Source organism: Streptomyces sp. NPDC043867 (genome assembly GCF_056435845.1).
The window spans coordinates 1-57,671 of record NZ_JBWKDS010000052.1 but is presented as its reverse complement, the minus strand read 5'-3'; the positions used below and the strand labels follow the sequence as shown (position 1 = coordinate 57,671).

Sequence of the window (57,671 nt, the reverse complement as noted above, 5' to 3'; positions counted from 1 at the left end):
CGCTCCCGTGCTGGGTCGGAGCAGCGGGGGTGTGGGACGCAGGCCTCTCGTGGTCGCCCGGCGCGCCGGCGCCGTGGGCCGTGCCCTGGTCGCCGGTCGCCGAGGCGGCCGGAGTCGTCTCGCGAGCGTCCGGCGTCGCGGCGCCGGGGCCATGGGTTCTCTCTCGGGCGTCCGCGGCCGAAGCACCCCCGGCCGTCGTCCGGGCGCCGGGAGCCGTCCCGTGGTCAACCGGTGTCGCGGTGCCGTCACCCGGGAGCGTCACATGCGTGTCGGCCGGGGCCGGAGCACCGCCTGTCGGCGCCGGGGTGCCGTCGCCGGGAAGCCTCTCGTGGGTGGGGCCCGGGGCCGCGGGCGCCGGTTCCTGGGGTGTGTCGTGCCGGCGCGCCACCGGACGCCCGGCCCCGGCGGCCGTGGGTGCCGACGGATCCGCGTGAGCCCCGGTCGCCTCGTCGTTGCCGGACCGCGGCTGCCCGCTCCCGCCGCTCTCGTCCACGATGTCCCCTCGTTCGAAGCGTCTCCCCCACTCCCGATCATGCAGGGCGGGAGGGTCTGCGGTCGATGGTATGCGGCCGTCGCGGCGCGTTCCGCCCCGGCACCCCCTGCGTTTTCCGTGCCGTCGCACCAGCCGCGGCTGGGGGACTGTCGGTGCCGGGCCGTATGGTCTGTCGTCATGGACACCAGCACGGAGGACGCGGCTGCAACCGGCGTCGGCGACGTCGCGCGGACCGGCGCGGCCGGCACCCCGCAGGGTACGGCGGACAGCACCGGTACGGCCGCGCCGTCGGAGGGCGCCGCGACCGCCGGGGCCCCGGTGACCGTCGTGGCGGACGCCGCGCCCGCCGGGGACGTCGAGCCGGTGACGCCCGCCGCCCGGGTAGCCGTCGCCGAACCGGTGGCCGTCGCCGAACCTGTCGCGAAGGCCGCGCCCGCGCCCCCCGCGTCGTTGTCGCCCTCACGCGCGGGCGATTTCATGCAGTGTCCGCTGCTCTACCGGTTCCGGGTGATCGACAGGCTGCCGGAGAAGCCCAGCGAGGCGGCCACGCGCGGCACGCTGGTGCACGCGGTGCTGGAGCGTCTCTTCGACGCACCGGCCGCGGAGCGCACGGCGCCGCGCGCCAGGTCCCTGATCCCCGGCCAGTGGGACCGGCTGCGGGAGACCAGGCCGGAGGTCGTGGAGCTGTTCGGCGACGATCCCGAGGGCGAGCGCCTGGCGCGCTGGCTCGGCGAGGCGGAGCGGCTGGTCGAGCGCTGGTTCACGCTGGAGGACCCCACCCGGCTCGAACCGGCCGAGCGAGAGATGTTCGTCGAGGCGAGTCTGGACTCCGGGCTGAAACTGCGCGGCATCATCGACCGCGTCGACGTGGCACCGACGGGCGAGGTGCGGATCGTCGACTACAAGACGGGCAAGGCTCCCCGGCCGGAGTATGCCGAAGGCGCCCTGTTCCAGATGAAGTTCTACGCCCTGGTGGTCTGGCGGCTGAAGCGGGTCGTCCCGCGCCGGCTCCAGCTCGTCTACCTCGGCAGCGGCGACGTGCTGACGTACGACCCGGTGATCGCGGACCTGGAGCGCGTCGAGCGCAAGCTGCTCGCGCTGTGGGAGGCGATCCGGGAGGCGACCGAGACGGGCGACTGGCGGCCGCGGCCCACCAAGCTCTGCGGCTGGTGCGACCACCGGGCCGTGTGCCCGGAGTTCGGCGGTACTCCCCCGCCGTATCCGCTCCCCGTCAGGGCGCCCGAATCCGCTTCGGGCACGCAGGGCAGAATGGGGCCGGACTAGCGAAGGAGACTTACGTGGCCATCCGCGTCCTACTGGTCGACGACCAGCCGCTGCTGCGTACCGGCTTCCGGATGATCCTGGAGGCGGAGCAGGAACTTGCGGTCGTCGGCGAGGCCGGAGACGGCCTCCAGGCACTCGACCAGGTACGTGCCCTGCAGCCCGATGTGGTTCTGATGGACATCCGCATGCCGAGGATGGACGGGGTCGAGGCGACCCGGCAGATCACCGGCCCCGGCCGGGACGGTCCGGCGAAGGTCCTGGTCCTGACCACCTTCGACCTCGACGAGTACGTGGTGGAGGCGCTGCGCGCCGGCGCCAGCGGCTTCCTTCTGAAGGACGCGCCGGCCGACGAACTGGTGCAGGCGATCCGGGTCGTCGCGGCGGGCGAGGCGATGCTCGCGCCGAGCATCACGCGCCGCCTGCTCGACAAGTACGCGGGCCATCTGCCGTCCGGGGACGAGCCGGTCCCGAACACCCTGCACACGCTGACCGAGCGGGAGGTCGAGGTGCTGAAGCTGGTGGCCCGCGGCCTGTCGAACGCGGAGATCGCGGCCGACCTGTTCGTCAGTGAGACCACCGTCAAGACGCACGTGGGACACGTCCTCACCAAGCTGGGTCTGCGCGACCGGGTGCAGGCGGCGGTGTACGCGTACGAGAGCGGGCTGGTGCGTCCCGGCGCCCAGTAGCCGGCCCGCCCGCGCACCGGGCGGCCGCGCGTACGCGAGAGGGCGCCTCCTTCCGGCCGGAAGGAGGCGCCCTCTCGCGTACGCGCGGCCGCCCGGTGCGCGGGCGGGCCGGCTACTGGGCGCCGGGACGCACCAGCCCGCTCTCGTACGCGTACACCGCCGCCTGCACCCGGTCGCGCAGACCCAGCTTGGTGAGGACGTGTCCCACGTGCGTCTTGACGGTGGTCTCACTGACGAACAGGTCGGCCGCGATCTCCGCGTTCGACAGGCCGCGGGCCACCAGCTTCAGCACCTCGACCTCCCGCTCGGTCAGCGTGTGCAGGGTGTTCGGGACCGGCTCGTCCCCGGACGGCAGATGGCCCGCGTACTTGTCGAGCAGGCGGCGCGTGATGCTCGGCGCGAGCATCGCCTCGCCCGCCGCGACGACCCGGATCGCCTGCACCAGTTCGTCGGCCGGCGCGTCCTTCAGAAGGAAGCCGCTGGCGCCGGCGCGCAGCGCCTCCACCACGTACTCGTCGAGGTCGAAGGTGGTCAGGACCAGGACCTTCGCCGGACCGTCCCGGCCGGGGCCGGTGATCTGCCGGGTCGCCTCGACCCCGTCCATCCTCGGCATGCGGATGTCCATCAGAACCACATCGGGCTGCAGGGCACGTACCTGGTCGAGTGCCTGGAGGCCGTCTCCGGCCTCGCCGACGACCGCAAGTTCCTGCTCCGCCTCCAGGATCATCCGGAAGCCGGTACGCAGCAGCGGCTGGTCGTCGACCAGTAGGACGCGGATGGCCACGTAAGTCTCCTTCGCTAGTCCGGCCCCATTCTGCCCTGCGTGCCCGAAGCGGATTCGGGCGCCCTGACGGGGAGCGGATACGGCGGGGGAGTACCGCCGAACTCCGGGCACACGGCCCGGTGGTCGCACCAGCCGCAGAGCTTGGTGGGCCGCGGCCGCCAGTCGCCCGTCTCGGTCGCCTCCCGGATCGCCTCCCACAGCGCGAGCAGCTTGCGCTCGACGCGCTCCAGGTCCGCGATCACCGGGTCGTACGTCAGCACGTCGCCGCTGCCGAGGTAGACGAGCTGGAGCCGGCGCGGGACGACCCGCTTCAGCCGCCAGACCACCAGGGCGTAGAACTTCATCTGGAACAGGGCGCCTTCGGCATACTCCGGCCGGGGAGCCTTGCCCGTCTTGTAGTCGACGATCCGCACCTCGCCCGTCGGTGCCACGTCGACGCGGTCGATGATGCCGCGCAGTTTCAGCCCGGAGTCCAGACTCGCCTCGACGAACATCTCTCGCTCGGCCGGTTCGAGCCGGGTGGGGTCCTCCAGCGTGAACCAGCGCTCGACCAGCCGCTCCGCCTCGCCGAGCCAGCGCGCCAGGCGCTCGCCCTCGGGATCGTCGCCGAACAGCTCCACGACCTCCGGCCTGGTCTCCCGCAGCCGGTCCCACTGGCCGGGGATCAGGGACCTGGCGCGCGGCGCCGTGCGCTCCGCGGCCGGTGCGTCGAAGAGACGCTCCAGCACCGCGTGCACCAGCGTGCCGCGCGTGGCCGCCTCGCTGGGCTTCTCCGGCAGCCTGTCGATCACCCGGAACCGGTAGAGCAGCGGACACTGCATGAAATCGCCCGCGCGTGAGGGCGACAACGACGCGGGGGGCGCGGGCGCGGCCTTCGCGACAGGTTCGGCGACGGCCACCGGTTCGGCGACGGCTACCCGGGCGGCGGGCGTCACCGGCTCGACGTCCCCGGCGGGCGCGGCGTCCGCCACGACGGTCACCGGGGCCCCGGCGGTCGCGGCGCCCTCCGACGGCGCGGCCGTACCGGTGCTGTCCGCCGTACCCTGCGGGGTGCCGGCCGCGCCGGTCCGCGCGACGTCGCCGACGCCGGTTGCAGCCGCGTCCTCCGTGCTGGTGTCCATGACGACAGACCATACGGCCCGGCACCGACAGTCCCCCAGCCGCGGCTGGTGCGACGGCACGGAAAACGCAGGGGGTGCCGGGGCGGAACGCGCCGCGACGGCCGCATACCATCGACCGCAGACCCTCCCGCCCTGCATGATCGGGAGTGGGGGAGACGCTTCGAACGAGGGGACATCGTGGACGAGAGCGGCGGGAGCGGGCAGCCGCGGTCCGGCAACGACGAGGCGACCGGGGCTCACGCGGATCCGTCGGCACCCACGGCCGCCGGGGCCGGGCGTCCGGTGGCGCGCCGGCACGACACACCCCAGGAACCGGCGCCCGCGGCCCCGGGCCCCACCCACGAGAGGCTTCCCGGCGACGGCACCCCGGCGCCGACAGGCGGTGCTCCGGCCCCGGCCGACACGCATGTGACGCTCCCGGGTGACGGCACCGCGACACCGGTTGACCACGGGACGGCTCCCGGCGCCCGGACGACGGCCGGGGGTGCTTCGGCCGCGGACGCCCGAGAGAGAACCCATGGCCCCGGCGCCGCGACGCCGGACGCTCGCGAGACGACTCCGGCCGCCTCGGCGACCGGCGACCAGGGCACGGCCCACGGCGCCGGCGCGCCGGGCGACCACGAGAGGCCTGCGTCCCACACCCCCGCTGCTCCGACCCAGCACGGGAGCGCTCCCGGCGCCGGCCTTGTGGCCGCGGACACCCACGGGACGGCTCCCGGCGACAGCCATCTGGGCGCGGGCACCCAAGGGACGGCTCCCGGCGACAGCCCTGTGGCCGCGGGCGCCCACGAGGCGGCGCTCGGCGACCGCGTGACACCTTCCGGCGATGGCCACCCCACGCCCGGCGACCACCCGACGCCTCCGCTTGGTGGCCCTGTGGGTCCGGGCCAGCACGGGAGCGCTCCCGGCGTCGGCCCTGTGGCGGGCACCCACGGGACGGCTCCCGGTGTCGACCCTGTGGCCGCGGGCACCCACGGCGACATGCCCGGCGACACCCCTGCGGGCCAGGACCATGGCGGGGCCGCACCCGGCGTCAGTCCCGCCGCCCCGGCGCAGGCCGGTCACGCCGAGGCCGCCCCGGAACATCCCAGTACACCTGAGGCGCCCTCCGGCCCCGCAGGCCAACCCGCACCCCGCGCCGAAACCACTCCGGCCGGCGCCGGTCCCGACGGCCCCCGGCCCGACCGCGACCGCGACCGCGGTGACGACCCGTCCGGCGGCCCGGCCCCGACGGTTCCCCCGGGAACCGACGCGCAGGGCACCGGCGGCCCGACGGGAGGCGGCCGGCGGACGCCCCCGTCCGGCAACCGCAAGGGCCGACCGCCCCGACGGGGCAAGGAGCCCGGCGGCGGGCTGCTCATGGGACGCCCCTTCGGCGTCCCCGTCTACGTCGCCCCCAGCTGGTTCCTCGTGGCCGCGCTCATCACCTGGGTGTTCGGCGGCCAGCTCGACCGGGTGCTGCCCGAACTCGGCAACCTGCGCTACCTCGTGTCCCTCTTCTTCGCCGTCGCCTTCTACGCCTCCGTGCTGGTGCACGAGCTGGCCCACACCGTCGCCGCCCTGCGCTTCAAGCTGCCGGTGCGCCGGATCCAGCTCCAGTTCTTCGGCGGGGTGTCGGAGATCGAGAAGGAGTCCGAGACCCCCGGCCGGGAGTTCGTGCTGGCCTTCGTCGGCCCGCTGCTCTCCCTGATCCTCGCGGGCCTCTTCTACCTGGCCGTGCAGGCCGTCGAACCCGGCACCGTCCCCGGCGTACTGCTGGCCGGCCTGATGATCTCCAACCTGATCGTGGCCGTCTTCAACCTGCTGCCCGGGCTGCCCCTGGACGGCGGCCGGATGCTCCGCGCCGTGGTCTGGAAGATCACCGGCAGGCCGATGAGCGGCACGATCGCCGCGGCCTGGGTCGGCCGCGCGCTCGCCGTGTCCGTACTGATCGGACTGCCCCTGCTCACCCAGTCCGGCGCGCTCGGCGACGCACCCGACGAGATCGGCGGCATGGACACCGTCATGGACGCCCTGCTCGCCGCGATCCTCGCCGCGATCATCTGGACCGGCGCGGGCAACAGCCTGCGCATGGCCCGCCTGCGGGAGCACCTGCCGGAGCTGCGCGCCCGCTCACTCACCCGCCGCGCGGTCCCGGTGGAGACCGCCACGCCCCTGTCCGAGGCCCTGCGCCGCGCCAACGAGGCGGGGGCCCGCGCCCTGGTCGTCGTCGGCGCCGACGGCGAACCGCTCTCGCTGGTCCGCGAGGCAGCCATCGTCGGCGTACCGGAACACCGTCGCCCCTGGGTCGCGGTCGGCGGACTCGCCCAGGACCTCACCGACGGCATGCGGATCTCCGCCGAGCTCGCGGGGGAGGACCTCCTCGACGTGCTGCGGGCCACCCCCGCCACCGAGTACCTGGTGGTGGAGGACTCGGGCGAGATCTACGGCGTCCTCTCGGCGGCCGACGTCGAGCGCGCCTTCGTCAAGGCGATGGCCCGGCCCTCCTAGGGCCTGTCGTTTGGATCATGCCGGCGTCGCGGGGTCTGGCACGCACATCTGCGGCGTTGTCGTCGGTCGCCGACGCTCCGCGTCGACTCCCTCCTCCGCCTTGCAGCTGCACGCGCCAGACCCCGCTCGGGTCGGTCAGGACGAACCGTCGGTCACAGCCAGCCTGATCCAAACGACAGGCCCTAGTGCTGTGACCGTAAAGGTTCACCGTGTCACGCCCCCCGGCACGGCACCTCGCCGCGTTTTCGGACCGCGCGAGTACGTCCAGTACGAGCTGCGGCCCTCCGCCTTGCGATGCACCGCACCGGACGCCGCGACCCGGCAAACCTTTGCGGCCACAGCACTAGCGATCACCCCGGGCGGCCGCGGAGCCGTGCACGGCGGCTCCCGGCCCGCCCGCCGGGACCCCGTGCGGGTGGTCCGCGGCCCCCGCCGGGACCGGTAGGCTGGTCACATGTCCGAACCGACCGGTGCCGCCCGCAGGCGCGGGCCCTTCAAGGTCGGGGACCAGGTTCAGCTGACCGACCCCAAGGGCCGCCACTACACGTTCACGCTCGAGGCCGGGAAGAATTTCCACACCCACAAGGGTTCCTTCCCCCACGACGAGCTGATCGGCGCTCCCGAGGGCAGCGTTGTCCGCACCACGGGGAACGTCGCCTATCTCGCGCTGCGCCCCCTGCTCCCCGACTACGTCCTGTCCATGCCCCGCGGCGCCGCCGTGGTCTACCCGAAGGACGCGGGGCAGATCCTGTCCTTCGCGGACATCTTCCCCGGCGCGCGCGTCGTGGAGGCGGGGGTGGGCTCCGGCTCCCTCAGCAGCTTCCTGCTGCGCGCCGTCGGCGACCAGGGCATGCTGCACTCCTACGAGCGCCGCGAGGACTTCGCCGAGATCGCCAAGCAGAACGTGGAGCGCTACTTCGGCGGCCCGCACCCCGCCTGGCAGCTCACCGTCGGCGACCTCCAGGACAACCTGAGCGACACGGACGTCGACCGGGTCATCCTCGACATGCTGGCCCCCTGGGAGTGCCTCGAGGCCGTCTCCAAGGCGCTCGTGCCCGGCGGCATCCTGTGCTGCTACGTCGCCACCACCACCCAGCTCGCGCGCACCGTCGAGTCCATCCGCGAGATCGGCTGCTTCAACGAGCCGACCGCCTGGGAGTCGATGGTCCGCAACTGGCACATCGAGGGCCTGGCCGTCCGCCCGGACCACCGGATGATCGGCCACACCGGCTTCCTGCTCACCGCCCGCCGTCTCGCGGACGGCGTCGAGCCGCCCATGCGCCGCCGCCGCCCCGCCAAGGGCGCCTACGGCGAGGACTACGCGGGCCCCAACGCCGACGGCGGAGGCCGCTGACCCGGCGGGCACAAGCCCTCGACGTACCCAACGCACCACCCCTGTGGCCGAGTTCCCGGAGACGACCGGGAACTCGGCCACAGCGCTTTTCCGTTGACGAACCCTTACGAGTACCCACCCCGCGGTTCCGCCGCACTGTGACGTGTGGCACCATGCAGCCACCCCACCGGTACAGCCCTCACAGGAGACGCTCCTAGTGCAGCAATCCGCCGTCCCGGAACTGGCACACACGCACACCAGCCCCGTCCACTGGGTCGCCACGGCCACCGCCCTCGCGGGAGTCGTCGCGCTGTCCTCGGTCCTGCAGCCCGACGCGGCGACAGCGGCCCAGGCGGCGGGCGCCGACCCCAAGGCCGCCCCGGCCGCGACCGCACCGCCCGACCCCGCGGCGGTCGCCTTCCCGATCGAGTGCGGTCCCGCGAAGGTGCTGGTGCAGAAGAGGGCGTCCGGGGACCTCGACGGAGACGGCCGCCCGGAGACCGTGGCCGTCGTCCGCTGCGACGCGGGCTCCGGCACCCCGCCGAACGGGGTCTACGTGCTCACCCGGGGCGAGGGCGCGGACAAGCCGCGGATCGTGGCCACCCTGGTCGATCCCGAGGACCGCCTGAGCGTCTCGGACTTCGCGCTGCGCGACGGAGCCGTCACGGCGACCCTGCTCGGCTACTCCTCAGCCGCCGTACCGAGTTGCTGCCCGGACGTGAAGGAGCGAGCCAAGTGGCAGTGGAAGGACGGCGCTTTCGTCCGCTCGAAGCCGGCCGAGGCGCGGAGCGTGTGAGGCAACCGGACCGGCGGTGACGCCCGGTGCCCGTCAGATCACCCGGCGTCCGGCCCGTAGACCTCGACCCTGTCCGAAACGCGCCGCACGTGGATGCAGTCGCCCGGGCACTCCTTCGCGGAGTCGGTGACGTCCCGCAGAAGCGGCAGAGGTACGGGCGTTGCGGCGCCCGGCGCCTGGAGCAGTTCGTCGTCCGCGCTCTTCACGTAGGCCAGACCGTCGATGTCCAGCTCGAAGACCTCGGGCGCGTACTGGGCGCAGATGCCGTCGCCGGTACACAGATCCTGGTCGATCCAGACCTCGAGCGCCTCGCCGCCGACTCCTGCCTCCTGCTGCACGGTCATTTCTCCTGCCGTTTCCTGCGTCGAGCGATCCGATTCGCCGGCAAGTCGGGCCAGCTCTGACGGGTGTTGAACACTTCGACCCTACCTCCGTCCGCTTCCCGAGCATGTTGGGTGGGTATTCCCCTGGCGTGAGGGAGAGCGCAAGGGTGAAGATCGGACACTCCTCGACAGTCTTTGTGATCTAGGGGTTTCAATCGACACCCACCCAGGTAGGGTCTGGAAGCGTCCAGCTCCCCTTGGAGGAGGTGAGGACCGTGGCAGCCCACGACGACGACATGAACCGCGGCATCCGCCCGGGAAGAGGGTCCGATGACCCCGCCGGGCAGGTTGCCTACCTTGAGCAGGAGATCGCCGTCCTGCGACGCAAGCTCGCCGACTCTCCGCGGCACACGAGGATTCTCGAGGAGCGGATCGTCGAGCTGCAGACCAACCTGGCCGGCGTGTCCGCACAGAACGAGCGGCTCGCCAATACGCTCCGTGAGGCCCGCGACCAGATCGTGGCCCTCAAGGAGGAGGTCGACCGGCTGGCCCAGCCGCCGGCCGGCTTCGGTGTCTTCCTCACGGCGAACGAGGACGGCACGGCGGACATCTTCACCGGGGGCCGCAAGCTCCGGGTGAACGTCAGCCCGAGCGTGGAGCTCGAAGAGCTCCGCCGCGGCCAGGAACTGATGCTGAACGAAGCGCTCAACGTGGTCGAGGCCATGGAGTACGAGAGCGTCGGCGACATCGTCACCCTCAAGGAGATCCTCGAGGACGGCGAGCGCGCCCTCGTGGTGGGGCACACCGACGAGGAACGGGTGGTACGGCTCGCCGAGCCGCTGCTGGACGTCACCATCCGCCCCGGCGACGCCCTCCTGCTCGAACCCAGGTCCGGCTACGTCTACGAGGTCGTGCCGAAGAGCGAGGTCGAGGAGCTCGTCCTCGAAGAGGTCCCGGACATCGGCTACGAGCAGATCGGCGGCCTGGGAAACCAGATCGAACTGATCCGCGACGCGGTCGAGCTCCCGTACCTCTACCCCGACCTCTTCAAGGAGCACGAACTGCGGCCGCCCAAGGGTGTGCTGCTGTACGGGCCCCCCGGATGCGGCAAGACGCTCATCGCCAAGGCGGTCGCCAACTCGCTCGCCAAGAAGGTCGCCGAGGTGACCGGACAGGCCACGGGCAAGAGCTTCTTCCTCAACATCAAGGGCCCCGAGCTCCTGAACAAGTACGTCGGCGAAACCGAGCGGCAGATCCGCCTGGTCTTCCAGCGTGCACGGGAGAAGGCCAGCGAGGGCACACCCGTCATCGTCTTCTTCGACGAGATGGAGTCCCTCTTCCGCACCCGCGGCTCCGGTGTCAGCTCGGACGTGGAGAACACCATCGTCCCCCAGCTGCTCGCCGAGATCGACGGTGTGGAGGGCCTGGAGAACGTGGTCGTGATCGGCGCCTCGAACCGCGAGGACATGATCGACCCCGCGATCCTGCGCCCCGGCCGGCTCGACGTGAAGATCAAGATCGAGCGTCCGGACGCCCAGGCCGCGAAGGACATCTTCGCGAAGTACCTCACCGCGCGCCTCCCGCTGCACTCCGACGACCTCGGTGAGCACGGCGGGGACCGGGAGGCCACGGTCCACGGCATGATCCAGACCGCGGTGGAACAGATGTACGCCGAGTCCGAGGAGAACCGCTTCCTCGAGGTCACCTACGCCAACGGCGACAAGGAAGTCCTGTACTTCAAGGACTTCAATTCCGGCGCCATGATCGAGAACATCGTCGGCCGCGCGAAGAAAGCAGCCATCAAGGACTTCCTCGACGCGAACCAGAAGGGCCTCCGGGTCTCCCACCTCCTCCAGGCATGCGTGGACGAGTTCAAGGAGAACGAGGACCTGCCGAACACCACCAACCCGGACGACTGGGCCCGCATCTCCGGCAAGAAGGGCGAACGGATCGTCTACATCCGCACCCTCGTCACCGGAAAGCAGGGCGCGGACACCGGGCGCTCCATCGACACGGTGGCGAATACGGGTCAGTACCTGTAAAAGACAGGGCGGCTGCGGGTGCCCTTCACGGGTATCCGCAGCCGACTGCTTTTCAGGCCACGGCCACGGCCGGAGCAAGGCAATGACGCAAATGATCTCCCCACCAGCGCAAAGGCGTTCTAGGCTCTTTCGTACCGCCGAGTCGCGTGATGCGGGGACGGGCACCGCGCACGCACCGGAGCACCAGCGGTACTTGAGCAGCGCCCCCGACCGGGGGCGCCGCCGGGCAAGGAGGGCCGCATGACCGTACGGCGAGTAATGGGCATTGAGACGGAGTACGGAATCTCCGTCCCCGGCCACCCCAACGCCAATGCCATGCTCACCTCATCCCAGATCGTCAACGCCTACGCGGCGGCGATGCACCGGGCGCGCCGCGCCCGGTGGGACTTCGAGGAGGAGAATCCGCTGCGGGACGCGCGAGGCTTCGACCTCGCCCGTGAGACCGCCGACTCCAGCCAGCTCACCGACGAGGACATCGGCCTGGCCAACGTCATCCTCACCAACGGCGCGCGTCTCTACGTCGACCACGCGCACCCGGAGTACAGCGCGCCCGAGGTCACCAACCCGTGGGACGCGGTCCTGTGGGACAAGGCCGGCGAGCGCATCATGGCCGAGGCGGCGGAGCGCGCGGCCCAGCTGCCGGGCGCCCAGCCGATCCACCTCTACAAGAACAACACCGACAACAAGGGCGCCTCCTACGGCACGCACGAGAACTACCTGATGAAGCGGGAGACCCCCTTCTCGGACATCGTGCGCCACCTCACGCCGTTCTTCGTCTCCCGGCAGGTGGTCACCGGCGCCGGACGCGTCGGCATCGGACAGGACGGCCACGAGCACGGCTTCCAGCTCAGCCAGCGTGCCGACTACTTCGAGGTCGAGGTTGGGCTGGAGACCACCCTGAAGCGGCCGATCATCAACACGCGCGACGAGCCGCACGCGGACGCCGAGAAGTACCGCCGCCTGCACGTGATCATCGGCGACGCGAACCTGTCGGAGATCTCGACCTATCTCAAGCTGGGCACGACGGCCCTGGTGCTCTCCATGATCGAGGACGGCTTCATCGCCGTCGACCTGGCGGTCGACCAGCCCGTCCGCACACTCCACCAGGTGTCGCACGACCCGACGCTCAAGCGCCTGGTCACGCTCCGCAGCGGCCGCACACTCACCGCCGTACAGCTTCAGATGGAGTACTTCGAGCTGTCCCGCAAGTACGTGGAGGAGCGCTTCGGTGCCGACGCGGACGACCAGACCAAGGACGTCCTGGCGCGCTGGGAGGACACCCTGAACCGCCTGGAGAACGATCCGATGAGCCTCTCCCGGGAGCTCGACTGGGTCGCCAAGCGGGAGCTGATGGAGGGCTACCGGCGCCGGGACGACCTCGACTGGGACGCGGCACGCCTCCACCTGGTCGACCTCCAGTACGCCGACGTGCGGCCCGACAAGGGCCTGTACAACCGTCTCGCGGCCCGGGGCAGGATGAAGCGGCTCCTGGACGAGGCGGACGTCGAGCGGGCCCGCACCAAGCCGCCGGAGGACACCCGGGCGTACTTCCGCGGACGCTGCCTCGAGCAGTACGCGGACGACGTCGCCGCGGCCTCCTGGGACTCGGTGATCTTCGATCTCCCCGGTCGTGACTCGCTCCAGCGCGTCCCAACCCTGGAGCCGCTTCGCGGAACGCGTAATCACGTCAAGGAGCTCCTCGACCGCTGTCGTACGGCGGAAGACCTGGTCAGGGTCCTGTCGGGGCGCTGAGCGGGTCATGTGCCCCGCTGCGGCCGGGTGGCCGCGGCGGGGTGGAAAGAGGCGGTGGCCGGGAATCATCGAGGTGGCGCCCGGACGTTGCAGCAACTGCGGGGCCGATGTCGGACCCTGCTTGTAGGGTCTGATCAAGAACGTCGAACCGAGCGGGGTGAGGGTTATGGCGACCAAGGACACCGGCGGCGGGCAGCAGAAGGCCACGCGTTCCACGGAGGAGGCCGAGGAGCAGACTCAGGACGCGCAGGCCTCCGAGGACCTCAAGGAGCGCCAGGAGAAGCTGAGCGACGACGTCGACTCCGTACTGGACGAAATCGATGATGTCTTGGAGGAGAACGCCGAGGACTTCGTTCGGTCATTCGTTCAGAAGGGTGGCGAGTAGCCTTCGAATCGAAGGCTACGGGGATTCTGGGCGTGATGAATGGAGAGTCCCTGAAGGGCTGCGTGCGGTGTGGTGAGGACAAACCGCGCGCAGCCTTTGCTCGCAAGCGGTCCAACCTGGACGGTCTGCAACGCCACTGCCGAGACTGCGCGTCGGACTATCACCGGAAACGTCAGCAGAGCCTCGGGCAAAAAGTCCGTCCGCTGGCGGAGGTGCCCGAGGGGCACAAGCTCTGTCTCAAATGCGGCGAGGTCAAGCCGTGGAGCGAGTGGCACCGGAATGCCACGGCCTCAGACGGACTGTCGACGCGCTGCAAGGTGTGTCGCGCCGCCGAGGGGCGTGCGGGTCATCTGAAGCGCAACTACGGCCTCACCGAAGCCGAGCGTGACGCGCTGGTGGACTCTCAGCGGGGGCTCTGCGTGATCTGCTTGAAAGCTCCTGCCGTTCATGTGGATCACTGCCACAGGACGGGTAGTGTCCGTGGCGTACTGTGCTTCAACTGCAATTCGGCCATCGGCAAGTTGGGAGATGATCCCGACGCTGTTCGTCGGGCTGCCGCCTACTTGGAAGGATCCTCGTGGAAGCCACTACTCGTAGCACCGGGCGTCTACCAGCTGCCTTCCTGACGCCCGGGTCGTCGTCCTTCATGGACTTCCTGTCCGAGCATCAGCCGGCCATGCTCCCGGGCAACCGGCAGCTGCCGCCCACCCAGGGCGTGATCGAGGCGCCGCACGGCACCACCATCGTCGGCGTCACGTTCCCCGGCGGCGTGGTCCTCGCCGGCGACCGGCGGGCCACCATGGGCAACGTCATCGCGCAGCGCGACATCGAGAAGGTCTTCCCGGCCGACGAGTACTCGGCGGTGGGCATCGCCGGCACGGCGGGTCTGGCCGTGGAGATGGTGAAGCTGTTCCAGCTGGAGCTGGAGCACTTCGAGAAGGTGGAGGGCGCCACGCTCTCCCTGGAGGGCAAGGCGAACCGTCTCTCCACGATGATCCGCTCCAACCTCGGCATGGCCATGCAGGGCCTCGCCGTGGTCCCCCTCTTCGCGGGGTACGACGTGGACCGCGAGCGCGGCCGCATCTTCTCCTACGACGTCACCGGCGGCCGCTCCGAGGAGCACGGCTTCGCCGCCACCGGCTCCGGCTCGATCTTCGCGCGCGGCGCCATGAAGAAGCTCTACCGCGACGACCTGACCGAGGAGCAGGCCACGACGCTGGTCGTCCAGGCCCTGTACGACGCGGCCGACGACGACTCCGCGACGGGCGGTCCCGATGTCGCCCGCCGGATCTACCCGATCGTCACCGTGATCACCGAAGAGGGATTCCGCAGGCTCACCGAGCCGGAGTCCTCCGAGATCGCCCGCGCGATCCTGGAGCGGCGCCTCGAGCAGCCCGACGGCCCGCGGGCCGCGCTGCTCTGACCTCGCTCCCTCTTGCCAAGGTGACCCTGTGACTTCGACAGAAAGGGACGGTTAACCGGTGTCGACGCCGTTCTATGTCTCTCCCCAGCAGGCGATGGCCGACCGGGCGGAGTACGCCCGCAAGGGCATCGCCCGTGGCCGCAGCCTGGTCGTGCTGCAGTACGCCGACGGCATCGTCTTCGTCGGCGAGAACCCGTCCCGCGCGCTGCACAAGTTCAGCGAGATCTACGACCGGATCGGCTTCGCCGCCGCCGGCAAGTACAACGAGTACGAGAATCTGCGGATCGGCGGTGTGCGCTACGCCGACCTCCGCGGATACACCTACGACCGGGACGACGTCACCGCCCGCGGTCTCGCCAATGTCTACGCCCAGACCCTGGGCACGATCTTCTCCTCCGCCGCCGAGAAGCCGTACGAGGTGGAGCTGGTGGTCGCCGAGGTCGGGGAGACCGCCGCGGGCGACCAGATCTACCGGCTGCCGCACGACGGATCGATCGTCGACGAGCACGGCTCGGTCGCGGTCGGTGGCAACGCGGAGCAGATCAGCAGCTATCTGGACCAGCGTCACGAGGACGGCATGACGCTCGCCGAGGCGCTCAAGCTGGCCGTGCAGTCCCTGTCGCGCGAGCCGAACGGCGGTGAGCGGGAGATTCCCGTGGAGCGCCTGGAGGTCGCCGTCCTGGACCGTACGCGTCCGCAGCAGCGCAAGTTCAAGCGCATCACCGGGCGGCAGCTCGGCCGCCTGCTGGAGGTCGGTGGTGCGTCCACCGCCACGGAGGCAGAGGATCCCGACGACGAGGAGTGATCTCGCGTCCGCCTCGCTGTGTGCGTGCCCCGGCCCCTGTGGCCGGGGCGCGCGGCGTTTCCGGGGCCCCGGTTCCGGCCGGGGCCCTGGTCCCGTTCGGGGGCGCGCGGTGGTCCCGGTCGTCGTCCCGATGCGCCGGGCCGCCCGGGACCCCGCTGCTCAGACGCCCGAGGGGGACCCCGTCCCGGTGCGGTGACCGGTGGGCGGGGCCGTGGAGCCCCGTACGACCAGTTCGACGGGGATGTCGCCGGCCTCGGGCGTGCGGCCCTCCAGGACCGCCAGGAGGGCCGCCATGCCGCGTTCGCCGAAGAGCTCGGCGTCCAGCCGGACGGTGGTCAGCTCCGGGTCGATGGCGGTGGCGAGCGCCAGGTCGTCGAGGCCGGTGACGGAGACGTCGTCCGGGACGCGCAGACCGAGCCGCCGCACCGCCTTGTAGGCGCCCGCGGCCAGCTTGTCGTCGTCGCAGACGATCGCGGTCGGCCGCGGCCCGGGGGCGCCGAGGGCGGCCTCGGCGGCGGCCAGGGCCCCGTCGATGGAGATGGGGGCGGGTGCGGTCCGCAGCCGGGTGCCGGGGACGGCGGCGAGCCGCGTGGCGAGTTCCCGTGCCCGCACCTCGAACGTCCAGGAGGCGACGTCGGCCGCCAGGTGCAGGATGCGGCGGTGGCCGAGGGCCAGCAGGTGCTCCGCGACCTGCCGCACACCGTCCGCGATGTCGAGGTTGACGGTCGCCGCGCCCAGGCTGCCGGCGGGGTCGCTGTCCAGCATGACGAGGGGCAGCTGGTCGCCGCGGATGGCGGTGAGGGCGTCGGCGGCCATCGAGGAGGCGAGGATCCCGTCCAGGGCGGCGGGGGCGGAGCCGAAGGGGTCGCGGGCCGGGCCGATGCCTTCGGGGGAGGGGTACAGGACGACACCGAAGCCGTGCTCGGCGGCGACCCGGGCGGCGCCGGTGTAGACGCCGGCGAAGAACTCGGTGGTCAGGGCGGGCACCACGAGGAGCACGGTCCGGGTGCGGCCGAGGCGCAGATTGCGGGCGGCGAGGTTGGGCCGGTAGCCGAGTTCACGGGCGGCCTCCCTGACCCGGTCCGCCGTCGTCGCGGAGACCCGGCCCCGCCACTTGTCGCCGAGCACCAGGGAGACGGCCGCCTGGGACACCCCGGCGGCCTGGGCGACGTCCCGGCTCGTGGGGCGCGTGCTGCTCGGTGCCACCGTCGACCTGTCTCTCTGCTGGACTCCCGGACTGGGCACATGGTACGTATGAGCGAGGACGTTATACGTAAAACTTGAGGTGCGGGCAGCCTCGGCGCTCGGGAGGGAAGGCGACATGGCCGCGGGATACCTGGAGATCCTCAGGACAAGGCACGCCGCACGGCTCCTCACCGGCACCCTGGTGGGCCGCCTGCCGAACGCCACCGCGGCGATCGCGGTCGTGCTCTTCATCCGCGCGGAGGGCGGCACCTACAGCCTGGCCGGGGCACTGGCGGCCGTCTACGGCGTCTCCAACGCGGTGGGCCAGCCGCTCCTCGGCCGCCTCGTGGACCTCTGCGGGCAGCCGCGCGTCCAGCTGCCGGCCGCCCTCGTCTCCGCTCTCGGCATGACCGCGTTCGCCTTCGCGGGCACCGACCCGCTGCCCCTCGCGTACGCCTCCATGGCCGTCGCCGGGCTCTTCACGCCGCCCCTCGAGGGCGGCCTGCGTGCCCTGTGGCCCAGCGTCCTGCGCAAGGAGGAGCAGGTGCACACCGCGTACGCGATGGACGCCGTGGCGCAGGAAATCATGTTCACCGTCGGGCCGTTGCTGGTGACGCTCTGCGTGTCGCTCTGGTCCGCCCGGGCCGCGCTGCTGGTCCTGAGCGTCATAGGGCTCCTCGGCGCCCTCTCCGTGGTGCTCTCGCCCCCCTCGCGCGCGTGGCGTTCGGCACCGCGCGAGGCACACTGGCTGGGCGCGCTGCGCTCGCCTGGCCTGCTCGCCCTGCTCGGCGCGTTCCTGTTCATCGGCATGGCGCTCGGCTCCATCACGGTCGCCGCGGTGTCGTACGCCGACGACCACGGCGGTGACGCCGTGTACGGCTGGCTGATGGCGGCCCTCGGTCTCGGTGCCCTGGTCGGCGGCAGCGTGTACGGCGCGCGGCGGTGGGCGGGGGAGCCGGAGGGTCGACTGAGGTGGCTGGTCGCCCTTCTGGGGGTGTGTTACCTGCCGCTGATGCTGACGCCGGGCGCGGTGGCCATGACGGCGCTCACGGCCCTCTCGGGCGTTTTCCTCGCGCCGTGCATCGCCTGCGCTTTCATCCTGGTCGACCGGCACGCCCCGCGCGGCACGGTCACCGAGGCGTTCTCCTGGCTGGTGACGACGTTCACCGTCGGCGCGTCGGTCGGAACGGGCCTCGCGGGACCGGTCGTCCAGTGGGGCGGAGCCTTCTGGGGCTTCGCGGTGCCGGGTGCCGCCGGGGCCGTGTCCCTGCTGGTCCTGCTGGCCACCGGGCGGGTCCTGGCAGCTCCCGCCGCGGGCCAGGTCGTTGCGGTCTCATCGGAAAATGATCCAAACCGTGCCGTCGAACCCCGTTTCAGCGCAGGGGATCGGGCGTAATGTTCAGTCATGGACCGCCGCATTTTCGGGCTGGAGAACGAGTACGGCGTCACGTGTACGTTCAGGGGACAGCGCCGCCTGTCTCCCGACGAGGTGGCGCGGTACCTCTTCCGCCGTGTCGTGTCATGGGGCCGCAGCAGCAATGTCTTTCTGCGGAACGGTGCCCGCCTTTATCTCGACGTGGGATCACATCCGGAATACGCGACACCCGAATGTGACAACGTGACCGAGCTGGTCACCCACGACAAGGCCGGCGAGCGCATTCTCGAAGGACTCCTCGTCGACGCCGAACGCCGCCTGCACGAGGAAGGAATCGCGGGCGACGTCTATCTGTTCAAGAACAACACCGACTCGGCGGGCAACTCCTACGGGTGCCACGAGAACTACCTGGTGGCCCGGCACGGGGAGTTCTCCCGACTCGCGGACATTCTCATTCCGTTCCTCGTCACGCGACAGCTGCTGTGCGGCGCCGGCAAGGTGCTGCAGACACCGCGCGGTGCCGTGTACTGCGTGAGCCAGCGTGCCGAGCACATCTGGGAGGGCGTCAGCTCCGCGACGACCCGCTCCCGGCCCATCATCAACACCAGGGACGAGCCGCACGCGGACGCCGAGCGCTATCGCCGGCTGCACGTCATCGTCGGCGACTCGAACATGTCCGAGACCACCATGCTGCTCAAGGTGGGCGCCACCGACCTCGTGCTGCGCATGATCGAGGCAGGCACGGTGATGCGCGACCTGACCCTGGAGAACCCGATCCGGGCGATCCGCGAGGTCAGCCACGACATCACGGGCCGCCGCAAGGTGCGGCTGGCCAGCGGGCGCGAGGCCTCCGCCCTGGAGGTGCAGCGCGAGTACTTCGAGAAGGCCGTGGACTTCTGTGAGCGCCGCGGCATCCGCACGGGCACCGTCGAGCAGGTCCTGGAGCTCTGGGGCCGCACGCTCGACGCGATCGAGGCCGAGGACCTCGACCGGATCGGCACCGAGATCGACTGGGTGATGAAGTACCAGCTGATCGAGCGGTACCGGGCCAAGCACAACATGACGATGTCGAATCCGCGGGTCGCGCAGATAGACCTCGCCTACCACGACATCCACCGTCGCCGCGGTCTGTACTACCTGCTGGAGAAGAAGGGGCAAGCCGCCCGGATCTGCAACGACTTGAAGATCTTCGAAGGCAAGTCCGTGCCGCCGCAGACCACCCGCGCGAGGCTGCGCGGCGACTTCATCCGGCGGGCCCAGGAGCAGCGCCGCGACTTCACCGTCGACTGGGTCCATCTCAAGCTGAACGACCAGGCGCAGCGCACGGTGCTGTGCAAGGACCCGTTCCGTTCCGTCGACGACCGCGTGGAGAAGCTGATCGCCGGCATGTGAGCCGGCAGCGCACGGTGCGCGACGCCCGATGCCCGGAGGCAGTGATGCCGCCGGGCATCGGGCGTTGTCCGTCCCGGACCGGCCGGGTGCGCCCCGGTGCCGTCCTCGGGCGGTCCGCGCGCGGGCGAGGGTGTCCGGAGTGTCACGCGGCCCGGGCACCCGCGTGTGTCGCGACAATCCGTGCACCGATGTGCGTACGCCGTAGAGTGGCGCCCATTGCCCCGCCTCCGATCCCCAGTTGGACTGATGAACTACAACGTGAAGCGTCGTGCCGTCGCGCTGCTGGCCGTACCCGCCCTGCTGTTCACCGCCGCGTGCGGATCGGACGGTGACGACGACGGCGGCTCCGCGGAAGGAGTCGCCGTGGTGAAGGGAGAGGTCGGGCAGAAGCCGAAGATCTCTGTCCCCAAGGGTGACCCGTCGGACAAGACGGTGGTCAGGACCGTGTCCGAGGGGGACGGGAAGGTGATCAAGAAGTCGGACTTCGTCCGGCTGGACTGGACCGTCGAGAAGTGGGACGGCGCCAAGGAGCTCGGCGGCACCTGGGCCTCGGCGAGCAGCGGCAGCACGCCGCGCCAGCAGGCCGTGGAGCGCGTCGGCCAGCAGAGCCAGCAGCTGCCCGCCAAGGTGCTCGACGCCGTCGAGGGCAAGAAGCAGGGCAGTCGCGTCCTGGTGCAGGGCACCGCGGGCGACCTGATCGGCGAGAACCTGAACACGTCCTCCGGCATCGCCAAGAAGGACGTCCTCGTCTGGGTGGTCGACGCTGCCGGTGCCGCCGCCGTCGACCCCAAGGCGGAGGTCAAGGGTGAGCAGGCCGCCCCGGCGCCGGGCATGCCGGTGGTGAAGGCCCCCTCGCAGAAGGCGGCGATCATCACCGTCCCGAAGAACACCAAGGCGCCCAAGGACCTCAAGGAGCAGGTGCTCATCAAGGGCACCGGTCCGAAGGTCAAGGCGGGCCAGGGCCTCATCGCCCAGTACACCGGTGTGAAGTGGGAGGACGGCAAGACGTTCGACTCCTCCTGGAACCACGGGGGTGCCACCGGCTTCCAGATCGGCACCGGTTCCGTGGTGCAGGGCTGGGACAAGGGCCTCGTCGGCAAGAACGTGGGCGACCGTGTCCTGCTGGTGATCCCGCCCTCGCTGGCCTACGGCTCGAACCCGCAGAGCGAGCTGGCCAAGAACACGCTGGTCTTCGTAGTGGATATCCTCGGAACGGTCTGACCGCGGTGTCAGTGACACCGTCCGGGACCGTGCCGCGTAACAAGGAGCAATGAAGTGAGCATCGAGAAGCCCGAGATCGACTTCCCGGGCGGCGAGCCCCCGGCGGACCTCGAGATCAAGGACATCTGGGAGGGCGACGGGCCGGTCGCCAAGGCCGGTGACACGGTCAAGGTCCACTACGTGGGCGTGGCCTTCTCGACCGGCGAGGAGTTCGACGCCTCCTGGAACCGCGGCACGCCGCTGCAGTTCCAGCTCGGTGTCGGCCAGGTCATCTCCGGCTGGGACCAGGGCGTGCAGGGCATGAAGGTCGGCGGCCGTCGCCAGCTGACCATCCCGGCGCACCTCGCGTACGGCGACCGCGGTGCCGGCGGCCGGATCGCCCCGGGCGAGACGCTGATCTTCGTCTGCGACCTGATCTCGGTCTGAGCCGTCGAAGGGACCGCACCCGATCCGGTCGTCGTCGGAATCGGATCGTGGTCAGGTCTTCGTCCGCCGTGTGATCGAAATCTGACCGGACCCGATCAACTGGGCCCATGCCTGTCCGGCATGGGCCCTCGGCTTTTGCCGCGACACTCCGGAGCGGTACGGTCATCGGTCGGAAGCACCATAGGAAGGGCGTCGATGGCCATTGCCAAGGCCGAGCGGCTGATGAACCTCGCGCTGTGTCTGCTCGGGACCCGGCGGCCACTCAGCAAGCGCGAGCTGCGCGAGTCCATCGAGGCCTACCTGGAGGCCGGGTCGGACGACTCCTTCAACCGGATGTTCGAGCGCGACAAGGACGATCTGCGCGAACTCGGCCTGGTCATCGCGACCGTGGAGAACCTCGACGGCGAGGTCGGCTATCTCGCCCGCCGCGACAGCAACCGCCTGCCGCCGATCACGCTCGACGCCGAGGAGGCCGCCGCCCTGGGCCTGCTCGCCAAGGTGTGGCAGCAGGCCCGCCTGGCCGGAGCGGCGAGCGGCGCCCTGCAGAAGCTGCGCGCCGCCGGCCTGCCCGAGGACGTCGACCCGTACGAGGTCCACGGCGCCCTGGAGCCGCACATCCCCGTGCACGAGGCGGCCTTCGAACCGCTGATGCTGGCCTGCCGCGACCGCCGCCCGGTCACCTTCGAGTACCGGAAGGCCACCGCCGCCCGGCCCGAACCCCGCACGGTCGAACCCTGGGCCCTGGAGTGCTGGCGCGGCCACTGGTACCTGGCGGGCTGGGACCGCGACCGCGGTGCCGAACGCGTCTTCAGGCTCTCGCGGATCACCGGCAAGGTCCGCAGCCGCTCCGGGAAGTTCACGGCCGAGGTGCCCGACGTCGTCACCGTGCGGGTGACGGTCGCGAGCTGGGCCGGGGAGAACGCCGACCGCTCCGCCCGGATCCGGCTGCGCGCGGGTGCCGGCTACCCGCTGCGCGCCAAGGCCGCCTCCGTACGGGAACTCGGCGACGGGTGGGACGAGTTGGAGATTCCATACGGGCACGGCCTGGACGCCTGGCTCGTGGAGTTCGGGCCGGACGTGGTGGTCCTCGAGCCCGCCGAGCTGCGGGCCGAGGTAGTGGACCGGCTGCGCGCCGTGGCCAAGGGCTGAGGGGGACACGACAACGTGGCAGGCAAATCGGCCAAGCCGGCGAACGCCATCGACCAGACCCGGCGGATGCTGTCGCTGGTGACCTATCTGCGCGAGCGCCCCGGCGCGCGTGTCAGCGACGTCGCCCGCGCCTTCGGCATCAGCGAGGACGAGCTGATCTCCGACCTCGACGTGCTGCCGCTGTGCGGGACCAGCTTCCGCGGGGGCGACCTCCTCGACATCGACACCGACGGCGACCGCATCTGGTGGCACAACCCGGCCGCCCTCGGCGCCGAGGCCGCGGAGCCGCTGCGCCTGGCCGCCGACGAGGCGACCGCGCTGCTCGTGGCCGCCCGCGCGGTCTCCACGCTGCCCGGACTGCGCGAGGGCGACCGGCAGGCCCTGCTGCGGGCCACCGCCAAGGTCGAGGCCGCGGCGGGCGAGGCGGCGGGCGCCAGCTCCCGGCTCTCGGTCACCTTCGAGTCCGAGGGCGGTGTCTTCGCGGACGTCGACCGGGCCATCTCCGAGCGGCGCCGCCTGTGGATCCGCTACTACTCGCCCGCCCGCGACGAGCTCTCCGAGCGGGAGATCGACCCCATCCGCCTGGTCAGCGTCGGCCACACCTATGTCGAGGCGTGGTGCCGCCGCTCCGAGGCGCGCCGCACCTTCCGGCTGGACCGGGTCGCCGAGATCCGCATCCTGGACGAGCCGTCCGCGCCGCCCGAGATCGAGCTGCGGGACCTCTCCGAAGGCCTCGTGCAGCCCGCCGCCGAGGACCCCGAGGTGGTGATCGAGGTCGGCCCCGGCGGTCGCTGGGTCGCCGAGTACTACCCCCACGACACCGCCGAGGAACTGCCCGACGGCGGACTGCGGATCACGCTGCGGGCCCCCGACCCGGCCTCGCTGCGCCGGCTCGCGCTGCGACTCGGCGGAGACGGCCGGATCGTGTCGCCGCAGGACCTCGCGGACAGCGCCCGCCGGGCGGCCCGCGAGGCGCTCGCGGCGTACGACGGGCCCGAGCCGCACGGAGCGCTCGGCGCACCCCGGCCGGCCACCGGGCAGGCCGCGCCCCACGGAGTTCAGGACGAGCTGTACGACAGGCAGGAGCAGGGGCTGTGAGCACGTCGGCGATCTCTGGTGCACATGACATGTCGGTGGCGTCGGCGTTCGCCGGGATGACGAGGGTCGCTCCCGTGCTGTTCAGAGCCGCCTGCCCCGACTGCCGGGGCCGCTTCGAGCTCTCCGCCGCGGCGCTGCGGCTGGCCGTCGGCGCCAGCAGCCGCACCACGTTCTACTCCTTCACCTGCCCCGACTGCGGGGAGGCTGTGCGCAAGCCGGCCGGTGAGCGGATCGTCGAACTGCTCATCGGCGGCGGGGTGCGGACCCTGCGCCTGCACTCCGGGATCTGAGGGACAGGCGCTAGGGTCGACGACATGTTCTGGCCGATGTTCGCGATCGCTGTGGGTTTCCTGGGAATCGCCGTGCTCGGCGTGCTGGCTGTCCGCGTCTTCCTGGAGGCGCAGCGCCTCGGACGGCAGGTGGCCGATTCGGCGCAGCGCATCAACCGTGCCGCGGAGGATCTGGAGCGGGTCGCCGTGATCACCGCCCGCTCCGTGGACACCCTGTGAGTCACGGGTTCCCGGCCGTCCGAGGGGCTTCCGGCCTGTCGAGGCGGCGGGGCAGCCGGGTACGCTGCTTGTTGTGGCCCGGATAACGAGGCGCGGGCCGCGAACTGGGAGTACGCACAGGGATTGCCTCGCGTTTACCCCTGAGCGTTACGATCGCAGTCAGCACGACGATCGGGCACCTGTCCGACCGATCGAACAGCTCCCAATCCAGCCGCCTCGGTGAGAAGGTAAAGACTTATGTTCGGAAGGCTCGGCGCCCCCGAGATCATTCTCATCCTCGTCGTCATCATCCTGCTGTTCGGCGCGAAGAAGCTTCCGGACATGGCGCGTTCGCTCGGCAAGTCCGCTCGCATCCTCAAGAGCGAGGCCAAGGCCATGAAGTCGGAGGGCCACGACCCGGCCCCCGCGGGCCCGCCGAACACCGACGAGCAGTCCCCCTCTCAGCGCACCATCCAGGCCGCGCCCGGCGACGTGACCAGCTCGCGCCCGGTGGCCGAGCCGACGGACACGACCAAGCGCTGACGCAGGGCCGGAGGCCTCCGGCCCGCCGCACGAGATGAGGACGTGGGTTGCTCAAGTCTGCCCGCAAGAAGGAGAGGGATCCCGAGGGACGGATGCCCCTCGCGGAACACCTTCGTGAGCTCCGCAACCGGCTCGCGAAGGCGATGCTGGCCATCGTCGCCGTCACGGTCGTGGCCGCGTTCTTCTACTACGACATCATCAACTTCATCACGGAGCCGATTCTCAGCAAGGTCGGCTGCCACCAGACCTTCGAGGAACTGTCCAAGTCCTCCAAGGACCAGTGCGCCCAGCTGACGGTCAGCGGTCTGCTCATGCCGTTCACGCTGGCCCTGAAGGTGTCCCTGATGGCCGGTGTCGTCCTGGCGTCCCCGGTCTGGCTCTACCAGCTGTGGGCGTTCATCGCGCCCGGCCTGCACCGGCACGAGAAGAAGTACGCCTACGGGTTCGTGGGCCTCGGCGCCCCGCTCTTCCTCGGCGGCGCCTACTTCGCCTACAAGGTGCTGCCCACCACGGCGAAGGTACTGCTGGACTTCACGCCCGACGGGGCGGTCAACCTGCTGCCGCTGGACGACCTGCTCGACCTCGTGACGCGCATGGTGGTCGTCTTCGGCCTGTCCTTCGAGCTGCCGCTGCTGCTCATCTTCCTGAACCTCACGGGGATGATCACCGGCAAGCGCATGCTGGGCTGGTGGCGGGGGATGATCCTGGGCATCACGCTGTTCGCGGCCCTCGCGACGCCCAGCACGGACCCGCTGAGCATGCTGGCCCTCGCGGGCCCGATCTGGGTCCTGTACTTCTTCGCCGTGCTCTTCTCCCTCCTGAACGACCGGCGCAGGCGGCGGCGCGATGCCGAGGGCCCCGCCGACGACGAGGCTTCCGAGCTCGACCTCACCCCCGAGGACATCGGCGAGATCGAAGCCGTCCCGGCCGGACGGGCGCTGCCCGAGCAGGCGAGCACGGACCGGGTCAACGGTTATGACGACGTGACCTGACGAAGACCGGGACCTCGTAAGGTCAGGCCGTGACCAGCGAGATCACCCTCTTCGTCAACCCCACCGCGGGCCGCGGCCGGGGCGCCCACGCGGCGCAGCCGGCCGCTTCGGCGTTGCGGGCGGCGGGCTTCCTGGTGCGGACGGTCCTCGGCGCGGACGCCGGGGACGCACTCACGCGCGCGCGTGCCGCCGTCTCGGAGGGCACCGGCGCCCTGGTGGCCGTCGGCGGCGACGGGATGGCGAGCCTCGCCCTGCAGGCCGTCGCCGGTACGCGCACGCCGCTCGGGCTGGTCGCCGTCGGCACCGGGAACGACTTCGCGCGGGCCCTCGGGCTCCCGGTGCGCGACCCCGCGGCAGCGGGGCGGCAGATCGCCGACGCCCTCAAGTCCGCCCGGCTGCGCGACGTCGACCTCGGGCGGGTCGGCGGCACCTGGTTCGGCACCGTCCTCGCCTCCGGCTTCGACTCCCGGGTGAACGACCGGGGCAACCGGATGCGGTGGCCCGCCGGCCGCTTCAAGTACGACCTGGCCATGCTCGCGGAACTGGCCTCCTTCAAGCCGTTCCCGTACCGGATCACGCTGGACGACGGCGACGTCCGGGAGGTCGAGGCGACGCTGGTGGCCGTCGGCAACGGCTCGTCGTACGGCGGCGGCATGAGGATCTGTGCCGACGCCGACCTCGGCGACGGGCTCTTCGACGTCACCGTCGTCGGGGACTGCAGCCGTACGACGCTGCTCAAGGTGTTCCCGAAGGTGTACCGGGGCACGCACCTCGGCCATCCCAAGGTGACCGTCCACCGGGCCGCCCGGGTCGAGCTGGTGGCCGACGGCATCACCGGGTACGCGGACGGCGAGCCGCTCGGGCCGCTGCCGCTGACCGCGGAGTGCGTGCCCGCAGCGGTCCGCGTCGCCGCTCCCTGACCTGCTGAGCTGGGCGGATCCGGGTCCCGGGCCGGCGGATCCGGATAATGATCGTCCTGTTGTCAGTGGCTGCCGGTAGGCTCGAAAGCACGATGACAGAGGACCTCTCACCGGCCGAGCGGTACGCGGCAGCACGGAAGCGCGCTGCCGAGCAGGCCACCGCGCTCGCCTCCTTCCGCGAGATGTACGACTTCGGCCTCGACCCCTTCCAGATCGAGGCCTGTCAGGCGCTCGAAGCGGGCAAGGGCGTTCTGGTGGCCGCGCCCACCGGCTCGGGCAAGACGATCGTCGGCGAGTTCGCCGTCCACCTCGCCCTCCAGCAGGGCAAGAAGTGCTTCTACACGACCCCCATCAAGGCGCTCTCCAACCAGAAGTACGCCGACCTCGCCCGCCGGTACGGCGCGGACAAGGTCGGCCTGCTCACGGGCGACAACAGCGTGAACTCCGACGCCCCGGTGGTCGTGATGACCACCGAGGTGCTGCGCAACATGCTCTACGCCGGCTCGCAGACCCTGCGCGGCCTCGGGTTCGTCGTCATGGACGAGGTGCACTACCTCTCCGACCGCTTCCGGGGCGCCGTCTGGGAAGAAGTGATCATCCACCTCCCCGAGTCGGTGACCCTCGTGTCGCTCTCGGCGACCGTGTCGAACGCCGAGGAGTTCGGCGACTGGCTGGACACGGTGCGCGGCGACACCCAGGTGATCGTCTCCGAGCACCGGCCCGTGCCGCTCTTCCAGCACGTGCTCGCCGGACGGCGGATGTACGACCTCTTCGAGGAGGGCGAGGGCCACAGGAAGGCCGTCAACCCCGACCTCACCCGCCTGGCGCGGATGGAGGCGAGCCGTCCGTCCTACCAGGACCGCAGACGGGGCCGCGCCATGCGCGAGGCGGACCGCGAGCGCGAGCGCCGGCAGCGCTCGCGCGTGTGGACGCCCAGCCGGCCCGAGGTCATCGAGCGGCTCGACTCGGAAGGGCTGCTGCCCGCCATCACGTTCATCTTCAGCCGCGCGGCCTGCGAGGCCGCCGTCCAGCAGTGCCTGTACGCGGGCCTCAGGCTGAACGACGACGAGGCACGGACGCGGGTCCGCGAACTCGTCGAGGAGCGCACCGCCTCCATCCCCACGGAGGACCTGCACGTCCTCGGCTACTACGAGTGGCTGGAGGGCCTGGAGCGCGGCATCGCGGCCCACCACGCGGGCATGCTGCCGACGTTCAAGGAGGTCGTCGAGGAGCTCTTCGTGCGCGGTCTCGTCAGGGCCGTGTTCGCCACGGAGACCCTCGCGCTCGGCATCAACATGCCGGCCCGGTCGGTGGTGCTGGAGAAGCTCGTCAAGTGGAACGGTGAGCAGCACGCCGACATCACCCCCGGCGAGTACACGCAGCTGACCGGCCGCGCGGGCCGCCGCGGCATCGATGTCGAGGGCCACGCGGTCGTCCTGTGGCAGCGCGGAAGCAGCCCCGAGCACCTGGCGGGACTCGCTGGCACACGGACGTATCCGCTGCGTTCCAGCTTCAAGCCGTCGTACAACATGGCCGTGAACCTGGTGGAACAGTTCGGCAGGCACCGCTCGCGCGAGCTGCTGGAGACGTCGTTCGCCCAGTTCCAGGCCGACAAGTCGGTCGTCGGCATCTCCCGGCAGGTGCAGCGCAACGAGGAGGGGCTCGAGGGCTACAAGGAGTCCATGACCTGCCACCTCGGGGACTTCGAGGAGTACGCGCGGCTGCGCCGTGAGCTCAAGGACCGTGAGACCGAGCTGGCCAAGCAGGGCGCGGCCCAGCGCCGGGCCGAGGCGGCCGTCGCCCTGGAGAAGCTCAAGCCCGGCGACGTGATCCACGTGCCGACCGGCAAGTACGCGGGGCTGGCGCTCGTGCTGGACCCGGGGCTGCCCGCCGGCCGGTCCAACGGCCACCGGGGCTTCGAGCACGTCGACGGCCCGCGCCCGCTGGTGCTCACCGCCGAGCGTCAGGTCAAGCGGCTGGCCTCGATGGACTTCCCGGTGCCCGTGGAGGCGCTGGAGCGGATGCGGATCCCCAAGTCCTTCAACGCGCGTTCACCGCAGTCCCGCCGCGACCTGGCCTCCGCGCTGCGTACCAAGGCCGGGCACATCGTCCCGGACCGGTTGCACAAGAAGCGGTCCGCGGCGGCCGACGACCGTGAGATCGCCCGGCTGCGCACCGCCATCCGGGCCCACCCCTGCCACGGGTGCAGCGACCGCGAGGACCACGCCCGCTGGGCCGAGCGCTACCACCGGCTGGTGCGCGACACCTCGCAGCTGGAGCGCCGCATCGAGGGCCGGACGAACACGATCGCCCGCACCTTCGACCGCATCGTCGCGCTGCTGACCGAGCTGGACTACCTGCGCGGCGACGAGGTCACCGAGCACGGCAAGCGGCTCGCCCGGCTCTACGGCGAACTCGACCTGCTCGCCAGCGAGTGCCTGCGCGCCGGCGTCTGGGAAGGACTGGGCCCGGCCGAACTGGCCGCGTGCGTCTCCGCGTTGGTGTACGAGTCCCGGGTCGGCGACGACGCCATGGCGCCGAAGGTGCCGTCCGGCAGGGCCAAGGACGCGCTCGGCGAGATGGTCCGCATCTGGGGCCGTCTCGACGCCCTGGAGGAGGACTTCCGGATCAGGCAGACCGAGGGGGTCGGCCAGCGCGAGCCGGACCTCGGTTTCGCCTGGGCCGCCTACCAGTGGGCGTCAGGAAAGGGTCTCGACGAGGTGCTGCGCGAGGCGGAGATGCCCGCGGGCGACTTTGTGCGCTGGTGCAAGCAGGTCATCGACGTGCTGGGCCAGATCTCGGCCGCCGCGCCGGTCTCCGGCCAGACCTCGACGGTCGCGAAGAACGCCCGCAAGGCGGTCGACGGGCTGCTGCGCGGTGTCGTGGCCTACTCCTCGGTGGGGTAGCGGGTCCCGTCCCTCCGACTCGGTGCGCCGTCCCCGGAAGGGGGCGGCGCACCTGCGTGTGCCCGGCGTTCTTCCGGCGGGGTACGCGGCAGGGCGTGCGTGCACCGGCAGAACGGTGCTTTCGCACGTCCGTGCGCCGTCACGGAACGTGTGCGAGTGAAGCCTGAGCGTGCAAATGGGGTTGAGGGTACTCCTGCCTCGTGGGCGATTTCAGGGGCTTGCCGAACATGACACGGCGATGATCCGGTCGGACTAAGCTCGCCCGCAGCGCACCGAGTTGAGATGAATTCGTGCGCTTGTTCCCAAGAGTTCCAAAGGTCCAGAACGATCCCCCCACTCCAGCCGATTTGTCTCAGAGGGCATACATGGTGAGTGTTCAATCGCCTCCCGGTGGCCGCGAACTTCCCTACGCGCGCGTGCTGTTGCTGCCGGCCATACTGATGGCCGCGGTGTCCGGGGCCGCCGTCGCCGTGGTGACGGAACCGGCCAGGACCGCCGTCGGCTGGTGCGGGGCCGTGGCCACGCTCCTGGTGACCGCGACCGCGGCGGAGGCGGTACGCCGCGGCCGCGTCGCCCGCGCCCTGCGCGCCGACCTCACGCACCGGACCGCCTGCCTGGAACAGCGCTTGGCCGGCCACGACCAGGAGATCGTGCGCCTCGGCACCGAACTGCTGCCGGCCGCGCTGCACCGGCTGCGCGGCGGAGAACCCGTCTCGAGCGTGCTGCGCACCCTCATCGACGCCGATCCCGCCCACCGCGAACTCTCCCACGCGCAGCGCGTCTTGACGCGGGCCGTGCTCGACATCGTGGATCACGAGACCGCGCTGCGCGACTCCGCCCAGCGCGCCTTCGTCAACATCGCCCGGCGCGTCCAGGCGATCGTCCACCAGCAGGCCAACGAACTCCGCGAGATGGAGGAGGACCACGGGCGCAACCCCGAGGTCTTCGACGACCTGCTGCGCATCGACCACGGCACCGCGCTGATCGGCCGCCTCGCCGACTCCATCGCCGTGCTCGGCGGCGGCCGCCCCGGACGCCAGTGGCCCGCGCCCGTACCGCTGTTCAGCGTGCTGCGCGGCGCGATGTCCCGGATCCTCGAATACCGCCGCATCGAACTGCATGCGATCGCGGAGGTCGCCGTCGACGGCATCTCCGTCGAACCGCTCATCCACGCCTGCGCCGAACTCCTCGACAACGCCACGCGCTACTCGCCCCCGCAGACCAAGGTGCACGTCACCGCCGTCGAGGTGCAGACCGGGATCGCCATCGAGATCGAGGACGGCGGCGTCAGCCTCAGCGAGGAGGCCCGCGGCCGGGCCGAGAACATGCTCCGGCTGGCCCAGGCCGGCATCGACCTCAACGACCTGGGGGAGGCCCCGCGCCTCGGTATGGCCGTCGTCGGCCGCCTCTCGCAGATGTACGACATGCAGGTCTCGCTGCGGCAGTCCGCGTACGGCGGTGTCCGCGCCGTCCTCGTCGTGCCGCACGCCATGCTCACCACCGAGCCCGCCCCGGGCCTCGCCCACGGCATCGGCGCCGCCGCCGTGCCGCGCATGGACACCGGTGGCGTCGAGGGCCCTGCCCGCAAGCCCAAGAAGCGCCGCCCCACCACCGGACCCCGCGTCCCGGCCCCGACGGACGGCCACCTGGAGGACGACGCCCCCCAGGTGACCGAGTGGGCGCCCAACGGGCTGCCCCAGCGCCGCAGCCGCGTCAAGGTCTCGTTCACCCAGCGGATCGCCGAGGCCCGGGCCGCCGAGGCCGCCGCGGAGGCGGCCCGAGCGACCGCACCCGTCTGGACGCCCGAGCCCGCCCCCGAGCGGCAGGAGCCCGAACCGGGCCTGTGGGTCGAGGCGTTCATGAACGGACTCAAGGGCGGCGACCCCGCACCGGGGGCCCCGGCCACGAGCAACCAGCCGGCCCGCGTCGAGGCCGACGACGAGGGGGACCCCAAGTGATCCAGCAGCGAGCCAACTTCGACTGGATGCTCAAGGAGCTCTCCGACGGCGTCCCGGGCACCCACCAGATCGTGGTGCTCTCCGCCGACGGGCTGCGCATCGCCCGCTACGGCGGCGACCCGGACGCCGCCGACCGCCTCGCCGCCGCCTGCGCGGGACTGCAGAGCCTGGCCGGAGCGGTCGCGGGTGAGATCCCCGACAGCGACGGCCGGATGCGCATGGTCATCATCGAGATCGACGGAGGCTACTTCTACCTGATGTCGGCCGGCGCCAACGCCTACCTCGCGGTGCTCGCCGACCGGACCGTGGACGCCGGACTGATGAGCAATCGCATGCGCGACCTGGTCGTACGGATCGGAGCACATCTGACCAGCCCGCCGCGGCGCAACGGGCAGACCGTATGACTCCTCCCCGACGCCGACGGCGCCACCTCAAGGAAGAACAGCCTGCGGAGTCTCCCCGAACGAGCCAGGACGGCGGAATCCCCGAGCGGCTGTACGTGCTCACGGGCGGGGGCGAGGGCGGTGAGCGCGCCCCGCTCGACCTGGTCACCCTGGTCGTGGCGAACTCCGGAGCGCCCCCGCCCAACTCCCAGCCGGAACAGTCGGCGCTGCTCCGGCTCTGCGAGGCCCCCCTGTCCGTGGCCGAGATCTCGGCCTATCTGAATCTGCCGTTCAGCGTGGTGACCGTCCTGCTCACCGAGCTGCTGGCGGCCGAACTGGTACAGGCGCGCGCCCCGATCGTCCGCTCGGCGCTCCCCGACCGTTCCCTCCTCGAAGCGGTGATGCATGGACTTCAAAAGCTCTGACACCATCACGGGCCCTCGCACCGCGGACCATCTGCCGCACACGGCGCAGGCCGCCGTGAAGGTCGTGATCGTGGGCGGCTTCGGAGTCGGCAAGACGACCATGGTGGGCTCCGTCAGCGAGATCAGGCCGCTGACCACCGAGGAGACCATGACGCAGGCCGGCATCGGAGTCGACGACAACTACGGCTCGGAGACCAAGACGGCCACCACCGTCGCCATGGACTTCGGGCGCATCAGCATCACGGAGCAGCTGGTGCTGTACCTGTTCGGCACGCCCGGCCAGGAACGCTTCTGGTTCCTGTGGAACGGCCTGTTCGAAGGCGCGCTCGGCGCGGTCGTCCTGGTCGACACCCGGCGGCTGGAGGTCAGCTTCGACGTCATCGGCCGCCTCGAGGAGCGCGGTGTGCCGTTCGTGATCGCCATGAACGACTTCCCGGACGCGCCCCGCTATCCGGTCGAGGACCTGCGCACGGCACTCGACCTGTCCGAGGAGATCCCCATCGTGAAGTGCGACGCGCGGCGCCGTGCCTCCAGCCGGGACGTCCTCATGACGCTGATGCGCTTCCTGCACTCGCTGGCGATGACGCCTACGTCCGCCTAGGGCCTGTCGTTTGGATCAGGCTGGCTGTGACCGACGGTTCGTCCGCGACGCCGGCGTGATCCAAACGACAGGCCCTAGGCCCGCTCCACCCCCGACACAGCAGATCCACCTCAGCCTCGGAGCCACCACCGTGACGACAGAACCCCACTCCCCGACCGGCATGGACGAGCCCACCCTCGGACCGCCGCCCGGCTGCCCCGCCCGCGGACTCGGACCCGGCGGGCTGCGCCGGCTGTACGGTCCCGACGCCGAGGACCTGTCCGCCCTGTACGAGAAGCTCCGGGCCGAACACGGCGCGGTGGCACCCGCGTTGCTCCACAACGACGTACCCATCTGGGTGGTGCTCGGGCACGGCGAGAACCTGCACATGGTGCGCACCCCCTCGCAGTACGCGCGCGACAGCCGGCTGTGGACCGCCGTACAGGACGGCACGGCGGGGCCCGACCACCCGCTCGCGCCGCACATCACCTGGCAGCCCATCTGTTCCCACGCCGAGGGCGACGAGCACCTGCGGCTGCGCGGCGCGGTCACCGGCGCCATGTCCACCATCGACCACCGCGGTATCCGCCGCCACATCAACCGCTTCACCCAGGTCCTGGTCAACCGGTTCTGCGAGCGGGGCACAGCCGAACTGGTCGGCCAGTTCGCCGAGCACCTGCCGATGGCCGTGATGTGCGAGATCCTCGGCATGCCCGAGGAGTACAACGACCGCATCGTGCAGGCCGCCCGTGACATGCTCCGCGGCACCGAGACGGCCATCGCCAGCCAGGCGTACGTGCTGAACGCCCTCCAGCGACTGACCGAACGCCGCCGCGAGCAGCCCGCCGAGGACTTCGCGAGCCAGCTGATCAGTCACCCGGCGGGGCTGACCGACGACGAGGTCACCAAGCACCTGTGGCTGGTCCTCATGGCGGCCTACGAGGCCACCGCCAACCTCCTCGCCAACGTGCTGCGCATGGTTCTCACCGACCCGCGGTTCCGGGCCCAGCTCAACGGCGGCCAGATGACGGTGCCCGAGGCGGTCGAGCAGTCCCTCTGGGACGAGCCGCCGTTCAGCACGGTCTTCGCCTACTTCGCCAAGCAGGACACGGAGTTGGGCGGTCAGCGCATCCGCCGGGGTGACGGCCTCCTCTTCGGCATCGCCCCCGGCAACGTCGACCCGCGCGTCCGCCCCGACCTCGCGGCGAACATGCAGGGCAACCGCTCCCACCTCGCCTTCGGCGGCGGCCCTCACGAGTGTCCGGGCCAGGACATCGGCCGTGCCATCGCCGACACGGGTGTCGACGCGCTGCTGATGCGCCTGCCGGACGTCGAACTGGACTGCGGGGAGCACGAGTTGCGCTGGACGTCCTCGATCGCCTCGCGCCACCTGGTCGAGCTGCCGGTGCAGTTCGCGCCCAAGCCCCAGCAGGACGTCGAGCAGCGCCCGGCCGCACACCCCCTGCCGGCGCCGCGGCCGGACTGGCAGGTCACGACCGCACCGTCGCCACAGCAGCCGGTGGCGCCGCCCGCCGGGCCCGCCGCCCCGCAGGAGGCGCGGCCGGGTGCGGATCCGGCCCGTCACCCCGGCGCCTGGCAGCGCCTGCTGCGCTGGTGGCGCGGCTACTGAGCCCAGTCGTCGTACGCGGACCACGCGCCGAGCATCCGGGCGCTGGCGAACCGGTGCTCGTGCCCCGTCAGCGGATCGGTGAACTCCAGTGCGCGCGCCAGCAGTTGCAGCGGGCGCCGGAAGTCACCGGCCGGAACGGGGCCGCTCACCACCGGATACAGCGGGTCGCCGAGGATGGGCACGCCCAACGTGCTCATGTGGAGCCGGAGTTGATGGGTCTGTCCGGTCTCGGGCGTGAGCCGGTAGCGGCCGAGACCGGCCCGGTGCTCCACGAGTTCGATCCGGCTCACGGCGTTCGGTTCGCCCTCGGTCTCCCGGGCGGCCGGCACGCCGCGTTCCTTGATGATCCGGCTGCGGACGGTCCGCGGCAACGCAAGACCGGGGGAGTACGGGGCCACCGCCTCGTACTCCTTGCGGACCAGTCTGTCGCGGAACAGCGTCTGGTACGCGCCCCGCTCCTGCGGCCGTACGGTGAACAGGACGAGCCCGGCCGTGAGCCGGTCGAGGCGGTGTGCGGCGCCCAGCGCCGGGATGCCCAGTTCGCGCCGCAGCCGGGCCAGCGCGGTCTCGGCGACATGGCTGCCGCGCGGGGTGGTGGCGAGGAAGTGCGGCTTGTCGGCGACCACGATGTGCTCGTCGCGGTGGACGACGTCGAGGGCGAACGGTACCCGCTCCTCGTCGGGCAGCTCGCGGTGGAACCACACGAACATGCCCGGCAGATAAGCCGTGTCCGGCCGTACGGGCCGCCCGTCCGCCCCGACGATCAGTCCGTCGCCGAGCATCCCGTCGATCACCCCGGGCCCCGCCGCGAGCCGCTCCACCAGGTGCTCGCGCACGGTCTTCCAGCTTCCGTCCTGCGGCAGCCTGATCCGCACGGGGTCCACCCCGTCGCGCTGCGGCAGGGGGGAGGGCGGGATCGGGGGCTTGCGTCTCATCGCGGTCAATCGTACGAGGCGCGGTCCACCCCGGTCGGCGCGGTCGCCCGGGGGCCGGCCCGGTGGCCTCCGCCGGGCGGACCCTCAAGGCCGGTGCGGTGTCGGCTCAGGACGACGCCGGTTCAGGAGGACGCCGGCTCCTGCTCGGCCTCCACCTGGGCGTTCCACTCCCGCTTGGCGGCCTGCCAGCCGTCCTCGTTGTGCCCGAGCCGCCAGTAACCGGAGACCGAGAGGTCCTCGCGCGGGATCGCGTGCTCGACGCGCAGCAGCCGGCGCAGGTCCTTCACGAAGCCCGCCTCGCCGTGCACGAACGCCTGCAGCCGCCCCTCCGGGAACTCCAGGGCACGCACCGCCTCGACCAGGGCGGCGCCCACCGGCCGGTCCCCCCGGTGCAGCCAGACGACCTCCACGTCGGAGTCGATCTTCTGCTCCTCCTCGGGGCCGGAGATCTCCACGAAGGCCCGGGCCTGCGCCCCGGCGGGCAGGGACTCCAGGGTGGCCGCGATGGCGGGCAGCGCGCTCTCGTCACCGGCCAGCAGATGCCAGTCGGCGCTCGCGTCGGGCGCGTAGGCACCGCCGGGGCCCAGGAACCGTACGACGTCGCCCGGCCGGGTGCGCAGGGCCCAGGGGCCTGCCAGCCCCTCGTCGCCGTGCACGACGAAGTCGAGGGTCAGCTCGTGCAGTTCCGCGTTCCAGTGGCGCACGGTGTACGTCCGGGTGACGGGCCACTGGTCGCGGGGGAACTCCTCGCGGATCCGCTGCACGTCGAAGGGCTCGGGGTAGGTGACGCCCTCGGCCCCGAACAGCAGCTTCACGTAGTGGTCGGTGCAGGAACCCACGGTGAAGTCCGCCAGGCCGTCGCCGCCGAGCACGACCCGCTGCATGTGCGGGGTCAGCCGCTCGGTCCGCACGACACGCGCGGAATGGGGCTTCGGGGTCCTGCGTGCCGGACGCTCTGCCATGACGGCCTCCCAGTAGATGCTTAGGCTTACCTAAGTTAGCAGCTGTCCCCAGTTAACACCTCAGGCCTGGAGTGTCGCGAGCAGTCGCTGCAGGGATCCACCGAGACTCCAGCGCGCACCCAGCTCCGCCAAGCCGGACGGGTCGCGCGGCGCGTGCGGCAGGGCGGTGTCGACGTCCGGCAGGGGGACGTCTCCCGCGACCCGCACGACCTTGGGCGCCACCTCGACGTACGGCCGTGACTCGTCCAGGCGCCGGCGCTGCGACGGTGTCAGCCGGGACTTCGGGTCGTCGACGGCGGCCATGATCCCGGCCAGGTCGCCGAACTCGGCGAGCAGCTTCGCGGCCGTCTTCTCGCCGATACCGGGAACGCCCGGCAGTCCGTCGCTGGGGTCTCCGCGCAGCAGCGCCAGATCCGCGTACCCGGCGCCGTCGACCCCGTACTTCCCGCGGAGCCACGCCTCGTCGGTGAGCTGGAGCGAGGCGACGCCCTTGAGCGGGTACAGGACACGGATCTCCCGCTCGTCGTCGACCAGTTGGTACAGGTCCCGGTCGCCGGTGACGATGTCGACCGGGCCCGTGGCGCGCCCGGCGAAGGTGCCGATCACGTCGTCCGCCTCGTACCCCTCGACGCCCACGCGCGCGATGCCGAGTGCGTCGAGCACCGCCTCGATGACGGGCACCTGCGGCGACAGGGTGTCCGGCACCTCCTCCTCGTCCGGGCCCAGCGCGCGCTCCTCGGCGACGCGGTGCGCCTTGTAGGAGGGGATGAGGTCGACCCGCCACTGCGGGCGCCAGTCGGCGTCCATGCAGGCGACCAGGTCGTCGGGCCGGTGGTCCTTGACCAGGCGGTCGATGAATTCGAGCAGTCCGCGCACGGCGTTCACGGGCGTGCCGTCGGGGGCCTTCACGGAATCGGGGACCCCGAAGTAGGCCCGGAAGTAGAGGGAGGCGGTGTCGAGCAGCATCAGGCGTCTGGTCACCCTGCGCATCATGCCGTACGCCGCCGACAGTCACCGGCCGGTGGGAGTGCGTGGCCCGCCCGGGGTGTCGCACCCTCCTGACGTGGGACGAAGGGCCGTGCCCGGCGGGGGACGTGAACGCGCTGTGAACTGAACCACTCCTGCGTTTGGCCCACGGGCAAAGGGGCAGGTGCCGGGCCGGAGCGAAGCCGGTCGTATCTTCAACATCTTTCGACGAATGCCATCCGGCCGAGCGGACAGAACCCGCCTCGCTCCACGGCCCGCGGCGGGGGAGGCGGGCCGTCGTGGTTCCAAGACGAGAGGCGCCCGTGGCATCCAGGCTAGAAGCGGAACATCTGTACAAGGTGTTCGGCAGACGACCCGAAGACGCGGTGGAACGGCTCCGGGCCGGAGCCGGCCGCGACGAACTGCGCGAGGGCGGCACCACCGCGGCGGTGATCGACGCGTCGTTCACGGTGGAACCGGGCCAGACCTTCGTGGTCATGGGCCTGTCGGGGTCGGGCAAGTCCACGCTGCTGCGCATGCTCAACGGGTTGCTGGAGCCGACCGCGGGACACGTGCGCTTCGACGGGCAGGACCTGACGGCGCTGAGCCCCCGGGCGCTGCGCGAGGTCCGTTCGAAGAAGATCAGCATGGTCTTCCAGCACTTCGCGCTCTTCCCGCACCGCAGCGTCCGCGAGAACGCCGCCTACGGCCTGGAGGTCCAGGGCGTCCCGGGTGCCGAGCGCAGGAAGCGGGCCGCGGAAGCGCTCGAACTGGTCGGTCTGGGCGGCTGGGAGAAGTCCTGGCCCGACGAGCTGTCAGGCGGCATGCAGCAGCGGGTGGGCCTGGCCCGCGCGCTCGCCACCGACGCCGACCTGCTGCTGATGGACGAGTCGTTCAGCGCCCTCGACCCGCTGATCCGCCGCGACATGCAGGACCAGCTGATCGAGCTTCAGAAGAAGCTGAAGAAGACCATCGTCTTCATCACGCACGACCTCAACGAGGCCATGCGGCTGGGCGACCGGATCGCCGTCATGCGCGACGGCCGCATCGTCCAGATCGGCACCGCCGAGGACATCCTGGTGCGCCCCGCCAACGACTACGTCGCCTCCTTCACCCAGGACGTGGACCGCTCCCGGGTCCTCACCGCGGAGTCCGTCATGGACACGGACGTACGCGGCGACGAGGCGGACTGCTCCTGCGAGACCGCCGCCCCCGACACCTCGTTCACCGAACTGTGCTCCCTCAGTGCCCGGTTGACGCATCCCGTCGCAGTGCTCGACGAGCACCGCGAGCTCGTCGGCGTCGTCCCCCGGCAGCGGCTCGTCGCCTTCCTCGGCGACGAGCAGGGCGAACCCGCGGCCTGCGGCACGCCGCGCGACCGGAGCGTCGAGGCGGTGCAGGCCGGTGCCTAGGATCCCCTTCGGCGACTGGGTCAACGACACGGTCGACTGGCTGCTGAACCACATGGCGTGGCTCTTCGACTTCCTCAAGACCGTCTTCCTGGGCGCCTTCGACGGCATCGACGCCGTCCTCCAGGCCCCCGAGCCGCTGCTCCTCGCCGGCATCTTCGCGGTGATCGCCTTCTGGCTGCGCGGCACCTCCGCCGGTGTCCTCACCTTCCTGGGATTCGCCTTCATCGACTCCCTCGAACTGTGGGAGGACGCGATGGTGACCCTCTCGCTCGTCCTCGTCGCGACGCTCATCGCGCTGGTGATCTCGGTGCCGGTGGGCATCTGGGCGGCGCGCTCCGACCGGGTCAGCGGACTGGTCCGCCCGGTCCTGGACTTCATGCAGACGCTGCCCGCGATGATCTACCTCATCCCGGCGATCCTCTTCTTCGGCACCGGAGCCCCCGCGGGCATCGTGGCCACCCTGATCTTCGCGCTGGCACCCGGCGTGCGGATGACGGAACTCGGCATCCGCCAGGTCGACGGGGAACTGGTCGAAGCCGCCGACGCGTTCGGCACCACACCCGGCAACACGCTGCTGCGCATCCAGCTGCCGCTGGCGCTGCCCACGGTCATGGCCGGCGTCAACCAGGTCATCATGCTGGGCCTGTCCATGGCCGCCATCGCGGGCATGGTCGGCACCGGCGGTCTCGGCGGCGACGTGAACGAGGCCATCGGCCAGCTGAACGTGGGCCTCGGCTCCGAGGCCGGTGTCGCCATCGTCATCCTCGCGATCTACCTGGACCGCATGACCAGCGCGCTCGGCACCCAGGTGTCACCCCTCGGCCGCCGCGCCGCCGCCAAGGTGCGGGCCGCGCAGGGGCTGACGATCCGGTCCTACCGGCCCCGTCCGGCCGTGGCCGTCATCGGCGTGGTCGTGCTCGCGCTGGTCGCCGGAGGCATGGGCGTCTTCGGCGGTGGAGCGGACAGCACCACCGCCGCGTCCGACGGCGAGAACGTCGGCCACGGCAAGAAGGTCACCATCGGTTACATCCCGTGGGACGAGGGGGTCGCCTCCACGTTCCTGTGGAAGGAGATCCTCGAGGAGCGCGGCTTCGAGGTGGACACCAGGCAGTTCGACGCCGGCCCGCTCTACACCTCCCTCGCGCAGGGCAGCGTCGACTTCCAGACCGACGCCTGGCTGCCGACCACGCACGAGCAGTACTGGAAGAAGTACGGCAAGCAGCTGGACGACCTGGGCTCCTGGTACGGCCCGACGTCCCTGGAGCTGAGCGTGCCCTCCTACCTGAAGGGCGTCGACTCCCTGGCGGACCTCAAGGGCCGGGCGGACGAGTTCGGCGGCAGGATCACCGGCATCGAGTCCAGCGCCGGGATGATGGGCCTGCTCAAGAGCAAGGTGCTCAAGGAGTACGGGCTCGACAAGGAGTACGAGGTCGTCGACAGCTCCACGCCCGCCATGCTGGCCGAGCTGAAGCGCGCGTACGCCAGGAAGAAGCCCGTCGTCGTCACGCTGTGGTCGCCGCACTGGGCGTACAGCGACTACGAGTTGAAGAAGCTCAAGGACCCGAAGGGTGCCTGGGGCAAGGGCGACGGCGTGCACACGCTCTCCCGCAAGGGCTTCGCCGAGGACAACCCGGTCGTCGGGAAGTGGCTCAAGAACTTCCGGATGACCGAGAAGCAGCTCACCGGTCTCGAGGCCGAGATCAACAAGGCGGGCAAGGGCGCGCAGCAGGACGCCGTGCGGGCCTGGCTGAAGCGCAACCCCGGTGTCGTCGACAAGCTGGCGCCGGTCAAGAGCGCGTCAGCGGCCCCGGCGGAGGCCGAGCGTGACGTGAACGTCGCCTGGTTCCCCTGGGACGAGGACGTCGCGGTCACCTACCTCTGGAAGAACGTCCTGGCCCGGCGCGGCTACACGCTGAACCTCAAGCAGATGGACGTCGGCCCGGTGTACACGGGACTCGCGAGCGGCGACCTCGACGTCAACTTCGACGCGTGGCTGCCGTACGCGCAGAAGAACTACTGGGACAAGCACAAGAACGACCTGAAGGACCTGGGCACCTGGTACAAGCCGACGTCACTGGAGCTCGCGGTGCCCTCGTACGTCAAGGGAGTCGAGTCCCTGGCGGATCTCAAGGGCAGGGGCGGCACCTTCGACGGGAAGATCATCGGCATCGAGCCGGGCACCGGCGAGATGAACCTGCTCAAGAAGAAGGTCCTGCCGGGTTACGGCCTGGACAAGGAGTACAAGGTCGTCGACGGCTCCACGCCCGCCATGCTGGCCGAGCTGAGGCGCGCGTACGCCAGGAAGGAGCCGGTCGCCGTCGTCCTGTGGTCCCCGCACTGGGCCTACAGCGAGTACGGCCTCACCAAGCTGAAGGACGACAAGAAGCTCTTCGGTGAGGGCAACACCATCCGCACCATCGCCGCCGAGGAGTTCCCGCAGCGGTATCCGCAGCTCACCAAGTGGATCAAGAACTTCAGGATGAGCGAGGACGAGCTCGGCAGCCTGGAGAGCGAGATCAAGAAGCGCGGCCAGGGGCATGAGGAGGACGCCGTCGCCGCGTGGCTGAGGGAGCACCCGGACATGGTGGAGCGGATGACTCCGCAGTAGTCGGGAAATCTCCGGGGGTCCGGTCCCGCCGAAGGGGGGCGCGGGTCCCGCCGAGGGTTGGATCCGAGCCGGTCCCGCCGAGGGGTGGCTCCGCCGCAGCGCACGGGAGACGTGCGCCGCGGCGGAGCCCACCCCTCGCGCCGTTCCCGGGGCGCCCCGGCCTCGCCCACGAAAAGGATCCGGCCAACCACATCGCCATGCGGGGCTGCCGGGACGAAACCCTCCGGCGGCCCTGGTCACCGCCCCGGTGGACCGTCCGGTACAGCTGGTCAGCGCTTTCGTCCCACGGGAGGAGGTCGCGCCGGGCGGGGCCGGAGAGCGCGTCGCTTGGCGCGAACTGCAACCCCGGCCGTCCCACGACATGACACCGATGTGACGGCCGCGTGAAACGGTTTGCCGAACATGCGTAGGGTGCAGAGAACTCATCAGCCGCAGCGCGGTGAAGAAGCGGCCGGGATCAGCGGACCGACGAGCGAGGGAGGGAGCCGGAGCTATGGGCGACCACAAAGAACAGCCCCTGCGGGTGGGCGCGGCCGTCCGGCGGCGGCGCCGGGCACTGGAGCTCACCCTCGCCGTCGTGGCCGAGCGCAGCGGCCTCTCGGTGCCCTTCCTGAGCCAGGTCGAGAACGAGCGGGCCCGGCCCAGCAGACGCTCCCTGGAGCGGGTCGCCGTAGCCCTCGACACCACCGCGGGCGAACTGCTCGCCGCGGCCGACCCGGCGTGCAGCGTCGACGTGGTGCGCGCCGACGGCACCGAGACCACCCCCGAGGCCCAGGTGCGTCCCCTGGTGCGCGGGCACCACCAGCTGCACGCCACGGAGTTCACCGGCGACCACGACGCGGGCCGCGAACTCCAGCACCGCAACGACCAGTTGATGTACGTCGCGGACGGTGCCGTCGAGGTCGAGGCGGAGGGCCGCGCCCATCGCCTCGGCCGCGGCGACACGCTGTACCTGACCGGCGGAGTGCGGCACCGGTGGCGCGCGACCGTGCCGGACACGCGGGTCGTCGTGGTCGCCGTCGCCGACCACATCGACGCCGTGGAGGACCGGCACGCCTTCGGTGGCCGCTGACCCGGCCGCTCCCTCCGCCGTCCTCCCGTTCCGCGACCACGGCCGGAGGGCGCCGGGATGAGCGGTCCGCACGGCACGGCGCGACGGGTGGTCTCGCTGGTGCCCTCGCTGACGGAGGCCGTGGCGGTGACGCTGCCCGGCGTCCTGGTCGGCGCCACCGACTGGTGCAGCCACCCCTCGGACCTCGACGTCCCCCGGATCGGCGGCACCAAGAACCCCGACGTCGACGCGATCCTGCGGCTCGCCCCCGACCTGGTCGTCGCCAACGAGGAGGAGAACCGCGCGCCCGACCTGTCGGCCCTGCGCGCGGCGGGCGTCGAGGTCCTGGTCACCGAGGTACGGGACGTGCCGGGAGCCTTCCGCGAGCTGGACCGGGTGCTGCGGGCGTGCGGGGCACCAGGGCGCCCGCGCTGGCTCGACGAGGCCGAGGCGGCGTGGTCCGCGCTGCCGGGGCCGGACGCTCCGCACACCCCCTGCCCTCCCGAGCCCGGACCGGGCGGGGCTCCGGGCCCTTCCCGGTGTGCGACCGCCGTCCCACCCGCCCACGGCAGGACCGGTGCCGGCCCCGTTCCTCGTACGACCGCCGTCGTGCCGGTCTGGCGGCGGCCCTGGATGGTGCTCGGCCGGGACACCTTCGCCGGGGACGTGCTGGCCCGGCTGGGCGTGGACAACCTGTACGCGGCCCACCCGGAACGCTATCCGCGCGTACCCCTGGAGGAACTGCGGGCCGCGGCACCCGATCTCGTGGTGCTGCCCGACGAGCCCTACCGCTTCACGGCCGGGGACGGACCCGAGGCGTTCGCCGGGACGCCCTGCGCGCTCGTCGACGGACGGCATCTCACCTGGTACGGGCCGTCACTGGTGGACGCCCCGCGGGTCATCGGCGAGGCGCTGCGAGCAGCTCGCCGCTGAGCAGACCACGGCCCGTACGGACGGCGGCCACCGCCCAGGCCGCCACGAGCACCGCGTACAGGACGACCGCCAGAGCGTCGAACGCGGCGAGCCCGGTGCGGCGCGCCAGCCCCTCGGCGCCGGTGACACAGGTGCCCACCGGGAACGTGAACGCCCACCAGGTCATCGTGAACCCCATGCCCCGGCGCCGGGCCCGCAGCACCATCGCGCCGGCCAGGCCGAGCCACAGCAGCGCGAAGCCCATGACCGGCACGCCGTACAGGAGGGCGAGGACCCCGAAGCCCTGCGCGTACGGGTCGGGGACGACACCGGGGGCGTACCGCGCGAACTTGTCGACGGCGGTCGTGGACTGGCCGAGCGGGCCGAGGACCAGGAACAGGGCCGGGGTCAGGGCGAGCGGGAGCGGGCCCGAGGTGAGCAGCCGCGCGAAGATCACGGGGAGCATCAGCGCGGTGGCCAGCAGGCTCAGCCCGAACATCGCGACACAGGCGAGCAGCAGGCTCGCCCGGGCCTGCCCGGGCGGAAGGTGCGGGACGAGGAGGGGACCCGCGGCGGCGGACACCATCGGCGCGACCACGGGCAGCAGCCACACGGGCGTGGCCGCCGCGGCCCCCGCCGGGTGCCGGGTCACCAGGAGGTACGGCACCGCCACGGCCGCGGTCAGCGCGACGGCCGTACCGGCGGTGAACAGTACGGCGTCCAGGGCGAGCGCCGCGCGGGTCCCTATCCAGGCCTCGCCCACGACGAGCGCGCCGCCGCCGACGGCGACCAGGGCCATCGCGAGGCAGCCGTAGAAGGGCGCGACGGCGGGGTCGAGGAGGTGCGCGCGGGCCTGGTCGCGGTGGTGCGCCCAGTGCAGGGTCCGGGCACCGAGCAGCACGGCGAGCAGGGTCAGCGCGAGGGCCCAGACGGCCGCGCACACGGTGGACAGTCCGGGAACGCCCCGGGGGAGTCCCGCTCCCGCCGTGGACACGATCGCCGTACCCATCACGCCGGCGTACCAGTTCGGGCCGAGATGCCGGAGCGCGGCGTGGGGACGGCGGGCCCGGGTGCCGGGGAGCGCGAGGGGCTGGGCTGCGGTGACCATACGGCCACGGTCCCGCCCCGGCCGGGCCCCCACCAGGGAGCATGGCTCTATGAGGGCATAAGCTGGGCTTATGAGCATGGAGTGGTCGTGGTCGCGGTGACTGAGAGTCCGGAGCCGGCGGGCGGAGCGGGGCAGCCGGCGGGGATCGCGCACCGGGTGCCCGACCTCGGCGCGCTGGAGCTGCTGCTGGCCGTGGCCCGGCTCGGGAGCCTCGGGCGGGCCGCCCGGGAGCTGGGCATCACCCAGCCGGCGGCCAGCAGCCGGATCCGCTCCATGGAACGGCAGCTGGGGGTGGCCCTGGTGGACCGTTCCCCGCGCGGCTCCCGGCTCACTGACGCCGGGGTCCTGGTCACCGACTGGGCGCGGCGGATCGTGGAGGCCGCGGAGGCGTTCGACGCGGGCGCGCAGGCGCTGCGGGGCCGCCGTGACTCACGGCTGCGGGTCGCGGCGAGCATGACGATCGCCGAGTACCTGCTGCCGGGCTGGCTGATCGCGCTGCGCGCCCAGCGCCCCGGCACGGCGGTGTCGCTGCTGGCGGGCAACTCGGCGGCGGTCGCCGAACGGCTGCTGGCCGACGAGGCGGACCTCGGGTTCGTGGAGGGCCTGTCGGCGCCCGCCGGGCTGGACTCGGTGGTGATCGCCCACGACGACCTGATCGTCGTGGTGGCTCCCGGTCATCCCTGGGCGCGGCGGCGGGCCCCGCTCGCCGCGGCCGAGCTGGCCGCGACGCCCCTCATCCTCCGCGAGACGGGCTCGGGCACCCGGCAGGTCCTCGACGTCGCCCTGGGCGGTCTGGCCCTCCCGCTGCTCGAACTGTCCTCGACGACGGCGGTCAAGGCCGCCGCGGTGAGCGGCGCGGGCCCCGCCGTCCTGAGCGAACTCGCCCTCGGTGAGGAACTCTCCTCCCACCGCCTGGTCGGCATCCCGCTCGCCGACGTCCGGCTCCACCGGTCCCTCCGCGCGGTCTGGCCCACGGGCCACCGCCCGACCGGTCCGGCGAGGGACCTGCTGACCCTGACCCGCAGCCGCGCCTGACCGCAGGGCTCAGGAGGCGGCGGCTCGCACCAGGGCCCGCACGACGCGGGGGTCCTCGCCCATCTCGGGGTGCCACTGCACGCCCAGCACCCAGGGATTGCCGGGGAGTTCGACCGCCTCGACGGTCCCGTCCGTCGCGTGGGCCGAGGCGACCAGGCCCTCGCCCAGGCGCTCCACCGCCTGATGGTGGTACGCCGGTACGGCGGTGGGCTCCGGCACCGCCCGTGCGTAGCGGGTTCCCGGCACCGGCCGCACGTCGTGCTCCCCGAAGACGCCGACGTCCTTCACGTGCCCTTCGAGGTGCTGCACGAGGGTGCCGCCGAGCGCGACGTTCAGGAGCTGCATCCCGCGGCAGATCCCGAGCAGGGGGGTCCCGGACGCCAGGGCGGCCCGGATCAGGGCGAGTTCCCAGGCGTCCCGCTCCGGTGCGGGCGGGCCCGTCCGTGGGGAGCGCTCGGCGCCGTACCGCGCGGGGTCGACGTCCGGGCCGCCCGCCACGACCAGGCCGTCCAGGCGGGCCACGGCACCGGCCGCGTGCGAGGGATCGTCCGGCGGCAGCATGACGGCGAGTCCGCCGGCCCGCTGCACCAGCCGGGGATAGCCGGCCGGCAGCAGCACCGCGTCGAGGGTCCAGACACCCCAGCGGACCTCGGGCTCGTAGTACGTGCTCACGCCGATCAGTGGTCTGTTCACGCCGCGCTCCCTCGTGCCGTGGTGCGTCCCCGCTCCGGAATGCAATGGAGCGCGTTCATACCTTTGCGGGACGGCCGAGGATAGTGCAACTCCCCCGAGGAGGCCGGCGGGTCACGTCAGGAACCCGCGCAGCAGCGCCGCCGTCCCCGCGCAGTGCTCGCGCGTCATCTCCCGCGCCCCGTCCGCGTCCCCGTCGAGGACGGCCTCGACCAGCGCGATGTGCTGGCGCTGCGAGTGCTCCAGGTTCCGCACCAGCAGGGGGATGCAGTCGAGCAGGTCGTTGAGACCGGCCCGCACGGCCGCGTACCGGGCCGCGAGCGAGGGCGACCCGCACAGCTCGGCGAGCGTGAGGTGCAGCAGGGTGTCCAGGCGCCGGTACTCCGTCAGCGGGGCGTCGTGCGTGGCGGCCAGCGCGCCGCGCAGCCGGGCCGCCTGCTCCGGGGTGAGGCCGTGGGTGGCGCACAGCCCGGCCGCGCCCACCTCCAGGACCTCGCGGAACCGCAGGACGTCCTCGATGTCGACCGCCCGGCTGCGGCGGCGCAGTTCGTCCTGGCCGCCCGCGTCGGTCCTCGGCCGTACGAACGTGCCGCCGTAGCGGCCCCGCCGGGACTCCACCAGCCCCTCGTCCTGGAGCACCTTCAGCACCTCGCGCAGCGTCACCCGGCTGATGCCCAGCCGCTCCGCCAGCTCACGCTCCGCGGGCAGCCGCCCGCCCGCCGGCACCAGCCCGAGCCGGACGACCTGGAGGATCTGTTCGAGCGCCTCCTCGAAGCCGTTGCCCGCGCGCACCGGCCGCAGGACCGGTGTCAGCCGGTCCCCGGAACCGCCCGCGTCACCGCCGGGATCCGTCTGCGCCATCCGGCCGTGCCCCCTTCCCAAGCAATGGTTCTCGGCAATACCTTATGGCTCCGCGGACCGAAGGAGGCACTTCCCGTGGCAGACCGCACACCCCCGCTCCGGGTCGAGGAACTGCACGCCCTCGTCGCGGGCGGTGAGATCGACACGGTCGTCCTGGCCTTCCCCGACATGCAGGGGCGGCTCCAGGGCAAGCGGTTCGCCGCCCGCTTCTTCCTCGACGAGGTCCTGGAGCACGGCACCGAGGGCTGCAACTACCTTCTCGCCGTCGACACCGAGATGAACACCGTCGAGGGCTACACCATGTCCTCCTGGGACCGGGGCTACGGCGACTTCGCCATGCACCCCGACCCGAGCACCCTGCGGCGCGTCCCCTGGAACGAGGGCACCGCCCTGCTCATCGCGGACCTCGCCTGGAACGACGGCTCACCCGTGGTGGCGGCTCCCCGCCAGATCCTGCGCCGCCAGCTCGAGCGGCTCGCCGCCCTCGGCTACACCGCGCAGGCCGGCACGGAACTCGAATTCATCGTCTTCAAGGACACCTACGAGCAGGCCTGGAACGCCCGCTACCGGGGCCTGACGCCCGCCAACCAGTACAACATCGACTACTCGGTCCTCGGCACCGGCCGGATCGAGCCGCTGCTGCGCCGCATCCGGAACGAGATGCAGACCGCGGGGCTGACCGTCGAGTCGGCCAAGGGCGAGTGCAACCCCGGCCAGCACGAGATCGTCTTCAGGTACGACGAGGCACTCGTCACCTGCGACCAGCACGCCGTCTACAAGACCGGGGCCAAGGAGATCGCCGCTCAGGAAGGCGTCTCGCTCACCTTCATGGCCAAGTACGACGAGCGCGAGGGCAACTCCTGCCACATCCACCTCTCGCTCACCGACGAGAACGGCGACAGCGTCATGGCCGGGGACGGACCCGGCGGCATGTCGCAGGTCATGCGGCACTTCCTGGCCGGCCAGCTGGCGGCGCTCAGGGACTTCTCGCTTCTCTACGCCCCCAACATCAACTCGTACAAGCGGTTCCAGCCCGGCTCGTTCGCGCCGACCGCCGTCGCCTGGGGCCACGACAACCGCACCTGCGCCCTCCGCGTCGTGGGCCACGGCCGCTCCCTGCGGTTCGAGAACCGGCTGCCGGGTGGAGACGTCAACCCGCATCTGGCCGTCGCCGGACTCGTCGCGGCCGGCCTGTACGGCATCGAGCACGAGCTGGAGCTGCCGGAGGCGTGCACGGGCAACGCGTACGCCGGCGAGTACGAGCACGTCCCCACCACCCTGCGCGAGGCCGCCGAACTCTGGGAGAACAGCCCCATCGCCCGCGCCGCCTTCGGTGACGAGGTGGTCGCGCACTACCGCAACATGGCGCGCGTCGAGCTGGACGCCTTCGATGCCGCGGTGACCGACTGGGAGCTGCGCCGCTCCTTCGAACGCATGTGAGGCCTTCCTTGTCCGACCACCACACCGGCGAAGACACGCTCCAGGTCCTCGATCCCGCGACGGGCGAGGTCGTCGCCACCGTGCCGGCCGCAACGCCCGAGGACATCGACGTCGCCGTCGCCCGGGCGGCCCGGGCGCAGACCCGCTGGGCCGCCCTCGCACCCGGCGAACGGGCCCGGCTCCTGCGCCGGTTCGCCGTCGTCGTCGACGAACACCTGGAGGAGCTGGCCCGGCTGGAGGTCCGCGAGGCCGGGCACCTTCTCGGCAACGCCCGCTGGGAGGCGGGCAACGTCCGCGACCTCCTCGACTACGCGGCCGGGGGAGTCGAACGGCTGACAGGCCATCAGATCCCGGTTCCCGGCGGTCTCGACGTCACGATCCTCGAACCGCTCGGCGTCGTCGGCGTCATTGCGCCGTGGAACTTCCCGATGCCCATCGCCGCCTGGGGCACGGCACCCGCCCTCGCCGCGGGCAACGCGGTCGTCCTCAAACCCGCCGAGACCACTCCGCTGACCGCCCTGCGCCTGGCCGAACTCGCCCTGGAGGCAGGCCTCCCCGAGCACCTCTTCCAGGTCCTCCCCGGCGCGGGCCCGGTCGCCGGCAACGCCCTGGTCGAGCACCCGGACGTCGCCAAGATCGTCTTCACCGGGTCGACGGCCGTGGGCAGACAGGTGTGGGCGAAGGGCGCCGCCCAGCTCAAGCGCGTCACCCTCGAACTCGGCGGCAAGAGCCCCAACATCGTCTTCGCCGACGCCGACATCGAGGCCGCCGCGGCCGCCACCCCCATGTCCTTCCTCGACAACTCCGGCCAGGACTGCTGCGCCCGCACCCGCATCCTCGTCCAGCGTTCCGTCCACGACCGCTTCCTCGAACTCCTCGCCCCCGCGATCGAGTCCGTCGTCGTCGGCGACCCGGCCGACGAGCGGACCGCGATGGGCCCGCTGATCTCCCGCGCCCAACTGGACCGCGTGCGCTCGTACGTGTCCGACGACGCGCCCGGCATCCGCGGCAAGGCGCCCGAGGGACCCGGATTCTGGTTCCCGCCCACCGTCCTCACCGGCGTCGCACCGGACGCCCGCGTGGCCGTGGAGGAGGTCTTCGGACCGGTCGCCGTCGTCCTCCCCTTCGAGGACGAGGCCGACGCGATCCGCCTCGCCAACGCCACCGAGTACGGCCTCGCCGGGTCCGTCTGGACGCGGGACGTCGGCCGGGCGCTGCGCGTCTGCGGAGCCGTCCGCGCCGGGAACCTGTCCGTCAACTCCCACTCCAGTGTCCGCTACTGGACCCCCTTCGGCGGTTTCAAGCAGTCGGGGATCGGCCGTGAACTCGGCCCCGACGCGCTCGCCGCCTTCACCGAGACGAAGAACGTCTTCATCAGCACGGAGGGCCCCGCACAGTGACACCAGACCCCATCTGCCGCCGTCTCGTCGGCCGCACCGCCGTCGTCACCGGCGCCGGCAGCGGCATCGGCCTCGCCACCGCACGCCGGCTCGCCTCCGAGGGAGCCCACGTCGTCTGCGGCGACGTGGACGAGACCCGTGGCCGGGCGGCCGCCGAGGAGTCCGGCGGGATCTTCGTGAAGGTGGACGTCACCGACGCCGACCAGGTCGAGGCCCTGTTCAAGGCGGCCGACGACACCTACGGCTCCGTCGACGTCGCCTTCAACAACGCGGGCATCTCACCGCCCGACGACGACTCCATCCTGGAGACCGGCCTGGAGGCCTGGAAGCGGGTCCAGGAGGTCAACCTCACCTCGGTCTTCCTGTGCTGCAAGGCCGCCCTCCCCTACATGCGCCGCCAGGGCAGGGGATCCATCATCAACACGGCGTCCTTCGTGGCCCGGATGGGCGCGGCGACGTCGCAGATCTCGTACACCGCGTCCAAGGGCGGCGTCCTCGCCATGTCCCGTGAACTGGGCGTGCAGTTCGCCCGCGAGGGCATCCGGGTCAACGCCCTGTGCCCGGGCCCGGTCAACACCCCGCTCCTGCGGGAGCTGTTCGCCAAGGACCCGGAGCGGGCCGCGCGCCGGCTCGTGCACATCCCGGTCGGACGTTTCGCGGAGGCGGACGAGATCGCCGCGGCGGTCGCGTTCCTCGCCAGCGACGACTCCTCCTTCGTGAACGCCACCGACTTCCTGGTCGACGGCGGGATCTCGGGGGCGTACGTCACGCCTCTCTAGTGCTCTGACACGGTGAACCTTCCTGGTCACAGCACCAGCCGGGGAGCCGGACCGGTGTACGGTCCACGTTCCATGCGATACCGACACGTCCTCGCGTGGACCATGGTCGCGGCCGCCGCCCTGGCGGCCGCGCCCGCCGCCACCGCCGCACAGGCCGGACGGCGTCCGTCCTGCCCGCGGCTCTCCCAGCGGCTCGACTGGTACGGCGACAACCGCGCCCACCTCCAGCAGGTCGTCGACGAGCGCGGCAGCTGCGCCGGGCGCGGCGGCCGCCCCGTCGCCGTCTTCGACTGGGACAACACCGTCACCAGGAACGACGTCACCGACGCGACGATCTCCTGGGCCCTGCGGCACGACAGGATCCTGCGCCCGGGGAGCTGGCGGGACACCAGCGCGTGGCTCACAGACGCGGCCGGCACCGCCCTCACCGGGGCCTGCGGCTCCGACGTGCCGGTGGGCGCGCCCCTGCCGACGTCCACCCGGCCCCGCTGCACCGACGAGATCCTCGAGATCCGCGAGAACGGCAGGACGACGAGCGGCGCCGCCGCCTTCGCCGGGCAGTGGAACCACCGGCGCACCGTCCCGCAGTACGCGTGGGTGCCCCGGCTGTTCGCCGGGCACACCGTCGCCGAACTCTCCTCGTACGCCCGCGAGGCCCGCGCGGAGGCCCTGGCGGCACCCGTGGGCGCGACCCGTACCCTCGGCACCCACACCGTCCCGGCGTACGTGCGCTACTACGACCAGCAGCGCGACCTGATCCGCACCCTGCGGCGGGCCGGATTCGACGTCTACATCGTCTCCGCCGGTTCCGAACCCGTGACCGAGGTCTGGTCGCGAGGTGTCGGCGTCGACGCCCGGCACACCGTCGCCATCCGGTCGGTCCTCGACCGGCGTGGCCGGATCACCACCTGGAACGAGGGCTGCGGCGGCGTACCGGTGAACCGCGGAGAGGCCATCCCCTACATCGACGGCAAGCGGTGCTGGATCAACCAGGAGATCTACGGCGTCGAGGGCGCCGCTGCCTGGGACCGGCAGGACAGGCGGCACCGCCCCGCGATCGCCGGCGGTGACGCCGACACCGACGTCACCTTCGTGGCCGACGCCACCGGCGCGCACCTCGTCCTCAACCGCAACAAGGGCGAGATCATGTGCCGGGCGTACGACGACGCCGACGGGCGCTGGGTGGTGAACCCGATGTTCATCGACCCGCTGCCGCCGAAGCCGGACCCCTACCCGTGCTCGACCGGCGCGTACAACGCACCCGACGGCAGCAGGGCGCCCGTCCGGCGTGCCGACGGCTCCGTCGTGCCCGACCAGCCGGACACCGTCCACTGAACCCGCCCCGCCCACCGGTGTTCGCGTGACGTCCTAGGTCGTGCCAGGCGTCGCGGAACAGGCGGGACTTTGCGGACACGGCCTAGAGTGCCGGGATGAGCATGACGCCCCCGTCCGGCTGGTACCGCGACCCGTCCTACCCGCTCACCGAGCGCTGGTGGGACGGGACCGCGTGGACCGACCACCGGCGTCAGCCCGAGGCGGCACCCCAGCCCCCGGCGCCGCCGCGGCCCGCCGCCGGTGACTCCCGGCGCGCGAAGGCCGTCACGCTCACCGCGGCCGGGGTCGTCCTCGTCGCCTCGGTCGTGACGGGCGCCGTGCTCCTCGGCCGGGACGACGACGGCGACCGTACGCGGACGAGGACCGCACCCGGGAGTTCCTCACCCGCGCCCCGGCCGACCGTCACCGCCTCGGCCTCCGGCCGCCCGTCCGAGGACCCGTCCGTCGTCGTGGACGAACTCAACGGCATCACGCTGCCGTTGACCGACGGCTGGGTGAGAGCGGAGAACGTGGCCGAGGACGACATCGTCATGACCACACCGGGTACGTACGACTGCCCCGGCGACCCGGGCCTGTGCCGTCACGGCAGGGTCTCCTCCCGCACGGTCACGGCCAACGACGAGAAGTCCCCGAGGGCGCTCGCCGAGAACGACATCGAGGACGCGGCGAACAGCGCCTACGACCGCGACCTGCTCGACGCCCTTCCCTACCGGGGCATCACCTCGCACCGGCTGGTGAAGGCCGGCTCGGTCGCCGTCGGGGGCCGCGCCGGGTACTTCGTGCGCTGGCGGGTCAGGACCGGGGTGGGACCCGGCGGTTACGTCGAGTCGCTCGCCTTCCCCTCCAGCGTCGGCTCCCAGTCACCGGTCATCGTCCGCTTCGCCTTCGACGCCGGGGACGGGGGGCCGCCCGTGTCCGACATGGACAGGATCACCGAGGGGATCCGTCCGGTCGGGGACGCGGACACCGGCGGGGGAGTGGGCAGCAGCATCGGGCCGCCCGGCCGGTAGGCGGCCCCGCCGGGCCCCGGCGCCCGGCGTGGCAGGGGCGCGCGGGCGCCCCGGGCGGGCGGGCCCCCGCGAGCAGGGCCCCACCGGGTCAGAGGAAGGTCCGGCCCTCACCGCGGTACGTCGGGACGGCCGCCGTCACGGCGTCGCCCTCCACCAGGTGCAGCGTGTCGAACCGCTCGCACAGCTCGCCCGCCTTGGCGTGCCGGAACCACACCTTGTCCCCGATGAGCAGGTCGTCCGCCGGGGAGCCGAGCAGCGGCGTCTGCACCTCACCCGGTCCCTCCTGCGGGTCGTACCTCAGCCCCTCGGGGAGGTGAGGCACCGGCAGCCGGTCGGGACCGGGGGCGCCCGACGCCGGATATCCGCCGCCCAGCACCGTGACGACCTCGACGCCCGGCCTGCGGACGACCGGCTGGGCGAACAGGGCCGCCGGACGGCCGGTGAACGACGTGTAGTTGTCGAAGAGCCGCGGCACGTACAGTCCCGACCCGGCGGCGATCTCGGTCACCGCGTCCTCGGCCGCGGTGTGCTGCACACTGCCCGTGCCGCCGCCGTTGACGAACTCCAGGTCCGGCGCGACGGCCCGCACCGCTCGCACCACGTCGGCACGGCGCTGCGCCAACTCCCTGCGGGCCGCGGCCTGCATGAGCCGGATGGCGCGCGAGCGCACGGGACGCCCGGCGAGCGAGTCGCCCACCCCGGCGATGTGCCCCTCGTACGCCATGATGCCCACCAGCTCGAAGCCGGGCCGCCGGGCCACCGAGCGGGCCAACTCGGCGACCTGGGCCGCCGAGTGCAGCGGGGAACGGAGGGCACCGACCCGGACCCGGCCGCCGAGCAGCCTGAACGAGGTGTCCAACTCCAGGCAGACCCGGACGACTTCGGTGCCGCCCTGCCGTGCCGCGTCGATCAGGGCGAGCTGGGCGGGGTCGTCGATCATGACGGTGACGGCCGCCGCGAGCTTGGGGTCGCCGGTCAGCTCGGCGTAGCCCGCGCGGTCGGCCGAGGGGTAGGCGAGCAGGACGTCGTCGAAGCCGGAGCGCGCGAGCCACAGGGACTCGGCGAGGGTGAAGGACATGAGGCCCGCGAATCCGTCGCGGCCGAGGACCCGTTCGAGCAGGGCACGGCAGCGTACGGACTTGCTGGCGAGCCGGATCGGTTTGCCGGCGGCGCGGCGGACGAGGTCGTCGGCGTTCGCGTCGAAGGCCTCCAGGTCCACGATCGCGACAGGGGCGTCGAGGTGAGCGGTGGCCCGGTCGTAGCGGGCCCGGTCTGCGGCGCGGGCAGTCATGAACGCAGCCTGCCAGACAGGATTACCGCAGGGTAGGGGGACGTTCCGGGCAGATGCCCCGGGCCTGCGGACTGGTTCCCGCCGGGCGCGTGTCAACCCGTAGAGTGACGCGCACGCAGGGAGGAACGACCTCGCCGGGCCGGTCGCGGCCGGGTGACGGTGCGTCCGCACGGGTATGCCTGCCCGGGTCGGACGGGTCCTCTCCGCACGTGTGCAGCGACCCGCACGATCTCCGACGCGGGCCGACGGCCCGGGACGAGGAACGGGGGGTGCATGAGCACGGAAGCGCGCCGCGCGTCCATTCCGCCGCGCCCGCCCGTACCGCCCCGTCCGCCGTCCCCTCCCGGCGAGGACTTCACCGCCGACGACACCCCGGCGCCGCGGCCCGGCCACGCCTCCGCGCCCGCCGTCCCACCGGTGCCCGCCTCCCGCCCGACGCCCCTTCCGCCCCGGCCCCCGTACGAGCCGCAGCCGCCGATGCCGGCCCCCGGTGAGGGTCGGCCGGGGCGGACGCCTGCCCTGGAGGATGCGGCTGCTGCTGTGCCCGGTAAGGCGGACCGGTTCCTCCACGAGCCGCAGCCGTTGGCGTGGGTTCCCGGTGAGGGTCGGCCGGGGCGGGCGCCTGCCCTGGAGGAGGCGGCTGCTGCTGTGCCCGGTACGGCGGACCGGTCCCTCCACGAGCCGCAGTCGTTGGCGTGGGTTCCCGGTGAGGGTCGGCCGGGGCGGGCGCCTGCCCTGGAGGATGCGGCTGCTGCTGTGCCCGGTGCGGCGGAGCGGTCCCTCTACGAGTCCCAGCCGTTGGCGTGGGTTCCCGGTGAGGGTCGGCCGGGGCGGGCGCCTGCTCCGGAGGAGGCGGCTGCCTTCGCGTCCGGCACGGTGACTTCGCCGGAGCAGCGGCAGCCGTCCGCCCCCGCTAGGACCCCGGGAGGTGACCCCGGCGCCGGCTGGTTCGACGGGCCGGGGCACCGGCGGCCGGCGGCCCCCGCCCGCCCGACGCCCGCCCCGGGCAGGGCGACCCCGCAGGAGGGCCCCGGCAGGACCCCGGGAGAACCCGCGCCCTCCCGACGCCGCGCGTCGGCGGACGAGCCGAGGGTGCCGAAGGGAAGCACGGCGCCCCGGCGCCCGGTGCCCCCGGCGGACGTGCCGCGGGCGCCCCGAAGCCGTCCGGAGGCACCGCTCACCGGCGCCGCGTCGGCCCCGCCCCCGCCACCGGCCTCGGCCCGCTTCCCCGACGTGCCGCCCGCCGGCACCCCGGGGACGGGCACCGGCACCGGCGACTTCCGCGGGCACGGCACCCCGGCCCGCCCCGCGGCACCGCCCCGTCGCACCGCCGTACCCGAGGAGACCCCGGGCGAGACGACCAGGCGGCTGCGCCCCGTACGCGACGAGGTCCTCCGCGAGGCCGCGACCCCGCGCCCCTTCGTGTCGTTCGGGCAGCCCGAGACGTACGACGACTCCGCGCGCCCGGCCGGCCGGCGAACCAGGCCCCGCGCCCTCGCGGCCGCCGCCTGCGTCGTCCTCGGCCTCGGGCTCATGGGCGGCGCGGCCACCGGCAGCTGGCTGACCGGGGACAGCGCCGCGGAGGCCGGATCGCCGGGCGCCTTCGCGGCGGCCGGCGGCCTGTGGCACAGCGTCCCCGTCGACCGGCTCTTCCCGCCCACCGTGAACGGCGAGGGCGCGGGACCCGGCGGCGCCGACCGGACCTGGACGCGGATAGGCGTCGCCCCCGACGGCGGCTGCGCGGACGCCTTCGACCCGCTGCTGCGCAAGGCCCTCGCCCCCGTCGGCTGCCTGCGACTCCTGCGCGCCACCTACACGGACGCGACCCGCAGCCATGTCACCACCGTCGGACTGCTGTTCACCAAGGCGGACGCCGCTGCCATGACCTCCCTGAAGAACCGCTTCCGGCGGGAGGGACTCGACCGGCGCACCGACCTCATGCCCCGCTCGTACGCCCCGAAGAACACCCTCGCCGCGGGCTTCGGCGACCCGCAGCGCGCGTCCTGGACGGTGTCGGTCCTCACCGACGCCCCCGTGGTCGTCTTCGCGGTCTCCGGCTTCGCCGACGGCCGCACCGTCGCGACCCCGCAGCCCGCCGCGGACGCCACCGGGTCCGGCGCCACCACGGCCCCCGCCCAGGCGGGCCTCGGCCACGAGGCACAGGGCCTCGCCGACCGCGTCGAGCGCAGCCTGCGCAAGAAGGTCACCCCGGCGGCGGAGAGCCCGTCATGAACCACACCCTTGGTGCCCGGCTCCTCACGGTGCTCCTCGCCGGCTCCCTGGCCGTGCTGCCCGCCACGAGCGCCCACGCCGACGGCATCCGCGCCCAGCAGTGGGCCCTCGACGCCCTGCACACCGAGCAGGCCTGGCGCACGACCAAGGGCGCCGGCATCACCGTCGCCGTCCTCGACACCGGCGTCGACGCCGAGCACCCGGACCTGGCGGGCAACGTCCTCACCGGCAAGGACATGGTCGGCTTCGGCGCCCGCCGCGGCGACCGCGCCTGGGCCAGGCACGGCACCGCCATGGCCGGGATCATCGCCGGCCACGGACACGGCACGGGCAACGGCGACGGCGTCATGGGCATCGCCCCCGAGGCGAGGATCCTCCCCGTCCGGGTCATCCTCGAGGACGGCGACCCGGCCCGCGGCAAGGCCCGCAACACCCGAGGCAACGCCCTCGCCGAGGGCATCCGCTGGGCCGCCGACCACGACGCCGACGTCATCAACCTGTCCCTCGGCGACGACTCCAAGTCCGCCCACCCCGAACCCGCCGAGGACGAGGCGGTCCAGTACGCCCTCGCAAAGGGCTCCGTGGTGGTCGCCTCGGCCGGCAACGGCGGCGAGAAGGGCGACCACATCTCGTATCCCGCGGCGTATCCCGGCGTGATCGCCGCCACCGCCGTCGACCGGGTCGGCTCCCGCGCCTCCTTCTCCACCCGCCGCTGGTACGCCACCGTCAGCGCCCCAGGCGTCGACGTCGTGATCGCCGACCCCGACGACAAGTACTACGAGGGCTGGGGCACCAGCGCCGCCTCCGCCTTCGTCTCCGGTGCCGTCGCCCTGGTCCGGGCCGCGCACCCGGGCCTCACCCCGGCCCAGATCAAACAGCTCCTGGAGGACACCGCCCGCAACACCCCCGCCGGCGGCCGCGACGACTCCCGCGGCTTCGGCTTCGTCGACCCCGCCGCCGCCATCGAGGCGGGCGGCCGGCTCGCACCGGAGGGACTGCGCTCGGCGGCGTACGGCCGGGAGTACTTCGGGCCGGGTCCCGACGCCGCCGCGGACGACGGCTCCGCCGGCTGGGTGGGGCCGCTCGCCGGCGGGCTCGGCGCGGCACTGCTCGCCGCGTCGGTCGTCCTGTGGCGCGGACGCAGGGGCTCACGCGGGTACGACGCCTAGGGCCTGTCGTTTGGATCAGGCTGGCTGTGACCGACGGTTCGTCCTGACCGACCCGAGCGGGGTCTGGCGCGTGCAGCTGCAAGGCGG

The 57,671-nt window shown here is 72.2% G+C and carries 51 protein-coding genes; 40 read left to right on the top strand and 11 right to left on the bottom strand.

The genetic code is table 11. The features are described from left to right. Positions 1–670 precede the first annotated feature (670 nt). Positions 671–1,777 (top strand): RecB family exonuclease, encoded by a 1,107-nt coding sequence (locus tag AC069T_RS34520; RefSeq protein ID WP_478786497.1) that lies wholly within the window; start codon positions 671–673, stop codon positions 1,775–1,777. 14 nt (positions 1,778–1,791) lie between these two features. After that, positions 1,792–2,463 carry a response regulator gene (locus AC069T_RS34515; protein ID WP_478786498.1) on the top strand — a complete coding sequence of 224 codons (672 nt, stop codon included), beginning with the start codon at positions 1,792–1,794 and terminating at the stop codon, positions 2,461–2,463. Between the two features lie 112 nt (positions 2,464–2,575). On the opposite strand, the gene AC069T_RS34510 is transcribed toward AC069T_RS34515, so the two are convergent. Next, entirely contained in the window at positions 2,576–3,247 is a 672-nt protein-coding gene (locus AC069T_RS34510; RefSeq protein WP_478786498.1) for a response regulator, read from the bottom strand. 14 nt (positions 3,248–3,261) lie between these two features. Continuing rightward, positions 3,262–4,368, bottom strand: a complete 1,107-nt coding sequence (locus AC069T_RS34505; protein WP_478786497.1) for a RecB family exonuclease — start codon at positions 4,366–4,368, stop codon at positions 3,262–3,264. Positions 4,369–5,286: 918 nt separating this feature from the next. Here AC069T_RS34505 and AC069T_RS34500 point away from each other — a divergent pair. The 3 genes from AC069T_RS34500 (at position 5,287) to AC069T_RS34490 (ending at position 8,987) form a co-directional block, all read left to right on the top strand. Beyond that, the gene (locus tag AC069T_RS34500; RefSeq protein WP_478786496.1) at positions 5,287–6,858 is read left to right on the top strand and encodes a site-2 protease family protein; all 1,572 of its coding nucleotides are present in this window, start codon (positions 5,287–5,289) and stop codon (positions 6,856–6,858) included. A 454-nt stretch (positions 6,859–7,312) separates the two neighbouring features. Continuing rightward, a complete protein-coding gene (locus AC069T_RS34495) occupies positions 7,313–8,212 on the top strand; it encodes a tRNA (adenine-N1)-methyltransferase (RefSeq protein ID WP_358854619.1) in 900 nt (299 codons plus the stop codon). Positions 8,213–8,408: 196 nt separating this feature from the next. Then, a complete protein-coding gene (locus tag AC069T_RS34490) occupies positions 8,409–8,987 on the top strand; it encodes a hypothetical protein (protein ID WP_478786495.1) in 579 nt (192 codons plus the stop codon). Between the two features lie 38 nt (positions 8,988–9,025). Here AC069T_RS34490 and AC069T_RS34485 read toward each other — a convergent pair whose 3' ends face one another. Further along, positions 9,026–9,331, bottom strand: a complete 306-nt coding sequence (locus AC069T_RS34485; RefSeq protein WP_476752106.1) for a ferredoxin — start codon at positions 9,329–9,331, stop codon at positions 9,026–9,028. A 254-nt stretch (positions 9,332–9,585) separates the two neighbouring features. On the opposite strand from AC069T_RS34485, the gene arc reads away from it, so the two are divergent. The 6 genes from arc to prcA all read left to right on the top strand — a co-directional run bounded on the left by arc (position 9,586) and on the right by prcA (position 15,717). Then, a complete protein-coding gene (gene arc / locus AC069T_RS34480; RefSeq protein ID WP_358854622.1) occupies positions 9,586–11,352 on the top strand; it encodes a proteasome ATPase in 1,767 nt (588 codons plus the stop codon). Positions 11,353–11,592: 240 nt separating this feature from the next. Then, positions 11,593–13,104 (top strand): depupylase/deamidase Dop, encoded by a 1,512-nt coding sequence (dop, locus tag AC069T_RS34475; protein WP_476752105.1) that lies wholly within the window; start codon positions 11,593–11,595, stop codon positions 13,102–13,104. Positions 13,105–13,270: 166 nt separating this feature from the next. Continuing rightward, positions 13,271–13,489, top strand: a complete 219-nt coding sequence (locus AC069T_RS34470) for a ubiquitin-like protein Pup (protein WP_121404181.1) — start codon at positions 13,271–13,273, stop codon at positions 13,487–13,489. A 35-nt stretch (positions 13,490–13,524) separates the two neighbouring features. Further along, complete coding sequence (locus tag AC069T_RS34465) at positions 13,525–14,115, top strand: endonuclease VII domain-containing protein (protein ID WP_478786500.1); 591 nt, start codon at positions 13,525–13,527, stop codon at positions 14,113–14,115. Further along, positions 14,067–14,912: a proteasome subunit beta gene (prcB, locus tag AC069T_RS34460; RefSeq protein WP_478786494.1), complete on the top strand. Its 846-nt coding sequence runs from the start codon at positions 14,067–14,069 to the stop codon at positions 14,910–14,912. The genes AC069T_RS34465 and prcB overlap by 49 nt, the downstream gene beginning before the upstream one ends. Before the next feature lie 58 nt (positions 14,913–14,970). After that, complete coding sequence (prcA, locus tag AC069T_RS34455; RefSeq protein WP_478786493.1) at positions 14,971–15,717, top strand: proteasome subunit alpha; 747 nt, start codon at positions 14,971–14,973, stop codon at positions 15,715–15,717. 159 nt (positions 15,718–15,876) lie between these two features. On the opposite strand, the gene AC069T_RS34450 is transcribed toward prcA, so the two are convergent. Then, on the bottom strand, positions 15,877–16,923 hold the full coding sequence (locus AC069T_RS34450) for a LacI family DNA-binding transcriptional regulator (RefSeq protein WP_478786492.1): 1,047 nt from the start codon (positions 16,921–16,923) through the stop codon (positions 15,877–15,879). Between the two features lie 115 nt (positions 16,924–17,038). Here AC069T_RS34450 and AC069T_RS34445 point away from each other — a divergent pair, with 115 nt between their 5' ends. From AC069T_RS34445 to AC069T_RS34365, 17 genes are all read left to right on the top strand, one after another. Beyond that, complete coding sequence (locus AC069T_RS34445) at positions 17,039–18,298, top strand: MFS transporter (RefSeq protein ID WP_478786491.1); 1,260 nt, start codon at positions 17,039–17,041, stop codon at positions 18,296–18,298. A 9-nt stretch (positions 18,299–18,307) separates the two neighbouring features. Then, positions 18,308–19,669, top strand: a complete 1,362-nt coding sequence (gene pafA, locus AC069T_RS34440) for a Pup--protein ligase (protein ID WP_358854630.1) — start codon at positions 18,308–18,310, stop codon at positions 19,667–19,669. A 246-nt stretch (positions 19,670–19,915) separates the two neighbouring features. After that, entirely contained in the window at positions 19,916–20,890 is a 975-nt protein-coding gene (locus AC069T_RS34435) for an FKBP-type peptidyl-prolyl cis-trans isomerase (RefSeq protein WP_478786490.1), read from the top strand. Positions 20,891–20,944: 54 nt separating this feature from the next. After that, positions 20,945–21,316, top strand: coding sequence for an FKBP-type peptidyl-prolyl cis-trans isomerase (locus AC069T_RS34430; protein ID WP_478786489.1), 372 nt, complete (start codon positions 20,945–20,947; stop codon positions 21,314–21,316). 195 nt (positions 21,317–21,511) lie between these two features. Next, a complete protein-coding gene (locus AC069T_RS34425) occupies positions 21,512–22,465 on the top strand; it encodes a helix-turn-helix transcriptional regulator (RefSeq protein ID WP_478786488.1) in 954 nt (317 codons plus the stop codon). A gap of 15 nt (positions 22,466–22,480) precedes the next feature. After that, a complete protein-coding gene (locus tag AC069T_RS34420) occupies positions 22,481–23,563 on the top strand; it encodes a helix-turn-helix transcriptional regulator (protein WP_478786487.1) in 1,083 nt (360 codons plus the stop codon). Further along, the gene (locus tag AC069T_RS34415) at positions 23,560–23,853 is read left to right on the top strand and encodes a hypothetical protein (RefSeq protein ID WP_478786486.1); all 294 of its coding nucleotides are present in this window, start codon (positions 23,560–23,562) and stop codon (positions 23,851–23,853) included. Before AC069T_RS34420 ends, AC069T_RS34415 begins: the two co-directional genes overlap by 4 nt. A 24-nt stretch (positions 23,854–23,877) precedes the next feature. Continuing rightward, entirely contained in the window at positions 23,878–24,072 is a 195-nt protein-coding gene (locus tag AC069T_RS34410; RefSeq protein ID WP_358854635.1) for a hypothetical protein, read from the top strand. A 237-nt stretch (positions 24,073–24,309) separates the two neighbouring features. After that, positions 24,310–24,594, top strand: a complete 285-nt coding sequence (tatA, locus tag AC069T_RS34405) for a Sec-independent protein translocase subunit TatA (protein WP_358854636.1) — start codon at positions 24,310–24,312, stop codon at positions 24,592–24,594. Between the two features lie 47 nt (positions 24,595–24,641). Continuing rightward, positions 24,642–25,586: a twin-arginine translocase subunit TatC gene (gene tatC / locus AC069T_RS34400; RefSeq protein ID WP_478786485.1), complete on the top strand. Its 945-nt coding sequence runs from the start codon at positions 24,642–24,644 to the stop codon at positions 25,584–25,586. A 29-nt stretch (positions 25,587–25,615) separates the two neighbouring features. Next, positions 25,616–26,506 (top strand): diacylglycerol kinase, encoded by an 891-nt coding sequence (locus AC069T_RS34395; protein WP_478786484.1) that lies wholly within the window; start codon positions 25,616–25,618, stop codon positions 26,504–26,506. Positions 26,507–26,553: 47 nt separating this feature from the next. Further along, positions 26,554–29,412, top strand: coding sequence for a DEAD/DEAH box helicase (locus tag AC069T_RS34390; protein WP_478786483.1), 2,859 nt, complete (start codon positions 26,554–26,556; stop codon positions 29,410–29,412). A gap of 365 nt (positions 29,413–29,777) precedes the next feature. Then, a complete protein-coding gene (locus AC069T_RS34385) occupies positions 29,778–31,370 on the top strand; it encodes an ATP-binding protein (RefSeq protein ID WP_478786482.1) in 1,593 nt (530 codons plus the stop codon). Beyond that, positions 31,367–31,774 carry a roadblock/LC7 domain-containing protein gene (locus AC069T_RS34380; protein WP_478786481.1) on the top strand — a complete coding sequence of 136 codons (408 nt, stop codon included), beginning with the start codon at positions 31,367–31,369 and terminating at the stop codon, positions 31,772–31,774. The genes AC069T_RS34385 and AC069T_RS34380 overlap by 4 nt, the downstream gene beginning before the upstream one ends. After that, positions 31,771–32,178, top strand: a complete 408-nt coding sequence (locus tag AC069T_RS34375; RefSeq protein ID WP_478786480.1) for a DUF742 domain-containing protein — start codon at positions 31,771–31,773, stop codon at positions 32,176–32,178. The genes AC069T_RS34380 and AC069T_RS34375 overlap by 4 nt, the downstream gene beginning before the upstream one ends. Beyond that, positions 32,159–32,779, top strand: coding sequence for a GTP-binding protein (locus AC069T_RS34370; RefSeq protein WP_478786479.1), 621 nt, complete (start codon positions 32,159–32,161; stop codon positions 32,777–32,779). Before AC069T_RS34375 ends, AC069T_RS34370 begins: the two co-directional genes overlap by 20 nt. Before the next feature lie 130 nt (positions 32,780–32,909). Beyond that, on the top strand, positions 32,910–34,388 hold the full coding sequence (locus AC069T_RS34365) for a cytochrome P450 (RefSeq protein WP_478786478.1): 1,479 nt from the start codon (positions 32,910–32,912) through the stop codon (positions 34,386–34,388). On the opposite strand, the gene AC069T_RS34360 is transcribed toward AC069T_RS34365, so the two are convergent. The 3 genes from AC069T_RS34360 to AC069T_RS34350 all read right to left on the bottom strand — a co-directional run bounded on the left by AC069T_RS34360 (position 34,382) and on the right by AC069T_RS34350 (position 37,275). Then, on the bottom strand, positions 34,382–35,323 hold the full coding sequence (locus tag AC069T_RS34360; RefSeq protein WP_478786477.1) for an RluA family pseudouridine synthase: 942 nt from the start codon (positions 35,321–35,323) through the stop codon (positions 34,382–34,384). The genes AC069T_RS34365 and AC069T_RS34360 overlap by 7 nt on opposite strands. Positions 35,324–35,445: 122 nt before the next feature. Then, positions 35,446–36,285: a siderophore-interacting protein gene (locus AC069T_RS34355; RefSeq protein ID WP_478786476.1), complete on the bottom strand. Its 840-nt coding sequence runs from the start codon at positions 36,283–36,285 to the stop codon at positions 35,446–35,448. Between the two features lie 60 nt (positions 36,286–36,345). Beyond that, entirely contained in the window at positions 36,346–37,275 is a 930-nt protein-coding gene (locus tag AC069T_RS34350; protein ID WP_478786499.1) for a 5'-3' exonuclease, read from the bottom strand. A 299-nt stretch (positions 37,276–37,574) separates the two neighbouring features. Between AC069T_RS34350 and AC069T_RS34345 the strand changes: the two genes are divergently transcribed. The 4 genes from AC069T_RS34345 (at position 37,575) to AC069T_RS34330 (ending at position 43,255) form a co-directional block, all read left to right on the top strand. Continuing rightward, positions 37,575–38,663, top strand: a complete 1,089-nt coding sequence (locus tag AC069T_RS34345) for a quaternary amine ABC transporter ATP-binding protein (protein ID WP_478786475.1) — start codon at positions 37,575–37,577, stop codon at positions 38,661–38,663. Next, on the top strand, positions 38,656–41,271 hold the full coding sequence (locus AC069T_RS34340) for an ABC transporter permease/substrate binding protein (RefSeq protein ID WP_478786474.1): 2,616 nt from the start codon (positions 38,656–38,658) through the stop codon (positions 41,269–41,271). The genes AC069T_RS34345 and AC069T_RS34340 overlap by 8 nt, the downstream gene beginning before the upstream one ends. 493 nt (positions 41,272–41,764) lie before the next feature. After that, positions 41,765–42,343 carry a helix-turn-helix domain-containing protein gene (locus tag AC069T_RS34335; RefSeq protein ID WP_478786473.1) on the top strand — a complete coding sequence of 193 codons (579 nt, stop codon included), beginning with the start codon at positions 41,765–41,767 and terminating at the stop codon, positions 42,341–42,343. A 57-nt stretch (positions 42,344–42,400) separates the two neighbouring features. Beyond that, positions 42,401–43,255, top strand: a complete 855-nt coding sequence (locus tag AC069T_RS34330; protein ID WP_478786472.1) for a helical backbone metal receptor — start codon at positions 42,401–42,403, stop codon at positions 43,253–43,255. On the opposite strand, the gene AC069T_RS34325 is transcribed toward AC069T_RS34330, so the two are convergent. Beyond that, on the bottom strand, positions 43,221–44,342 hold the full coding sequence (locus AC069T_RS34325) for a TDT family transporter (RefSeq protein WP_478786471.1): 1,122 nt from the start codon (positions 44,340–44,342) through the stop codon (positions 43,221–43,223). The genes AC069T_RS34330 and AC069T_RS34325 overlap by 35 nt on opposite strands. A gap of 96 nt (positions 44,343–44,438) precedes the next feature. Between AC069T_RS34325 and AC069T_RS34320 the strand changes: the two genes are divergently transcribed. After that, complete coding sequence (locus AC069T_RS34320) at positions 44,439–45,377, top strand: LysR family transcriptional regulator (protein ID WP_478786470.1); 939 nt, start codon at positions 44,439–44,441, stop codon at positions 45,375–45,377. Positions 45,378–45,386: 9 nt separating this feature from the next. Here the strand turns inward: AC069T_RS34320 and AC069T_RS34315 are convergent, their stop codons facing one another. Beyond that, a complete protein-coding gene (locus AC069T_RS34315) occupies positions 45,387–46,070 on the bottom strand; it encodes a gamma-glutamyl-gamma-aminobutyrate hydrolase family protein (RefSeq protein ID WP_478786469.1) in 684 nt (227 codons plus the stop codon). Between the two features lie 111 nt (positions 46,071–46,181). Then, positions 46,182–46,928: a FadR/GntR family transcriptional regulator gene (locus AC069T_RS34310; RefSeq protein ID WP_478786468.1), complete on the bottom strand. Its 747-nt coding sequence runs from the start codon at positions 46,926–46,928 to the stop codon at positions 46,182–46,184. Positions 46,929–47,003: 75 nt separating this feature from the next. Here AC069T_RS34310 and AC069T_RS34305 point away from each other — a divergent pair, with 75 nt between their 5' ends. The 5 genes from AC069T_RS34305 to AC069T_RS34285 all read left to right on the top strand — a co-directional run bounded on the left by AC069T_RS34305 (position 47,004) and on the right by AC069T_RS34285 (position 52,892). Further along, entirely contained in the window at positions 47,004–48,368 is a 1,365-nt protein-coding gene (locus tag AC069T_RS34305; protein ID WP_478786467.1) for a glutamine synthetase family protein, read from the top strand. A gap of 8 nt (positions 48,369–48,376) precedes the next feature. Beyond that, positions 48,377–49,768 (top strand): aldehyde dehydrogenase family protein, encoded by a 1,392-nt coding sequence (locus AC069T_RS34300; protein WP_478786466.1) that lies wholly within the window; start codon positions 48,377–48,379, stop codon positions 49,766–49,768. After that, positions 49,765–50,547, top strand: a complete 783-nt coding sequence (locus tag AC069T_RS34295; RefSeq protein WP_478786465.1) for a 3-oxoacyl-ACP reductase — start codon at positions 49,765–49,767, stop codon at positions 50,545–50,547. Before AC069T_RS34300 ends, AC069T_RS34295 begins: the two co-directional genes overlap by 4 nt. A 72-nt stretch (positions 50,548–50,619) precedes the next feature. After that, entirely contained in the window at positions 50,620–51,882 is a 1,263-nt protein-coding gene (locus tag AC069T_RS34290; protein WP_478786464.1) for a haloacid dehalogenase-like hydrolase, read from the top strand. Between the two features lie 95 nt (positions 51,883–51,977). Further along, positions 51,978–52,892 carry a DUF2510 domain-containing protein gene (locus AC069T_RS34285; RefSeq protein ID WP_478786463.1) on the top strand — a complete coding sequence of 305 codons (915 nt, stop codon included), beginning with the start codon at positions 51,978–51,980 and terminating at the stop codon, positions 52,890–52,892. 88 nt (positions 52,893–52,980) lie between these two features. Here the strand turns inward: AC069T_RS34285 and AC069T_RS34280 are convergent, their stop codons facing one another. Further along, the gene (locus tag AC069T_RS34280; RefSeq protein ID WP_478786462.1) at positions 52,981–54,183 is read right to left on the bottom strand and encodes an amino acid deaminase/aldolase; all 1,203 of its coding nucleotides are present in this window, start codon (positions 54,181–54,183) and stop codon (positions 52,981–52,983) included. Positions 54,184–55,275: 1,092 nt separating this feature from the next. Here AC069T_RS34280 and AC069T_RS34275 point away from each other — a divergent pair. Both AC069T_RS34275 and mycP read left to right on the top strand, forming a co-directional pair. Beyond that, positions 55,276–56,415 (top strand): hypothetical protein, encoded by a 1,140-nt coding sequence (locus AC069T_RS34275; protein ID WP_478786461.1) that lies wholly within the window; start codon positions 55,276–55,278, stop codon positions 56,413–56,415. Then, positions 56,412–57,584: a type VII secretion-associated serine protease mycosin gene (mycP, locus tag AC069T_RS34270; RefSeq protein ID WP_478786460.1), complete on the top strand. Its 1,173-nt coding sequence runs from the start codon at positions 56,412–56,414 to the stop codon at positions 57,582–57,584. Before AC069T_RS34275 ends, mycP begins: the two co-directional genes overlap by 4 nt. Positions 57,585–57,671 lie beyond the last annotated feature (87 nt).

Coding starts and splice junctions, on each gene's coding strand:
- AC069T_RS34520 (WP_478786497.1), top strand. CDS start 671: ATGGACACCAGCACGGAGGACGCGGCTGCAACCGGCGTCGGCGACGTC.
- AC069T_RS34505 (WP_478786497.1), bottom strand. CDS start 4,368: ATGGACACCAGCACGGAGGACGCGGCTGCAACCGGCGTCGGCGACGTC.
- AC069T_RS34495 (WP_358854619.1), top strand. CDS start 7,313: ATGTCCGAACCGACCGGTGCCGCCCGCAGGCGCGGGCCCTTCAAGGTC.
- AC069T_RS34485 (WP_476752106.1), bottom strand. CDS start 9,331: ATGACCGTGCAGCAGGAGGCAGGAGTCGGCGGCGAGGCGCTCGAGGTC.
- dop (WP_476752105.1), top strand. CDS start 11,593: ATGACCGTACGGCGAGTAATGGGCATTGAGACGGAGTACGGAATCTCC.
- AC069T_RS34470 (WP_121404181.1), top strand. CDS start 13,271: ATGGCGACCAAGGACACCGGCGGCGGGCAGCAGAAGGCCACGCGTTCC.
- AC069T_RS34465 (WP_478786500.1), top strand. CDS start 13,525: ATGAATGGAGAGTCCCTGAAGGGCTGCGTGCGGTGTGGTGAGGACAAA.
- AC069T_RS34445 (WP_478786491.1), top strand. CDS start 17,039: ATGGCCGCGGGATACCTGGAGATCCTCAGGACAAGGCACGCCGCACGG.
- pafA (WP_358854630.1), top strand. CDS start 18,308: ATGGACCGCCGCATTTTCGGGCTGGAGAACGAGTACGGCGTCACGTGT.
- AC069T_RS34435 (WP_478786490.1), top strand. CDS start 19,916: ATGAACTACAACGTGAAGCGTCGTGCCGTCGCGCTGCTGGCCGTACCC.
- AC069T_RS34425 (WP_478786488.1), top strand. CDS start 21,512: ATGGCCATTGCCAAGGCCGAGCGGCTGATGAACCTCGCGCTGTGTCTG.
- AC069T_RS34410 (WP_358854635.1), top strand. CDS start 23,878: ATGTTCTGGCCGATGTTCGCGATCGCTGTGGGTTTCCTGGGAATCGCC.
- tatA (WP_358854636.1), top strand. CDS start 24,310: ATGTTCGGAAGGCTCGGCGCCCCCGAGATCATTCTCATCCTCGTCGTC.
- AC069T_RS34390 (WP_478786483.1), top strand. CDS start 26,554: ATGATCGTCCTGTTGTCAGTGGCTGCCGGTAGGCTCGAAAGCACGATG.
- AC069T_RS34385 (WP_478786482.1), top strand. CDS start 29,778: ATGGTGAGTGTTCAATCGCCTCCCGGTGGCCGCGAACTTCCCTACGCG.
- AC069T_RS34375 (WP_478786480.1), top strand. CDS start 31,771: ATGACTCCTCCCCGACGCCGACGGCGCCACCTCAAGGAAGAACAGCCT.
- AC069T_RS34370 (WP_478786479.1), top strand. CDS start 32,159: ATGGACTTCAAAAGCTCTGACACCATCACGGGCCCTCGCACCGCGGAC.
- AC069T_RS34360 (WP_478786477.1), bottom strand. CDS start 35,323: ATGAGACGCAAGCCCCCGATCCCGCCCTCCCCCCTGCCGCAGCGCGAC.
- AC069T_RS34355 (WP_478786476.1), bottom strand. CDS start 36,285: ATGGCAGAGCGTCCGGCACGCAGGACCCCGAAGCCCCATTCCGCGCGT.
- AC069T_RS34350 (WP_478786499.1), bottom strand. CDS start 37,275: ATGCGCAGGGTGACCAGACGCCTGATGCTGCTCGACACCGCCTCCCTC.
- AC069T_RS34335 (WP_478786473.1), top strand. CDS start 41,765: ATGGGCGACCACAAAGAACAGCCCCTGCGGGTGGGCGCGGCCGTCCGG.
- AC069T_RS34330 (WP_478786472.1), top strand. CDS start 42,401: ATGAGCGGTCCGCACGGCACGGCGCGACGGGTGGTCTCGCTGGTGCCC.
- AC069T_RS34325 (WP_478786471.1), bottom strand. CDS start 44,342: ATGGTCACCGCAGCCCAGCCCCTCGCGCTCCCCGGCACCCGGGCCCGC.
- AC069T_RS34310 (WP_478786468.1), bottom strand. CDS start 46,928: ATGGCGCAGACGGATCCCGGCGGTGACGCGGGCGGTTCCGGGGACCGG.
- AC069T_RS34290 (WP_478786464.1), top strand. CDS start 50,620: ATGCGATACCGACACGTCCTCGCGTGGACCATGGTCGCGGCCGCCGCC.
- AC069T_RS34285 (WP_478786463.1), top strand. CDS start 51,978: ATGAGCATGACGCCCCCGTCCGGCTGGTACCGCGACCCGTCCTACCCG.
- AC069T_RS34280 (WP_478786462.1), bottom strand. CDS start 54,183: ATGACTGCCCGCGCCGCAGACCGGGCCCGCTACGACCGGGCCACCGCT.
- mycP (WP_478786460.1), top strand. CDS start 56,412: ATGAACCACACCCTTGGTGCCCGGCTCCTCACGGTGCTCCTCGCCGGC.